Source organism: Yersinia sp. IP36721, assembly GCF_003634395.1.
GTDB lineage: Bacteria > Pseudomonadota > Gammaproteobacteria > Enterobacterales > Enterobacteriaceae > Yersinia > Yersinia entomophaga.
Genome location: NZ_QCZL01000008.1, coordinates 1 through 57,671, shown reverse-complemented (window position 1 = coordinate 57,671; position 57,671 = coordinate 1). Strand labels below are relative to the sequence as shown.

Sequence of the window (57,671 nt, the reverse complement as noted above, 5' to 3'; positions counted from 1 at the left end):
GGGTAAAAACAGCGAATTGGTCAACCAGTTAGAGAAAGCCGGTGTGCCGGTGGTGTTCGTTGATTTCCGCACTTCTCCGCTGAAAAATACCCTGCCAAGTATGCGTGTATTGGGGAAAGTGTTGCACCGCGAACAGCAAGCCAATGATTACATCAAATTCTATGAAGATAATGTCCGTAAAGTGACTGACATTACCAACACCGTTCCCGCCGAGAAAAAACCAAGCGTGTTCATCGAGCTGCGTGCTGGCGCGATGGAAGAGTGCTGCGGCACTGCCGGTAAAGGTAACATGGGTGACTTTATCGATCAGGCCGGCGGTAATAACATCGCTAAAAACCTGCTGCCGGGAGCACTGGGTACGGTAAATCTGGAGAAAGTGCTTTCGGCTAATCCTGATATCTATATTGCTAGTGGTGGTAAAGCGCCGGACAATAACGCACCGGGCATATCTTTGGGGGCGCAAGTAACCCAAGAACAGGCTCAGGCAAGTCTGCAAAAGATTCTGGATCGTAAAGGCATCAATACCCTAAGTGCGGTAAAAGAGGGGCGAAGCTACGGTATCTGGCACAATTTCTACAACTCTCCTTATAACGTTTTAGCGATTCAGAGTTTTGCTAAATGGTTCTATCCGGAACAATTTGCCGACCTCGATCCAAATAAAACCATGGACAGCCTGTATTCTCAGTTCCTGGCTATTGAGCCAACCGGGACATATTGGGTTGATTCAAAGAAATAGTCTGTAACAGGTAACTGAAACAATGAGTGTAACTGCGGAACCCTTACCAAAAGTGAAAAGTCAGACTGATACCGGCGTCATGGGGCGCTATCAAAACATAGTGCGCCATCGATTGTTAATTTTGGCGGTATTGGCTTTGGCAATCCTCGGCTGCCTGCTGTTGGATTTCACCATGGGACCTTCCGGGTTATCACTCTCCTCCCTGTGGCAGACGCTGGTTGACCCTGCCAGCGCCGATGCGGGCACCCGAGTTATCGTGTGGGATATTCGTTTGCCTTATGCATTGATGGCGGTAGTGATCGGGCTTTCCCTCGGTTTGGCCGGTGCTGAAATGCAAACCATCCTGAATAACCCGCTGGCGAGTCCCTTTACTCTTGGGGTTTCCTCAGCGGCGGCTTTCGGCGCTGCGCTGGCGATAGTCTCCGGCATTGGCATTCCGGGGGTTCCGGATCAGTGGTTTATCTCGGTTAACGCCTTTATCTTTGCGTTGTTCGCGGCGTTGATGCTGGACGGCATTACGCGTTGGACGCGGGTGGCGACCTCCGGCGTGGTGTTATTTGGTATCGCGCTGGTATTCACCTTTAACGCATTGGTTTCCATGATGCAGTTCATCGCCAGCGAAGATACGCTGCAAGGGCTGGTATTCTGGACCATGGGCAGCCTGGCGCGAGCCTCTTGGACCAAACTGGGCATTATGCTCGGCATTTTTGCTCTGATGTTACCTCTTTCCATGATGAGTTCATGGAAGCTGACTGCGCTGCGTTTGGGCGAAGATCGCGCCATTAGCTTTGGTATTGATGTGCGTCGCCTGCGTTTAGGCACTTTGTTGCGCATCAGTATGTTATCGGCTCTGGCGGTGGCATTCGTCGGCCCGATAGGCTTTATCGGTCTGGTTGCACCGCACATTGCCCGTATGATTTTCGGTGAAGATCACCGCTTTTATCTGCCAGCCAGCGCCCTGATTGGCGCATTGGTATTGTCTATGGCTTCCGTCGCATCGAAAAACCTGATTCCGGGCGTTATTATTCCCGTCGGCATCGTTACATCGCTGGTGGGCGTGCCGTTCTTCCTGAGTATTATTTTGCGCCATCGGGGGAATGTATGAATTCAGGTTTACGTATTGAGCATTTTAATACCGGCTATCCAAAACGTCCGGTTATTCAGAATCTGAGCGTACCTTTGCTGCCGCGTGGCAAGATCACCGTGTTGCTGGGGCCAAACGGCAGCGGGAAGTCCACGTTATTGCGTTCTTTAGCCGGTTTGAACCGAGCGGAAGGGCAGCTATGGCTGGATGGTAAAGATTTGATGCAAATGCCTTTTGCGCAACGAGCCGAACAAGTGGTGTATTTGCCGCAGTCGTTACCGGCCGGCGTGCATTTGCACGTATTGGAATCGATTATTGTCGCGCAGCGGGCGTCCGGTGGCCGTAGTCATGCCAGCAGCGAAGCGGAAGTCATGGCGTTGCTGGAGCAACTGGGTATTTCCCATCTGGCTTTAAGTTATCTGGATCAACTTTCCGGCGGTCAGAAGCAGTTAGTGGGTTTGGCTCAGTCGTTGATCCGCCAGCCATCGCTGTTATTGCTGGATGAACCGCTGAGCGCCTTGGATCTTAACTACCAATTCCACGTTATGGACCTGGTGCGGCAGGAAACCCAAAAGCGCAACATTATTACCGTTGTGGTGGTGCACGATATCAATATCGCTTTGCGTCACGGTGACCACGTTTTGATGTTGCAAAACGGTAATCTGATTGCCGATGGCGTACCGGAAGACGTGATTACTCCAGCTAGTCTGGCGAAGGTGTATGGCGTTAAAGGGCGAATTGAACGCTGTTCCCAAGGCACACCTCAAGTATTAATTGATGGATTAGTCACCGAACCGACAATTTAATTATATATTCTCACCGCCTTATTAAATTATTTCACATAAATAAGGCGGTGATATTAAGCCGTGCCCCGAAGTTATTATAAAAATAAAATTCAAGTGGAAATTCCGGAAGCAGTATTTCTGTTTCAATGAGCAATGACTCTAAATATATAAAAATAATATTTATACATTTCAATACCTCATGGAGAATGGTAATGGCAGTCTTTAGCAAAACGAAAACAGCGGTATTGATTACTGCTGCGATATTATCTGCCCAATCGCAGGCAGATAATAAAAATACCGCATCGACAGATACTCTGGTTGTTACCGCAACCGGTTTCCAGCAGCGTATTCAGGATTCGGCCGCGTCTATCTCTGTAGTCACGCGTCAACAGATTGAGAATAAAGCCTATCGTGATGTGACCGATGCGTTGAAAGACGTTCCTGGCGTAGTTGTCACCGGCGGCGGCAGTAAAACTGATATCAGCATTCGTGGTATGGCGGCGAAATATACTCTGATTCTGGTGAACGGTAAACGGGTGGATACTCGCAGTACGCGCCCGAACAGCGATGGCTCCGGTATTGAGCAGGGCTGGTTACCACCGTTATCTGCCATTGAGCGCATTGAAGTGGTGCGCGGGCCGATGTCTTCCCTGTATGGCTCCGATGCCATGGGCGGGGTTATCAACATTATTACCCGTAAAGTTGGCAAAGAGTGGTCCGGTTCCCTGCGTGCGGATGCCACCTTGCAGGAAGATTCTAAATCCGGCGATATGTTCCAGACTAACGCCTATGCCTCCGGCCCGTTAATCGACGGTTTATTAGGATTAAAAGTCAGCGGTCTGCTTTCACATCGCAGCGAAGATAAAATCATTGACGGTTATAATGAACAGAGAATGCGTAATGGTGCTGCGACATTTAGTTTAACACCGGATGATAAAAACGAATTTGATTTTGAATTGGGTCATTATGTTCAAGATAGAAATGTGACGCCGGGTTATTCTGTCAAGAAAACAGATAAAAATAACGACGTTCAGTATGACCGAAATAACTATTCTATTACACATAATGGTTATTATGATTTCGGTAATTCAACCAGCTATGTTCAACGTGATGAAACGCGTAATCCATCGCGGAAAATGAAAAGCGTCGATAATGTCTTTAATACCCAAACGTCTTTCCTGCTAGATAATCACACATTAATTCTGGGCGGCCAATATCGCTTTGAAGAATTGTATGATGACAATAATCAGCTCAGCACGGCTAAAGATCTCAAGAAATTAAGCCGCTGGAGTTGGGCGCTGTTTGTCGAAGACGAATGGCAAATGACCAACGATTTCGCTCTGACCGGCGGTATTCGTATGGATCAGGATCAGAACTACGGGACTCACTGGACGCCGCGCTTGTATGGTGTATGGCATCTGGCTGAGGAATGGACGCTGAAAGGCGGCGTTTCTGCTGGTTATCGCTCACCTGATTTGCGTCAGGCAACGGATAATTGGGGACAATTAACGGGCGGTGGTAATGGTGCTCCGGCAATAATCATGGGGAACTCCAGCCTAAAACCGGAAAAAAGCGTGAGTGAAGAGATTGGCGTCCTTTGGGATAACCAGGATGATCTCAATGCCGGTATTACCGTCTTTAATACCCATTTCCGCGATAAAATAACGGAAAGTAGACAGTGTACTGATGTTGATGCAAGTGGCGAACCGAGTGGTGCGGCTTCTGGCCAGTGTAGGGTCAATGGTGAAAACTTCCAGTATATCAATGAGCGTCTTAACGTTGATGAAGCGACCATGCGCGGCGTTGAGGCGACATTCAATTGGGATATCAGCAAGGATTGGACTTTAGGTTCTAGCTATACATTTACTCAATCTAAGCAAAAAAGCGGCAAATTCTCTGGTCAACCGTTAAACCAAATGCCTAAACATATGGTAAACGCTACGCTGGACTGGAAAACGAGCGAAGACTTAGCGACCTGGATTCGGGCTAATTACCGTAGTAAAACCTCTGAATATCTGGATCGTACCAACCTGAAAGGCCGCACGCCGTCTTATACCTTTGTAGACCTAGGTGCTAACTATAAGCTCACTAAAGAACTCCGTTTAATGGGCGGTGTATACAACGTATTGGATAAGCGCGTTGATACCACGGTTAGCGACAAAGTGCTGGACGGTCGTCGTTATATGGTTGGTGTTAATTACGATTTCTGATTTTTTCTTAATTAAAGCGATTGATGAAGCCACTGAAAAGTGGCTTTTTTTATTCAATCTTGTCGTGGGGGAGCAGGTTGATGAATTTCTCGATTTTGCTTCCTTCGTGCTTTTTATGGTTTTCAAAATATGAACTTTGAACTTTGAACTTTGAACTTTGAACTTTGAACTTTGAACTTTGAACTTTGAAATCGGATCAGGTTTCAGTTGATATTTGCTTTGTGAATATTTCACTTCTACAGCCTCAACCAAGTCAAAGCGCGCAGGCGCGAGTCTTAACCATCCGCGCCTCCGCACAAAGCCGCTTGCTTTACAGGACACCTCGTTCATCACACCGGCTGACGGGCGCCTCCCTGCTAATGGCGTCTCGCTCCGCCGTCCACGGCGGGTTGCCCTATCCTCTGTTCTTCATTCAGCAGGCTGCGATGTGCTCTTATCTTAAAGGCCGAATTAAAAACACAGAAAACCGAACTATAAAGCTTTCAAAACATGATCCTGCCTGAATTATCGAAAACCCTCACCGCTTTTGTATATACGTCAACGCCAACGCTAGCGCCAAAACCAACCCTTTAATAATATCCATTGCATAGTAAGGCACTGAAAGCATCACCAAGCCATTTTGCAGCACGCCGAGAATCACCGCGCCAATCAGGGTGCCAAAGGCGTTTGGTTTGCCTGAGCCTGCCAGTGAAAAACCGATATAGGCCGCGGCCACCGCGTCCATCAGGTAACCGCTACCGGCGTTAACCTGTGAAGAACCGATGCGGGAAGCGAGCAAAATGCCGCCCAACGCAGCCAGCTGTGAGGAAAGCACATAGGCCAAAACCCGATAACGAACCGTGCGAATACCGGACAACCGTGCCGCTTCAGGATTGCCGCCAATGGCATACATACGACGGCCATGCTTGGTTAGCGATAGATAAAGCTGCACCACTAATGTCACAATGAGCATAATAATCACGATGACAGGGACTTGCCCCAACGCCGAAAACATCTCCGGAATCAGCCCTTCGGCCATATCGCCACTCGGCAACAGCATATTCTGGGTGATAGAACCGCCGTAGCTGTAGGTCATCGCCACGCCTTGAATGACAAATAAGCTGGCTAGCGTCGCCAACATATCGGGGATCTTCAGTACCACAATCAGGAAAGCGTTAAACAACCCGACCAAACCGCACACCAGCAAAGTCACAATGATAGCGCCGGTGGTACCGAAGCCGTACCAGACAAACAGCGACACCACTACTGCGTTGGCCAGTGAAGCGGTAGAGCCAACGGAAAGATCGAAACCGCCGATAGATAGTGATATCGATACGCCGATGGCGATCACCGTGACAATAGCGATAGACCGTAAAATATTGATGATATTGTTCGGATCAAGGAAGTTATCCGAAGCCAGACCAAACAGGGCGATCAACGCAACAACGGTAAGTAACATCCCCCACTTATACAGAAAATCAAATAGCTGATGACGCCAGGGCTGCACATTAGGTAGGGGCGAATCTTTACTCACGCGGGTGTTCCTCCGGTTGAAAATAGTAATAGCGTTTCTTCGTTAATTTCTGCGGCGTTCAGCTCGGCCACGATGCGACCATCCCACAGCACGCAAATTCGGTCACATAGGCCTACCAGTTCGGAGAATTCACCCGAGGCATAGATAATGCCTTTGCCCTGACGCGCCAAATCGTCGATCAGGCCGAATAGTTCCTGTTTGGCTTTGATATCAACGCCTTTGGTCGGTTCATCGAAAATCAGTATCTGTGCGTCTCCCCGTAGCCATTTACCGATAGCCACTTTTTGTTGATTGCCTCCGGAGAGTCGAGCCAATTTCTGCTGCGGCGCAGAGGTACGTATCCCTAAGCGCTGAATCAGTGTTTTAGCCCAGTTTAATTCCTGTCGGCGGCTGAAAATGCTCCAGCGGGAGAAACTGTCGTCGGCGCATACACTCAGATTCATAGGAATGCTTTCGTGAATAAAAATGCCTTCTTTGCGCCGTTCTTCCGGCACCAGCGCCAATCCTTGCGTCACTGAACGATCCGGCGAATGCGGTTGCCAGCGCTGACCACGTAATTCCGCCTGTTTCACCGTACAGGGCATCGCGCCAAACAGCGCTTTGCACAACTCGGTTTTTCCTGCGCCTGCCAAACCGGCAATGCCTAAAATTTCCCCTTGATTTAGCTGGAGGCTGATATCGCGCAGTTTATGTGGATCACGCAATCCACTGACGCTCAAAAGGGTTTTATCGCTGCAGGGCGGGCGGCGGGGAGGGAATATATCGTCTAGCTGATGACCCAGCATTTTCTCGACGATTTGCTCACTGCTCAGCCCGGCCATAGCGCCGTGGCTGATAAATCGCCCGTCTCGCAACACGGTAATCTGATCGCAAATCTCGCGTAATTCATGGATGCGGTGAGAAATAAATACGATAGCAATACCTTCCGATTTCAGGCGGCGTACCACCGTAAACAGACGGGCGCTTTCTTCCTGATCCAGCGGAGCCGTTGGCTCATCCAGAATCAAAAAACGACAGTGGTGGGAAAGGGCGCGCGCTAGCAGCACCTGCTGTTTTTCTGCCAGGGTGCAGGATTCCAAGCGCTGGCGAACGTTCAGCGGTAAACCCAATTGTTGGAGCAACTGCTCAGCCTGACGATAAAGCCGCGGCCAGTTGAACAGGTGGCCCGATTCTGCCAGCGTTGCCAGCATAATATTTTCTGCTACCGACAAGCTTGGCACCAAAGCAACATCTACCTCTTGCTGCACCACGTGAATTCCGAGCTGTTTAGCCTGAAGCGGCGAATGAATATCTACCCGCTGTCCGTCTATGAAAATTTCACCACTGTAGTGACCGTGCGCACCGGAAAGGATCGCCATTAGCGTTGATTTTCCCGCTCCGTTGGCTCCTACCAGTGCATGGGTTGATCCGCCTTCCAGCGAGAAATCGACCTGCTGTAAGGCATGAAAACCGGAAAACGAGAGTGAAATATTGCGCATTTCCAGGCGAGAAGGGGTGAGGGTAGGCATAAGTTTCTGTAACGGCCCCGCTAAATAGGTGAATACCGCCCAATAGTTAGCTTTATCGGTGGGGTAATAAAAACGTTTCGTCAGGCGAAAATCGTAAAAAAAACGTCAAAAAATGCGCTTGTTCTCGGTGTTTTTTAACATGTTTTAAATCATTAGTAATGAACTAATAGGGTTAAGCTATAGCAAATAATTATTAAACATCTTTGGCTTAGCCATTAAGATGAATCAGACCGGACAGGATTAAGACAGGTTAGAAAGTAATAATAATCGCCGTTGATAACAACTGAAAAAAATTCATAACATCAGCAAGGAAATGGCATGAGTGCGAACACAATCCGCGTGCAGGTAGGGCCTGCCAACTATTATTCTTTTACCGGTGCTATCGATAAGCTGAGTGAATTCTATCCACAGCCCGTATTGGAAAAAGCGCTGTGGATTTATGGTGAACGAGCATTAAACGCCGCGCAGGATTATCTGCCAGCGGAATTTCATTCCGCCAATGCTATTAAGGCGCGCTTTAACAGCCATTGCAGTGAATCCACCGTGGCAGAACTGGTCAGTGTGGCCGGTTCCGAGCGCCAGGTGGTGATCGGCGTTGGCGGCGGTGGCGTCCTGGATACCGCTAAAGTGGTAGCACGACGCTTAGGCCTACCGCTGGTGGTCATTCCTACCATTGCCGCGACCTGCGCCGCCTGGACGCCTCTATCCGTGTGGTATACCGAGCAGGGGCAGGCGCTGAATTATGAAATTTTCAATGATGCTAACCATTTGGTTTTGGTTGAACCGCGTATTATTTTGCAGGCTCCTGTGGCCTATCTGCTGGCCGGTATCGGCGATACCTTGGCTAAATGGTATGAAGCCGTTGTATTAAGCAGCGATCCTAAATCCTTACCGTTGACGGTGCGTCTGGGTCTACAGGCGGCGCTGGATGTGCGTAATGTTCTATTGGAACAGAGCGAGGCGGCATTGCAGGCAGTCGCGCGGCGCGAATTAACGCAGGATTTCCTCGATGTAGTTGACGCAATTATTGCCGGTGGCGGCATGGTGGGGGGATTAGGCGAGCGTTTCACCCGCGTGGCGGCGGCGCATGCGGTACACAACGGATTGACGGTATTGCCGCAAACCGCACGTTTCCTGCATGGAACAAAAGTGGCCTACGGAATTCTGGTACAAACCGCTTTGCTGGGGCAGGAACAGGCGTTGAAAGACCTGATTGCTGCCTTTAAAGTCTGGGGCTTACCAACCCATCTGGCCGCGCTAGACGTCAATATTCGCGACCGTGATGCCATTGAACAAGTGATTACCCGAATTCTTAAGCCGGGAGAGTCCATCCACGCACTGCCAATTAGCCTGAATAAACAGAAAATACGGGCGGCAATTGAGCAGGTAGACATCGCTGCGCAGGCCTTATAAGGCGTGGTAAGGGCTTTTTTTCTTCGCAGAGCGAAATAAACTGGTTTGGGATGGTTTTAACGTCTTGTCTTTTCATCTCGGATTAGGGCAGAATACGCGCCAAGAAATAGCCGACGTTTTAAATAACTCGTCGGTTATTTTTTTGCATTCGTGTTTTCACAAATCAAGAGGCCGGGCATCGATCCGGATAGATAAATAGGTCCGCGTGCGATTATTCACACCATGAAATCGCCGTTATGAGGAAAGAAAGATGGGGCAATTGTTCACTTTAGCGTCGGTGCCTACCGGCATGCGCTGCACACGCAGCGATTATGGGGCAGCAGGCATTTTTTCAACCCGCTATTCCGCTTTCATTACCCCACTTGCGTATCCCAGGCAGATACGAAGTTTCCCCGTCACCTCTCGACTTTGTGGTACAAACACAAATCTGGTCGAAGGTATGGGGAGGCTGAATCATGTCGCTTAATACAGCTGTTCAGGTCGGCACCAATCAGACAGACACCAACAATCGCGTCCAACTCAGAAAAACTCTGACGTTGGTTCAAGTGGTTATGATGGGGCTTGCTTATCTGCAGCCGATGACCATTTTTGATACTTTTGGTATTGTTTCAGGCTTGACCGATGGTCACGTCGCGACTTCTTACGCCATCGCTTTGATCGCGGTTCTCTTTACCGCCGTTAGCTATGGCAAATTGGTGAAACGCTTCCCGTCCGCGGGCTCGGCCTACACCTACGCGCAGAAATCCATTAGCCCACACGTTGGCTTTATGGTGGGTTGGTCGTCATTGCTGGACTATCTGTTCATGCCAATGATCAACATTCTGCTGGCAAAAATTTATCTGGAAGCCATCTTCCCCGGCGTGCCTTCGTGGATCTTCGTTGGGGCGTTGGTCAGCCTGATGACCTTGTTCAACCTGCGCGGCATCAACGTGGTTGCTAACCTGAACTCCATCATTGTGGTGGTACAGGTAGCGATTATGGTGGTATTCGTCGGGCTATTGATTCATGGCGTTTATCAGGGTGAAGGTGCGGGTACATTAGTTAGCACCAAGCCGTTCTATTCAGAGAATGCCCATTTGGTGCCGATGATAACCGGTGCGACGATACTCTGTTTCTCATTCCTTGGGTTTGACGGTATCAGCTCATTGTCTGAAGAAACGCCAAATGCCGGCAAAGTGATTCCGAAAGCCATTTTCCTGACGGCGTTAATCGGCGGCATTATCTTTATCGCGGTATCTTATTTCTTGCAGTTATATTTCCCGGACATCTCGCGCTTCAGCGATCCTGATGCGTCACAGCCGGAAATCATGCTGTTCGTGGCCGGTAAGTTCTTCCAGTCTGTGATTCTGTGCTTCTCTTGCGTCACGGTACTGGCTTCAGGCATGGCGGCGCACGCCGGGGTTTCCCGACTGCTGTACGTCATGGGCCGCGATGGTGTATTCCCAGAGAAAGTGTTCGGTTACGTGCATCCGAAATGGCGTACTCCGGCCATCAATGTGCTGTTGGTCGGTGGCGTAGCGTTGTCTGCGGTGTCTTTCGACCTGGTTACCGCAACGGCGTTGATTAACTTTGGTGCGCTGGTGGCGTTTACCTTTGTTAACCTGTCGGTTATCTCCCAGTTCTATATCCGGGAGCGCCTGAACCGTACCCTTAAGGATCACATCAACTACCTGATTCTGCCGGTAATTGGTGCAGGTACCGTCGGCGTGCTGTGGATGAACCTGGAAAGCAGCTCAATGACCTTAGGTCTGGTTTGGGGGGCGATTGGTCTGGCGTATATGCTGTGGAAAACCCGTGTTTTCCGTCAGGCATTACCGCAGTTCAATGAAGAACTTGCACGATAATAAAACTTGATTGATTTGTGATGAAAAGCGGAGCCGATTGGCTCCGTTTTTTTGTCCGCAATCTGCGGGTAAAAAGAATTGGCCGTTGGAATAGGGCGAAATACGCTGTTTTATTATCAGTGCTGATCTGCACGACTCGGCAACCTGATGTTCAATATTGGTGTTATCGGCGGACTGAATAGCACCGCCGGGTAATCATTTTGGCGAGAAGTTAACTCACTAATTCGCGAGCATAATCGTACAATGATTTTAATAGTTCCAATTTATCTTTATCACTTTCATACAGATTGTAGAATTGCTCCAATTGCTGCACATACTCCTGTACCCGCTCAGGGCTTAGCACTTCGCGGCGATGGTTAAGCCAGCGCTGCTGCTCGCTGTCATCCAGAGTATTGGGGTAGTTTCTGGCGCGAAAACGGAACAGCAACTCATCCAAACGTCGATCCTGAAAACTCAGATCCAGCGCAGGCAGATTTTGCGGCGCAGTTTGCTGAATAATCTTCATTGCCGCTCGATCGGCGTCACTAAAGAAGCCGTCATAAAGCTGGGCATCCACATCGTTGGATGCAGCAAAAGGCGGGGCTTCAGCAAACAGGGCAACTACTTTTTCGCGTATCTGCGGGTTTTGTCGCAATAATTGCAAATTTTGCAGGCAACGTTGGCGATCGATACCTAAACGTTCGGCATTCTCTGCCAGCAGAGTTTTCGCTGGAGCCAGCACTGGACACTTATTGATATGCACCAGTTTGATTGGCACAGAAGATTGATTGGCAGAAAGCTGGTCTCGACGAGTATATAAGCGTTCACGCAAGGCGTCGGTATCCAGTTCCAGCAGCGGCGACATATCTCCGGCCAGATCGCACATGATGACGGCGTTTTTGTTATCCGGGTGCCAGGCCAGAGGTGCAACCCAGCTGGTGTTACCTCGCGCAGCACCAAACATGCCGGAAACGTGCACCAGCGGAGTCATCTCGGCAATGTCGATTAACGAATTGATTTTATGCTTATTACGATGCTGATAGAGATAATCAAACAACCGAGGTTGCGCCTGCTTAACCAGTTTTGCCATCGCAATGGTGGCATGTACGTCAGACATCGCGTCATGAGCCTGTAAATGTTCTACGCCATTGGCTTTGGTCAGATGTTCCAGTTTAAAGCTCGGCAGGCCGTCGTCATTTTCCGGCCAGATAATGCCTTCCGGACGCAAGGCATAACATGCGCGCATAACATCCAGTAAATCCCAACGAGAATTACCATTTTGCCAGCTGTAGGCGTAAGGATCGTAGAAGTTGCGATAAAAGATATTACGGCTGACTTCATCATCAAATCGAATATTGTTGTAACCCAAAATACAGGTTCCGGGCACGCTAAAAGCCTGATGAATCCGTTGGGAAAACTCAGCCTCGTTGACGCCTTTGGCCAGCGCGGTTTGCGGCGTAATGCCGGTAATCATCACCGCCTCGGGCTGTGGCAGATAATCGTCCGCCGGAGTGCAATACACCACCAATGGCTCTTCGATGATATTGAAATCCAGATCGGTTCGCACACCAGCAAACTGCGCCGGACGATCCAGCGCCGGATGTTGACCAAAAGTCTCGTAATCATGGACGTAAAACGTCGGTGATGAGGTTGGTTTTGCCATTCTTTTGTATTGACCTTTATTGACTCTGGCTTAGGGGCTGAGATTTACCCACGGCAGCCACTCACTTTGTAACAAGAATATCATCTCAGCATAGTTTTCACGTCAGTTTTATCATCACTAAAACCGAGGGGATCTCGGGTTACCCTAGTTAGATAAGATGAGAACGACCCCGCATGTGAATCGGAACATAATGATATTTATACTTAAAAAAATATTGAATCATTTATAAATTAAATAACTTTGACTTTAATGATTCATTAAACGAGTTATTTAACTTCCGTTTACTCAGCCCTTTATACAATGCTCGACATAAAATACTTAACAGGGTTTGAAACGGTGAAAACACTTTTATTGACCGGGGCAACGGGCTTTCTGGGCGGGGCAGTGCTGGAAAAGCTTCTGATAGAAAATTCGGATTTTAATTATTTATTATTGGTTCGGGCTAATACACCAGAGCAAGGCTTAGCCCGTATCAAACATAATTTAGAAAAATTTTATCTTTCGCCCCAAAATCTGAATAAAGTTACAGAACGACATATATTATTAGGTGATTTGGCTGAGCCAGAAAGTTTTATTTCCGATCCTCGGTTGGATGAGGTTACTCATGTTATCAACTGTGCGGCGGTAGCCTCTTTTGGCAATAATCCGTTAATCTGGAAGGTTAACGTTGAAGGCACACTGGCCTTTGCCAAACGTATGGCTCAGGTGACAGGTTTAAAACGCTTTGTACACGTTGGTACGGCGATGTCTTGTACGCCGGATGCAGGAAGTCTGGTTGATGAGCAGGTATTATCTCCGGCCAGTGAGGCGCATTTAGTCGAATACACCAAATCCAAATCAACCATTGAAAATCTGCTTTCAGAACAATGTCCTGATTTACCGCTGGTGTTCGCCCGACCGTCTATTGTTGTTGGCCATACCCGCTTAGGCTGCCAGCCTTCCAGCAGTATATTCTGGGTCTTCCGTATGGCATTAATGATGCGGAAGTTTATGTGTTCTCTGGACGATCATATTGACGTTATTCCTGTCGATTACTGCGCAGATGCATTGGTCTGCTTATTATTACATCCAGAATTACCTGACTATATTTATCATATCTCTGCCGGTGAAGAGAATAGCGTTAGTTTTGCCGAAATAGATAATGCGATGTCTCTGGCCGCGAAACAAAAACCAGTGGGAATAAATTATATGCAGGTTGATTACGGTGCCTTGGTACAAATGCGTAATCAGCTGAAAAATATATTTGGGCCTTGTAATGAACGCTTAATGCTAAAAGCTATGCGGTTATATGGCTCATTCGCCATGCTAAATGTGCGCTTTAATAATCAGCGATTATTGAGTTTGGGAATGGCAAAGCCGCCGCGCTTTACGGATTATGTCGCCTGTTGCGTAGAGTCCAGCCGCGGTTTAACCATTCAGGAACAAATGGCCATCGATTTTAAATAAAATTAGTACACCTTCTTACCCGGCAACAACAATTGCCAAGATTGTCATATTTTATCATGTTTGGCGGAGTGCCAGATGTTGGTTACTCCGCTAGAATTAGCCCTTTCCTGACGAATAGGGTGAGTGTGCTGTGCGCCTTGATAAAGCAATTACGCCACTGGATAATTTGATTTATAGCAATTACCGTATTGCCCACGCTTTACGAATTAGCGTGGCCTTTGTCCTAACCTTTCTTATCCTGCGTTTACTTGCCTTCCCTGATGCCACTTGGGCGCTAATTACTTTGGTCGTGGTGATGGGGCCGCTTTCCTATTGGGGAAACGTCTTTTCTCGCGCTATTCAACGTATTGGCGGAACTCTCTGCGGGGCAGCTTCGGGTCTGGTCGCGCTGTATCTTCAACAATATTCTCTAACCGCTATGCTCGCTTGGTGCTTTGTAGTGATGTTTGTCTGCGGTTATTTAACCTTGGGCAATCGGCCTTATATGGCTTTATTGATCGGTGTAACCTTGGCATTAGTTTGCGGTTCCGGCTCGGTCGATATGAGTACCGCTCTGTGGCGCAGCGCCGATGTTATTTTGGGTTCTTTACTCGCGTTGTTATTTACTAGCATTTATCCGCAGCGGGCTTTTACCCATTGGCGTATGCAATTAAGCACCAGCCTCCACGCCATCGGCACTATCTATGCTGCTTATTTATCACCTAATGTGGTCGATCGTCCTCGTTTAGAGGACAAAATGAAAAGCGAGTTAGCGCGATTGGTCAAAATGCGCGGTTATATCGCTTCGGCGACCAAAGAATCGGGTATTGATAAAGAGGTATTTAATGCGATTCAGACTCTGTATCGCAATGTGGTTTCTACGCTGGAACTGTTGGCCGATGCCTATTGGTCGTCTCGCGAAAGCCATTTTTTACTGCTGAATGTCCAAACTCTGCGCCATACTCAGTTGCTAACTATTCGTACTCTGGATAATTTAAGTCAGTGCCTGCTCAGCGGCCAGCCGGAGTATGAGGAGGTCGCCGCCAGCGAATTGAGTGAGATCAGCGTAGAATTGGAAAAACTGCTTGAAGTTGCTACCAAAAATCAGCAAATCGAGGCGCCTATTTATGGCTATGTGTGGTTGAGCATAGAAATTACCCGCCAATTGAAAGAACTGGGCGATTTGATTGAGATGACCATGCGACGCTAGCCGATTATTTGGACGCGAAAGGCGATGAAATTTCTGTCTGACGGGTAAAAAAGGTAAGATAAGTCAATGAATCTTGTCTCTGATGGCTGCTAACCTGTATTGTTAAGATCGCGTGTTGTCACGACGTGATGGTGAACAGACAACCGGCCGTCAGCAATTGAATTTGTGTAAAACTTAGCTAAGGTGTGAAAATGGAAAATGTAAGCAAGCCAACTTTCCAGGACGTTTTGGAGTTCGTGCGTATGTTTCGTCGCAAAAATAAATTGCAGCGTGAAATTGTCGATAACGAAAAGAAAATTCGTGATAACCAAAAACGCGTTCTGTTGCTCGATAACTTGGGCGAATACATCAAACCTGGCATGAGTATTGAAGACGTGCAGGGCATTATCGCTAACATGCGCAGCGACTATGAAGATCGTGTTGATGATTACATCATCAAAAATGCCGATCTGTCGAAAGAACGTCGTGAACTGTCGAAAAAACTGAAAGCAATGGGCGAAGTTAAGTAACCTGAGCGATTTAGTTTAAAGATTGGAGAGCCAGATTGATGTCTGGCTCTTTTTTTATCTATTGAAAGTGAATATCCAAACCCGCGAGTTAGGAAAACCTTTGATTTAGCGTAATCATGGGCATAAATAATCGCCATTTAGCACATTTGAGCGATGGCGTTGTTGGGAATGCCTGGCAATGTTATTTGCCGGATAATTACATTATTTGCAATAGCAAAAAGCCCGACTAAGTTTCCTTAATCAGGCTTCTTTAATATGGCTCCTCTGACTGGACTCGAACCAGTGACATACGGATTAACAGTCCGCCGTTCTACCGACTGAACTACAGAGGAATCGTGTGAACGAGGCGAATAATAGCGAGGGCGGACGGGTTTGTCAAAGTAGAAAACCATTAAAAACGTGCGTTTGCTGAGAGAATGAGCTTATTGTCTTGTTTTTCAGCAAAATCAGCTCGTTATGGTGCAAGATTATGCTGTTTTATTTCTTTTCCCCTTTGCCTGTAACAAAGGGGAATGAGGTTGATAAGGAGAAATAAGAAAGAACAACGCTTAGGCTTTACTTCTGCGCAGTAATATTCGTGGGAAAAGATTATCTAAAACCCCTTTGCCACTGAGAGTGAAGGCCGAAAGCAGGGTAAAACTCAGAGCAATCGAGCCAAGAATGAAATAGGTATGGCTGAAACCGATCTGGTCATACATTTTGCCTGCAAAGGCCGAGAGAAATATCGCCGCTACCTGTTTGGAGAAGCAAAAACCAATTAAATAGATGGTGGCGGAAAATCGCACGTCAAATACTGAGGTAATGTATTTGAAGGAACCAATGAGCAGGAAGGGAACCTCAAAAGCGTGCAGCATCTTCAGGCAAATCACTTCCAGCGGCGTTGTGGCGAAAGCCGAGCCAAAAATACGGATCGACATAAACATCCCAGCCATCAGTAGCGCATTTTTGCTACCAATGCGGTTAATAATCCAGGGTGCGCAGAACATCAGCAGGGCGTTGGCCAATTCTCCAAGCGTGGTGACATAGCCAAATATTTCGGTGCCACGTTGTTTCGACTCAAAGAAGGACTTAAAGAAATTGGCAAACTGTTGATCGAAAACGTCATAGACGCAGGCAACGCCGATGATATACAGAATAAATAGCCACAGCTTGGGCATTTTAAACAGTTCGCCGACCATTTTCAGGTTAAATAGCGATTCGTTGGCGCCTAATTGATTCATTACTTCGGCGGAGCGGTTTTTATGAGGTTTGGCTATTAACAGTAATGTGGCCAATATCAGAGCGCTGCCTGATCCCATCCAAAACACCAGGTCCGGATTGACGTTAAACAGTATTCCGGCGGTAGAGGCGCAGATTCCCCAGCCAAAACAGCCAAACATCCGCGCTTGTCCGTATTCAAATCCGCTGGTACGGCTAACTCGCTCGACATAAGCTTCGATAGCGCCGGAGCCGCCGGAGAAAACAAAACCCAGATAGGCTCCGCCAACCAAGGATCCGAGCAGCGTGTTGTATTTCAGCAGCGGCGCGAAGATATACAGGAAGAAAGGAGCAAAGAAGATTAGCAGTAGGGTAATCGTCCAGAGTAGATGCTTTTTCAGCCCCAGTTTATCCGAAAGCACGCCGAATACCGGTTGAAAGCAAATGGCGAATAACGATAGAGAGGAAAAGACGATTCCGGTATCGGTTTTGCTCAGGCCAATCACGTCGGCTAACCAAATCGGCAGGAAAGGGAAACAGGCTGCCATAATAAAAAAATAGAAAAAGACAAACCAACCAAAAATCCAAAAGTTAGAGTTATTCTTATTAAAGAATGGGCTACTTTGCATACAACCCCCGTAAGGTACTCAATATGTTCTGCACAGGTTCGCTGGTTATCGTTCTCGGCCAGGTGCCTGCCAGGGTTATTCATCAGGGAAAGCGCGACGAACCTCGCCGCGCATTACCAACGGGAATTACAATTGTTCGAACTTGATCAAAATGGCACTTTCAGGATCCAGCACCGGTAAAGCTAAACCAACCTGTGCCAGCCATTCTCCATTGGCTTCGATCGGCTGAATCATCCATGGGGGTAATACTTTCATGGTATGCCCGCCTTGCTCGACGCTAATCAGTTCCGGTACGTCCAGCAGGCTAACGCGGTAACGAGCCTCTGGACGTAGATAAGGCATACGTAACTGACCAGGCAGAGACCAGGTTGGCATCGCCAGTTGGCTGACAATCAGTAGCGCCTGATCCTGCGATTCGCTGACTACGCCGTGCAGCAGGGTCGTGGGATCGTGGCTATCCAGCCGCACTACGTTGCCACTGTGTAATAAAGGTCGCAAAGATTTGTGCAGGGCGATATAGCGGGCAAAACCGCGCTGTTCTTCGCTGCTTTCTTTCACCGGATCCAATTCCACGCCCATATGGCCAAATAGCGCAGTCAGTCCACGAAAAGCGATATTGTGCTGCCGATAAGTGGTGTGGCAGAGTTTGCCACCAATATGGCTTCCCATGACTTCCGGCGGGAAGAAATAACTCATACCGCGTTGAATTTTCTGGCGTTCCAATGCGTCATTGTTATCTGAAGGCCAGAAGCGATGGGTGCGTTTGAGAATTTCATAGTCAATACGACCGCCGCCGGAGGCGCAGGATTCAAATTCGACGTGAGGATGATGCAATTGCAAAGTATCAAGTAGACGATACAGCGCTTCGGCTTGCCCGGTTGACCCCGCGCGCCCCTGATGACCGGGCTGAACGATTTCCCGATTCATATCCCATTTTACATAATCGATGTCATGCTCACCCAGCAGCCAGTCCATTCGCGCTAGCAGATAATCGAAGACCGCCGGATTTTGTAAATCCAACACGTATTGCCAGCGTCCGGTCGGCTGTTGATAGCCGGGAAGCGCCAATAGCCAGTCCGGGTGTGCACGATATAAATCAGAGTTCGGATTAACCATTTCGGGTTCGACCCAGATACCGAACTCCATGCCCAGATCTTTCACCTGCTGGATAACAGGTTGCAAGCCGTTGGGGTATTTCTTTTCATCCAGATACCAGTCTCCCAACGCCGCTCTATCGTGATTTCTTCCTTGGAACCAGCCATCGTCGATAATAAAGCGCTCGACGCCTAGGTCGGCCGCCTGCCGAGCCATCGACATAATGTACTGCGGGTTGTGATCGAAATAGATGCCTTCCCAGGTATTTAGATGCACCGGCCGGGCTTTGGGCTGCGGGAAGTGGACAATGTGTTGACGCACGAAGCGGTGTAACTGTTGGCTCATGCCATTCAGCCCGTGATTAGAATGGCTGGCATACAGCCAAGGCGTGGACTGGCTTTCTCCTTCCGCCAAACTGACTTCACCCGGTAAATATAGCGCTTCGGCCTGAAGCAGGCGACGTCCATCGGTTTTCACATCGGCGCGCAGACGATGGTTGCCGCTCCAGCCCAAATGAATACCCCAAACTTTACCTTGTTGTTCACTATAACCGTGGCAGCCGAGCACCATGCCGGGGAAATACTCGTGGGAGCTACGACCCCGGCGGTTTTCCTGCTGATAGCTACCGTGCTGCAAGGTCACGCGGTGGGGCTGGAACTCTTTTACCCAGCGACCATGGAAAGCCATCACTTCATCGGCCGTTTCATTGACTGGCAGCGTCAGTGCCAGACGATCCAGCCAGTAATTTTCGCAGCCCAAATTGGTTAAGCTGTTACGCAGGCTAAGAACGCCACTGGCGCTATCCAGATTCAGCTCTGAGGTCAGGCGCAGTCCCGCGATATCATCTTCGCCAATAATCGTTAGCTGATTATTTTTATGCTCGATTTGGGTGGTAACAAACACCGGCGACCAGTCCTTTCCGTCTCGATGTCCTTCCACGCTGGGGCTTCCGAACAGGCCATGCCCCAGTTCTGCCGCCAGCGTTAGCGGTACGTCAACGTCTAAACGTCCGTGTGGCACTGCCCGATTCAGGGTTTGAATATCTTCGGCATTGAAACTGTGCAGGTGCGGTCCCCAATAAAGAATTTCTGCATATGGCTGGCAACGAATGATGACGTCAGTGGCTGGGCTTTCCAGTCGCAGGATGCTTGGTTCCATATAATCCTCTCGGTAAGCTAGGAATGAATCAGTGAGGATTAGCATTGATCCGAAACGTTTCGGCTTAAACCGAAACGTTTCGGATCTGTGATGAAGTTAGAATAATATCGAGTCAACAAACATCGGATACATTAAATTTAGCGATGGAGTTAAGTGAAAAGAATGGTTTTTTTCTTTTTAAATCAGAGTATTAATTTGCTTTGTGCAGTGTGTCCCCAACGCCTAACTTTGGTTGCCACAAAACCTGTAGCTGTTCTACTGGCGCACCTTCAATTAAGGCCAACGTCATATCGGCGATTTTTTCTCCAACCGCAGCACGAGTCTCTTGAACAATCGGCGTGACGGTGGTTTCAACCAAAGAATCAGCCGGTAATCCATCAAATACAATCAATGAAATCCCTTGAGAACCCAGCAGGTTATGTTGCTGTAACGCCATTGCTGCGCCGTCTCCCAGCATATTACTGTCGGTTACTATGGCGGTAGGGGGCTGCGGCAACGCCAGCAAGTGCAGAGTGGCCAGATAGCCGGCGCGGCGGTTGCTATCAATTGGCTGCTGGTAACCCTCGTCCAGCGGAATCTGGTGGTTAGCCAATCCATCTAGATAACCTTGTAAGCGTTGATTAACATAGGTTTGCTGGCTATTTCCCCCCAGATAGGCAATACGTCGATGGCCAAGCTCCACCAGCTTTTCTACTGCCAGTAGCGTTCCGGCGCGATTATCAAAATCGAACCAGGCATAAGGGCTATCCAGTGAGCTGCGGCCCATCGCTAAAAAGGGTAAATGATGCTGAGCCAGATAGCGTAAACGACGGTCATTCTGCTGCGTGTGTGCCACGATCAACGCGTCAACCCGCTGGCTTTCTATCAGGCGGATAAACGACTGATGTTGGTCATGAGATACATCTGAAACCAGCAATAAATCAATATTATGCCGTGCCAGCGCGGCGCTGATGGTACTGATGGTTTCCAGAAAGGAGGCGTCGTTAAGCACGTTAGGTTGAAACGGATAAACTAGCCCAATCGCATCGGTTTTACCCATTTTCAAGCGCCTTGCCAAAGCATTAGGACGATAGCCCAAACGTTCGGCTACGGCTTCCACCCGCTGGCGAGTAATGGCGGATACATCGCTGTAGCCGTTCAGCGCCCGACTCACCGTCGTGGTGGACAGCTTTAATTCTTTGGCAATCATTTTTAACGACATAGGGATCTCGGCAGGAAGAAGAAAGGAATTATCCCATTGATTCAATATGGTAATAATTTAGGGCGTTGGGCAGTGAAATACCAGAGGAAATGCCCTTATTTGCGTGCCAGACCGCAGGGAAATAAGCGGTAATCGCTGTGTATTACCGCTTCAGGAGATGAACGAAAGCCTGCAGGACGCAGATTAAAGCGATTGAGTCTGGCTAATTTGAGCCCCGCTATCGTCAAAATAACTGTATGTCAGCGTGGCTCCGTGAGCGTTGGCGGGCAGGGGGTTTTCGGTGCTGTACTCACGTTCGCTGAATGGTGGGGTCATCATATCCATTTCCTGCAGGATATTAATCTTTTTCCCTTTGAGACTCAGCGTCATTTGCCCGAAAGAGACGTGATACGGCGTGGGATTGTGGCTCCGCAGCCGTGTTTCACCCGCGTTCTGTATCAGCGTGAAATTCACTTTCTTCATCGCAGCTTCGGGGGAGTGAGTCAGTCCTTTTGGGCGATAAAACACTTTCATTTGGGTGTTCATCGCCATGGCGACCTGCGGATTATCTTCATTATTGGAACGCTCTTTCGGTGGGATCTCGTACAAATTCAGCCAATAAACGGATTCTCGATCGCTGGCGGGTTGATTACCTTTGCTAATGATACGCAGGCTTTGCATTGATCCCGGCTGCATTTTAAAAACCGCAGGCAGCGGCAGGAAAGGGGCTTTGGCCTGATCCGGCGTGTTGTCTACGTCACCATCATCAATCCAGCTTTGTACCACTACGGGATATTTATTGGTATTAGCCAGCATTAGGGTATTTTCTCTTTCTCCCTGGAGAAAGATTATTCTGGTGGCGGAGGCCACAATACCGGCATCCGCATTGAGACTGATGATAAATAGCAGCAACATGGTTAGTGCGGATAACAGGTTTTTCCGCGTGCAGAGCGTATGAAATCGGATCATTGTACTTTCACCAAAACGTATGCGGTGGCATCGATTTTACCGGCGGTTGGTGCGCTCCCCGGCAGTTTTTTCAGCGTAGCGGTAAATTGGGTGGTGTAATTGTTATAACCGGCGGCGCTGCTGCCGTTGGCATTGGCGCCCGCGAGAATGGGATACCACCCAGCATTAGCAGTGGAGGTACAGTTACCGCTGCATCCTCCCCAGCCGACAAAATTCATCGGCGCACCGCTACTGTCTTCCAGCGTGATACCGACACCGGTGGCGATGCGGCTGTCGGTGCCGTACAGATCGGAAAGCAAATAGCTCACGCCGCCCGCCGTATTCACCAAACCTAATCCCTGCGCTTTCAAATACCCCGGTAAAGAGGTTTGGATACCGATTGAGGTTTGGCCGCTATTGATACCGGAAATGGTTCCAGTCTGGCATTCCACATCGACATTGATGCTGGCACTGCGGGTTTGGTCTTGCGCCAGTTCGCTAACGGTAATCGTGGGAAAAACCACATAAGGGGTGACATTGCGCACCACGCAGGTGTTTTTACGGCTCAGGGATGAGACCGGCGCGGTATTCATGCCAAAAGCCATATAGCGACCGGAACCCCAGGTATCGAAGCGGGTGGAGGAGTCATAGCCCGTTTCCGGCACATCGGCTCCCGGCCCTTTGAACACCACATAGCCATTTGGCTGATTACAGGTGTAATTACCGGAATATGTGTCTGCCGCCGGGCCGGGACAGCCCCAGGTTGAGGGGCCGGGAGTGCGATCCACCGCGGCGACTTTTTTTAGCTCTGCGCGTATCTGGCTGAAATGTTTGCCTTTGATTTGAATTTTATTACCGAGTATGTCGTATTTAGTCAGACGAACCTGCTGCCAGATTCGGGTGAATTCCATGCCGGAATCCACGTGAATCAGTTTCAGCGCGGTGTAAGGGAAAAAGGTTTGGAAATAGTTATCCCCCATATTGGTATAGCCGCCGACGTTACTGTCGCCATTGGTTGCAAAAACCTCGTACAGACTGTCTTTATCCGCCAGATCGCACTCGTAGAGCACCGTTTCCGGATTGGCTAACGCTCGCGCCGGAACCAGACTGATAATGCTAGAAGCCAGAATAGAATCTACTGGCTGAATATAATTACTGGTCATATTGATATTGCCAAATCGTAGGGGCGCGCCGTTGCTGTCGCCGCCCAGGTTGTATCCTTTCCAGACGCATTTGGCATAGCCGGGCAGGCTCAGTGTGAGCGAGACGGAAAATAGCGCCAGCGGGAGAAAATAGCGTTTAAGCGTAATTTTTTGGCAATACGAGGTTGATGACATCATATAACTTCCTGAATTAGTGCATATCATTGGCACAAAGTGCGTCAAAAGCGATCAGCGGCTGTTTATCATCAACGCCGTCCAAATCGTAAGGCAGAATGCAGCGCTGGTGGTCGCCATCGCCCCATTTAATCGTGAGTTTTCCCTGTCGTTCATCGGCACGCAGATAAGCCTGACCGGCCTGTCCAACCATGCCCACCACGATATTTTCTCGGTTATACACGTTGGCTCCCATCGGAACGATGCTGGTATCCGGACGCTTGATGGTAATGAGCAACGGATAGCCGTTTAGGGTACGGAAAGTGACTTTCACCGCGGAACCGGCATAAGGCGCGATGCGGCGTTCGCCGTCCTGTAATTCGGTTTTGAAATCCATTCCCTGCGGATCCAGGGAAATAGTGTTGTAGCGATAAGGGGTTAAAGTCGGCACCAATGCATAGCCGAAGCGATCGATACTGGCACCTTGCCCGTACATCACTTTGGCTCCTTCGGCACCTTTGGCTTCCACTAACGCAAAGGTTTCACTGAGATAGGGGCCTAGGGTGACGCCACCGCCGTGCACGGCGACAGCACCGCGCGCGCTGCCAGAGGCCTGCCAGTAACCGGTACTGAGTGAGGCGCTGCCGCTCAGGCTGGTGACCGGCAACCGTTGTTGCAGACTGCCGCTCCAGGTGTTTTCTTTATTGCGTTGGCTGCGCGAGAAATCCAGGCTGTAGCTGGCAGACTGATCTTCACCGGTGACGCCTGAAAGAGAGGTTTGATAATTGGTACCGCTACTATTGCTGTGAATTGCGCCGATGGAAACATAAGGTGCACTCGGGCTGCTTCCCAGAGGGAATGACAGAGACAGCTGTGCCAGCGTTTCTTTTCCGGCGGGCGTTTGTAAGCCGCTTTCGATCGGCATACCTGTTATCGGATCTTCAAAATTGCCGCTGCCGGTCGAGCCGCCGGTCGTCTGGCGTGAAACGGAGAGATTCACATTGACCTGATTCCAGAGCAGCGTGGCGTAACCTAGCTGCAATTGGTTATCCCGACTGCGGCCATCGCGGTAATCCTGCGACGAGGCGGTGAAATACAGCGAGCCATAGTCCTGCAAACTCTGATTCATCGACATTTCAACCCGCGAGCGCTGCTGGTAGCTACCGGACTGCCAGGTTTCACCGCGACTGGTTGCTCGAACGCCAATGACATCGCCTAAATCACGATAGCCTTCGGTGGAATAACGATAGCCTGCCAGAGATAACGTGGTGCCCGTCGGCTGAAAGGTGCGGCTAAAGGAGGCGCGCATCATCCAGCCGTCTTGATGCTCATCATTAGGCAGTTGCGCGCTGGAGTAAGTGGTGTCGAAGCCCAGAGCGCCAATATAGTGAGCGAACACGCCGCCGAGCATAACGCCTTGATAACCTGAGGCTAAACGCAGGCCTCCGTTAGCGGTCAGGGCGTTACTGATACCGTACTGATAGGTTAGCTCGCTAAATGTTTCGCCATTCCCCACATCGCGTATCTGGCCGCTGGAAAAACTGTAGCGTGAAAAACCGGGGCGCAGTGATTCTGGCACCGAAGAAAAAGGTACGCGAAAGCTGCTGGTGGAACCGTCGGCTTCGGCGATGATGATCGTTAAATCGCCACCAAAGTTGGTGGCTGAAAGATCGGTTATTTCGAATTGCCCCGCAGACACGGCAGTTTGATAAATAGGACGATCATTCTGATAAACCGTTACGTTGGCATTGGTTTTAGCGATGCCTCGCACCACCGGCGCATAGCCGCGAAGGGAATCGGGCAGCATTCGGTCGTCGGTTGCCATGGTCACGCCTCTAAAACCCAGACTGGAAAAAAACTGGCCGGATGAAAACCCCTCGCCCAGCGTGATTTCGCTGCGCAGGCTTGGCAATGCGCGTTGAGCGTAAACCCGCGTGGTCGTCCAGTTTACGCCGCGATTATTGTCATAGCGAAAGGAGCCCTGTTGGCGTAAACGCCACATGCCGGCGTTTACGCCGTTGGTTAGCCCAAGATAAGTGGAATCGGTATTCTGCGTGACGCCGTTGCGGTTATAAGCTACGTGATATTGGTTCAGATTATAATTACTGAAGCCTATGCTATCGCCGACGTTGAGGTTTTTCGGATCGATATAACCCCGAGGCACCTGCTTCACAAAACTTTGGGGTACGCCCAGATCGAAGCGTAATAAAGAATAATCAAAGTGCTGAGTGTTGCCCGGTAATAAAATTTCCAGAGGCTGACAATCTGTTTGTTTCTTGGCCTCTGCCAGTGCTTTATCGGCAATGCCCGCCTGAGCCAATTGTTCGAGAGAAAAACAGGCCTGAACCCCAGCGGTTTGCTGCGTGAATTTCAGATCTATTCTGTCGATAAAATGATTATTCATATAGAGATCGACCTGATAGATGCCGATCTCCAGATTATTCGCTTTATTAAATCTGGCGAGTGAGCCTTCGCCTAGTGGGGAGCCACGTAATAAGGCTTCTTCAAAAACGTATTCATCTCTATTGCCATCATTAGGCACTGAGGCAAAGGCGGAGTGCGTTATCAGCAAACCCGGCCCCAGCGTATAAGACAACCAAGAGATTAATTTCACTTTCTATACCCACTGATTTCTTGATTAAACATAAACCAGTTATAAGCTATAAATGGTTGAGATATTCGCTCCGTAGTCGTTCACTAACGTAAGGGTAAGTTGCTGACCTTTAATCGCTTTTATTCCTTCTGGAATCGTCAGAACCGACGAAGATTTTGGGGATACCATCTCACTGCTGGCGAAAGAAATGATTTTATTATTCACCGTCATCTGCGCGTCTCGTAAGCTAATGAAATATCCGGTTGGGTTATTTATGATTATTTTCTGTCCGGTATTATCACTGAGGCTAACTTGTATTTTTTCATGCAGGTTATCGGTATTTTCATTAAGCGCAGTTGGTCGATAAAATACCTTCAGGCGATTTTTTACAATCAGCACTAATTTATTATTGGCCTGTTTATCCGCTTTCATGGCGGGAATCTGTAGAAAGTTAAGATAGAAAACGGATTCGCGATCTTTGGGGAGATTACGTTCGATATAGGCCAGACGAACTACCTGACCGCTTTGTGGCTCCATACGAAATATTTGCGGAGTCAGTAAAAAAGGCACGTCGTCTTTGGTTGGTGATGACTGGTTATTACCATCATCCATCCAGATTTGCACCAAATTCGGATTATCGTCTTTGTTGCTGAGCTGTAATATTTTTTCCCGCGTGCCTTCCGGATAAACCACCCGCGTGCCTGTCATTACAACGCTTGCCTGCGCTGCAAAAGAAACAATGCTGGCCAAGGCCAGCAAGATGCAGGCAATGATGTTTTTAGCGTATATCGTCATTGGTATCTCATATTCTTGGCGTGTTGAATTAATTAGCCTGAACGGGTAGGCCAGCATCACTGGAATTATCAGGGGTAAGTAATGGCGTATTGTGCCGAAGCCATCACGCTACCGGCGACCGCATTTCCGCTTTCCGAAATATATTGCACGGAGAGATCCTGAGAGGCCGAAGTTGCGCCTGTTGCTAGCGTAATTCCCGGAACCTCAACGGGGCCGGAAGTTAAAATGACCGGGCGATCGGTTGAGTCTAATAGTTGGATTGCCACAAACTGAGCGGTACCGGTGTTACCCAAATTTCCGGCTGGGGTGACGTTCATTCCCTGGAATACCGAACTGATTTTGGTTTCTTTGCTGGCGACATTACAGCCGGTCAGGTTGATGGTGAAATTGGTTTTACCAGCGACGCTATTGGGGCCGGACAGACTGGCGGAAGCGACGGTGGGCAGTAATACAATCGGCGTATTTGCCGAGCCATTTATATCGACCTGACAGGTTTGTTCAGCTACCTCACCCTGAAACTTAATGGTGTTATTAGACGTGGCAGCCAATGCAACACCGGGCAAGGTGAATAGCAGGGCCATCAGTAGCGTTTTATTCATTCTGATCTCACTTACTTTATATGATTTAAGGACACAGACTTGTTCGGGGGGGAGGGCAAGATCTGCGAGGCACGGACGATGGCGATATCAACGACCGTGGTTAATCAGCGCGTAGTGTAGGTGGGATGACCTGCAAGCAGAATGAGAGGCGTCTTTGATTTCTATAGGAAACGTCCTACAAGCTTTGTAGGATAAAGGCTACTAGAGCTAAATAGGCTATTTTTTAGGAGGTTGGGTATTAATAAAACGGCGATTGGCGCTGAGCTTTGTTTTGTTATAGAGAAGCGTCATAGAGAGTAGGCAGAATTAAACGGGTAAAACGCCCTCTTTCGGTGATGGCGTTATTATCAGGCGCGGGTACAGGCCGTTTGCCCGAATTACCGGGCAGCGGCTTTGGCAATTTGCTCATTGGTTTGTATCAATAACGTCTGCCATATTGGCCAGTGTTCGGTTATTGCATGATGATTCCGACTGGATAACAAATCCTCAAACAGAATACAGCTTGCGACTAAATCTTCCGCGGCGACAAATTGAACGCCGCCTTTTATGCGATGTATCAGATTGGCAATTTCCTTGTAATCTGTTTCCCGTTCGAGGGGATTGTCACTTAGCTGAGTCATAATTTGCTGTAGGCGCGCCAAATCCAACTGATTACTGCTCAACAACGAGGCCAATAGCTCTTTTTCCACACCAGCGTTGCCACCGGAAAGCTGGCGGAGTTTACTGTGCATTGCGCGCGTATCTTCAGCCGCCTGCATCAACTCAGTCGGGACTTGGGCGGTGATAAAACCTTGCTGTGCCAGAATCATACGTAGGGAATCCAGCGTGACGGGTTTAATGAGGCAGGTATCCATTCCGGCTTTTTGACACTGCAACACGCTTTCTTCACGAGCATCGGCGGTACAGCCAATCACAATAATATGACTTAGCCGCTCATCGTTACGAATGCGATAAGTCAGCTCAAAACCATTCATTACCGGCATATTGTAATCGGTAATGACCAGATCGAACGTTTGTTCTTGCAGCAGCGCCCATGCTTGCGCACCATCATTGGCGGCGACTACCTGCTTCAGGCCGATGAACGCCAGTTGCTGGCGTAATACTTTACGATTCACCTCCATGTCGTCCACCACCAAAATATTCAGATGGCTGACTTGTTGCGGCATCGCAGAAAGTCTCGGTGGATTATCGGTTGCCACCGGTGTCAGTTCCGCCAGCGTCATAGGCAGCGTGATAAACAGGCTGGTTCCTTTGCCCAGTTCACTTTCCATAGAAATATCGCCGCCCATCTTCATCACCAGTTGGCGACAAATCCACAGGCCTAAACCGGAGCCGCCAAAACGCGGCGATCCACCCTCATTGGCCTGACTGAATGGCTGGAACAGTGAAGCCTGCGCCGTATCGGAAATACCGATTCCAGTATCGGTAATATCTATGCTTATTATTCCCTGCTGAGGGGCGGTGGTTTCCCAGGTCACATCAATGGAAACGCCGCCTTGCTCGGTAAATTTCAGAGCGTTGCCCAACAGATTGCCAACAACCTGTTTCACCCGCAGCATATCTACCAACAATAATGGCGGTATTTGATCGTCAATCCAGCTGGAAAAGCGCAATTGACGCTCACTGGCGATAGGCTGATAAATTTGCAACAACCGCTCGAATTCAGCGCGAAAATCGGTCGCAACCGGATGTACGCTAAGTTGGCCAGCTTCAATTTTTGCCGAGTCGATAATGTCATCCAGCAGGCGAAGCAGCGATTGAGCAGAATTAGACACGGTTTTTAACGTTTCTTTTTGTACTGGCTGTTGGCCACGAATTTCCAGTTCCAGTAGCCCTAAAATGGCGTACATCGGCGTGCGTAGCTCATGGCTAATGGTTGCCAGGAAGGTACTTTTGGCTCGGTTGGCGCTTTCAGCCTCTAATCTGGCGGCTTCCAACTGGCGCTCGATGTTTTTACGCTGGCTAATATCCAGCCAGCCGCCTAATAGCCCTTTTTCAGCGCTATTTAATGGGATAATCCACAGGAAGATATCCCGCAGCTCGCCGCCAATTTCGATTGAAATATCCAGCATTTGCGGCTGCATATCCTGTAATACCTGTTGGCATAAATCATCAATTTGTCTATCCAGCGGAGTAATGAGCGGCCAGTCGGCATTGTCGCCATTTTGATTAAGCAGATCTTTTAGCTCATCTTCACGATCGGCGGCAAAGTAACGGTTGTAGGTCGCTAACTGCCCGTCGGCGGTGCGGATAAACACAGCGAACGGCAGGGCATTAATGATCGATTCCTGCTGTAATAATCGGGTATGTAATTGGCTGGCTTGACGCCGTTTATTAAATACCAGGTACCCAAGGTATAAACCGCATAGCAACAGCACCGCAGAGCTAATTTTAAGCAACAGCATCAGCCATTGGCTTTCAATAGAATCATCCGAGGCATACACAGGTTTGGGTTTATAAACGCTCCATTCGCTAATAATGCTATCCAGATCTTCCGGTGCAATGGAATCCAGCACTTTATCGATAATCGCTTTTAACTCTGGCACTTCCGGCCGGATAGCAAAAGCCATACCTAGGGGCTCTTCACTCGCGACCGCAACGATTTTAATATTGGGTTTGAAATCCTGCGAAGCAATAAAGTTGGCGGTCATCATATTTTTCAAAATAGCGTCAACTTTGCCCTGCTGTAACCAGCGCACCAGCGTCATGGTATCCGGCGCTTCGATAAAATTAATTTTCTGATTTAAGAATGGGTTGGAAATAATATTATTAGAGACGCTCCCGGCCTGTAATCCCACGCGTTTACCGGCCAGATCGGCGACATTATTAATATCCGTTCGGTCTTCACGCACTAATATTCCCCATAATGACTGGGAAAAGGGCGTGCTGAATAGCGCATCGTTATAAAGGCCATCGCGAACTGCCACGCCGGGCAGCATATCTATTTTCCCAGCGCGGAAATCTTGCAGCCCTTCACCGGTATTAGTGATAAAAACGGGTTCAAATTTAAGACCGGTACGGCGGGCAATCAAATTAATGAGTTCGACAGATAATCCTGCCATTTTCCCGGTACGACGATCGCGGAATATAATGGGAGCCAGATCGAGCGGAGCCAGATAAGTCACAATCGGATGACTATGAATCCAGTCTATTTCCTGCTCGGTGAGCAGCATTTTGGCATCGATATTGTAGTGATGTCGACTCCCAAACCAGCGCTGTTGAATATCGCCGGTTGCCCGGCTGGGCAGCAATTCCAGCACTACATTGAGATCGTCTATCAGCTTTTGATTGCTGGCTTTTGCCAGAAAGGAATAAGGCGCCGGGTGATAGGGGGCGAAATTGCGGATTTGTAACGTCAGCAGCTGTAGCTGATCGATTAAGTAGTTGGCTGAGGTCGCGTTAGCGACAAAAACATCGGCGTTACCATAGGCCACCGCCAATAATCCTTGTAGTTGGTTGGGATAGGCGACGATATTATCATTATGATAATTAAATAAAAATTCTGGTGATAGCGGTTCATTATTTACAATCGCTACGGTTTCAGGATGGCGGCGTTGGGTTGGGTCCCAATCTTTGCTGCGGACTTCGACGTGACGGTTAGTGAAGAAAGCGTGGGAGGCAATTAGCCCCGGCTGCGCCAGCATCGGCGTTCCTGCCATTAAATCAATCTGACCGTTTTCTAACGCATTGAGCACCAGCCCGTAATCGCAGTATCCGATCATCTGGAATGATAACTGACTGGAATCACTAATTATTTTTAGATAGTCGGCAACGATGCCTTCGATTGAATTATCATCGCGATTCACGACGAAAGGGGTGTTAGCGTCGATCACCACGCCCACTCTCAGGGTGCGGCGGCTGGATTGGCGCGTATCGATTTCTGGCGTTAACAGCAGGTCATCGCTGTAATTCTTGGCGATGCTATGTAACGTTAGCGGTTGGCCGGTATCACATCCCAGCCGGCTATTTATCGGTGCGGCCAGCGCAGGCGCGACAAGTATAAATAGCAGGAAAAACAGCCATGTAGATGGCTGGCTACACCAGATTGTGGGTATGCGCATAGTCAGCCAGCTCAATCACTGAGGATAGCCCCAGCTTGGTTAAAATGCGGGTTTTGTAGGTGCTGACCGTTTTATTACTAATAAACATCTCATCGGCGATTTGTTTATTGGACAATCCATTGACCAGATAACGCAAAACGTTAATTTCCCGTTCAGACAACATGCGCGCGCGGTTGACCGAATCATGGCTGGAAGGTTGCCCAGCGAGCTGGCTTAAGGCCTCGGATGGGAAGAACGAATAACCCCGCAGGACGTTTTGAGCGGCGAAGAGTATTTCGCTAATGTCTTTGTTTTTGCTGATAAAACCGTTGGCACCAGCTTGCAGTGCGCGCACGGCAAAAACCTGTTCGTTTTTGGCTGACAAGAACAACGACTTGCCGGTGAATCCACGCTGTTGCAGTTTTTTCAACAAAGAGAAACCGTCGAAGTTGGGTAATTCGATATCAATAATCACTAAATCAACAGGCTGGGCATTTAACATTGCCAGCGCTTCATTACCGTCGGCGGATTCATAAATCGCCGAGAATTCATTGTTCTGCGATAATAAGGCGCGGATAGCGACGCGAATTGCGGGATGATCATCGATTATCATTACAGACTTCATAAATACTCTCCAAAAAACGTTATTTTAAGGATATATCAAGCATAGCATGCTGAATTTCCCGGCTGACAGAGACACGAATAGTAAGATAAAAGAGACCACAATTAATGACTACCAATCCGCAATCAAACAGATTCTAATCACTGCTAACATATTATCAAGAAAAGAATTTTTTGATTACAATCCGTTATTGTTTCATCGCGATAGCCAGCTTCTGATCTAAAGAAAAATGAATGTATTCGGCGTTGGGATTTATCTTAGCTTAATCATAATGCTAGATTTTAAATTGGAAGGAATATATAAACTTATTGATAATGAATACTATTATTCAGCGATTGTGATGCGTTTAAATTTTCCCGTCGGGTTTCGTGTAAACGTAAATAAACCGCACAAAAAGATCCTAACGTAAAACACATAAGCAAAAAACCCGACTAAGTTTCCTTAATCGGGCTTCTCTAATATGGCTCCTCTGACTGGACTCGAACCAGTGACATACGGATTAACAGTCCGCCGTTCTACCGACTGAACTACAGAGGAATCGTGTGAACGGGGCGAATAATAGCGAGGTGAGAGGGGGATGTCAAAGGGGAATACGTTAATTTCGATCGTTTGCTCATAGAATGCGCAACTTATTGAGATTTTGTCATTTTTCGCACCATAACCCGCCTTTTTTTGCATATCAAGCAGATTGTAATCCCTTTGCGAGCGCCGTTAAGGCTGGCCATCGTGTATGGCCAATGAGCAAATAGGCTTTATGGTCGGTTAAAACGAACATGCCCGTAGGGATGAATCTGCAGAAAATAACTGTCCCCCGGTGCGGGTTGAAGTTGACGATATAGCGACTGTGGAGCGCCAATTTGCATGATTTTGCCTTTATTCATCACCAATACGGTGTCTGAAACGGCAAAGGGTTCGCTTTGAACGTGAGTAACATGCAGTGAAGGGATATTAAACTGCTGCTGCAATTCACGAATTTTATCGCGCATGCTGAGGCGCCGGTTGGCACCCAGATTACTAGCGGCTCGTTGAATAACAGTACCTTGGGTTTTAGGAGCAAAGCGCGAGCCAGGGTCACACGCTGTTGCTGGCTGCCTGAAATTTGAACGACATAACGATCGGCAAAACCGCCCACACCCGCCAGCGCTTCTTTCACCCGATCGTTAATTTCAGCCTTTGGGCGACCAAGCATTTTCAGACCGTAACCAATGTTTTCCCCTAGAGACATATGCGGGAACAGGGCGTAGGACTGGAATACCACACCAATATCCCGTTGCTGGATGGAACGGTCAGTCACATCCTCACCGTCAATAAAAGTTTGTTCGTCGCTGAAGCCCCGACCTAATAGCTGAGTAAAGTTATTCAGCGGCAGAGTGTCATCCGCGCCCCAGTGGATGGTGAAACTGCCGTAGAAAATACAGCCGGACAGCAAGATGTTAAAGGCGATCCCGACATACAGCATCGCCGTGGTACCCCAAACCAGTATCACCGGTAGCGGTTGTACGTCTGCGCGAGAGGAGTTACCGGAAATGGTGACGTAGGAACGTTTAGCTATCCACATATAAGATCAGCGGCGCCAAACGTAACCCTTGCGGTAGCAGTATAGTGGCGTTCTGGCTCTCATCGCTCAGGTAAAAACTGATGGTCCAAAGAGCCAGTCAACTGAGGGTGAAGGATCTCGCTAAGAATAGCGAAATCCCCAGTGAGCGGAGCCGTAGCATGTCAGTGAGCGGTCAGCAGTTGATGGTGTAGTGCAAAGTGAACCAGTTCGACCGTTGTTTCACAGTTCAACTTACCCAAAATATTGGCGCGATGAACGTGAATGGTTTTATGGCTGAGAGCGAGCTGATCGGCAATGGACTTTACGCTAACGCCGCTGACCAGAAGTTGAAACACCTCCTTTTCCCGAGGCGTTAAGACATTCAACTGCTTAGGTTGCTGAGGCATGTGGCGCAGCGCTTGCAGCGCATTGGCACACAGATACAGCCCGCCGCCGCTAACGGATCGCACTGCCTGCACCAGTTCTTCCGGGCCGCAGCGCTTAGTTAGGTAACCGCTGGCTCCGGCATCGACCGCACTTTGCACAAAGGCGGTGGTGTCATAAATGCTCAGAATAATGGCGCGAAACTGCGGATGCTGTTGGCGCAGACGCTTGAGCAGGCTCAACCCACTTTCATCCGGCATAGAGATATCCAGAACCGCAACGTCAACATTGGTGGTTAGCAGATTTTGCCAGGCTTCAGCGGCGCTGCCGTACTCGCCGACAATGCGAATATCCTTTTCTAAAGATAATAATTGAGCAAACCCGGAACGAACCACTACGTGGTCGTCAATCAGCGCGACGTTTATCATAACTTTGTAATAATTTGGGAGAGTTATAAACATCATGCTTATCAATTCTTGTTTGGGCAATAATTGTTAGTGAAAATGTTGAGAGGTTAACAATTTAAAATGAAGAATGATCGAAGGGGAGAGGCACCCCCCTCTGGCGTCCGTAGGATTTCGGCACTTGCCGGAGAGGGATGGAAGGGCGATCAACCCAGCGTTTTGGCGCGATAAATTCGCTGTGGACGTCCAACCTTGCCGTAAATGATTTCCGCCTGTAGCGCATTGTTTGCAGAGCAGAATTCCAGATAACGCCGAGCGGTTGTGCGGCTGAGCCCTAAGGTCACGGCCACGTTTTCGGCGGTATACTCGGCATCACTATCGGCGAATAAAGCCTGAATTTTATCCAAAGTGAGCTGATCGATACCCTGGGGCAATACCGATTTTTGCGTACCCCGGGCGTAGGTGTTGTACATTGCGTCAATTTGGCGCTGGCTGACTTTATCGCCTTCCTGCAAAGCATGATGCCGGTGACTAAAGCGTTCCAGAGAGTGCTCTAGCCGCTCGTAAGCCACGGGTTTTATCAGGTAATCGAATACGCCGTAGCGTAATGCTTCAGCAACGGTGTCCATATCGCTGGCTGCGGTGACGAAAATGACACCGAAATTGCTGCCTTCAAGAGCCAGTTCCCTCAGGAATTCTAGCCCAGAGCCGTCGGGCAGGTAGTTATCCAGCAGGATCAAGTCCGGTTTAAAACGTGCCGCCATGCTACGCGCCTGCTGTAGATTTCCGGCTAACCATACCTGGCGGCAATAATTGCTTTGCTTGATAAACTCCGCGTGCATTTCTGCCAGTGGCGTTTCATCTTCCACCACTAAAATGTTAAGCCATTCCATGGGATCCCCTAGCTTTTGAGATCATAGGTCTTTGGAATAAAGACCGTGAATAAAGTACCCTGCGGTGGGTTCTTCTCAACGGTGATGGTGCCACCGCTCTGATGAACATAAGTCGCGACCAAATATAAGCCGATACCATGTTCCTCTGAGTGTTTGGAACTGACACCGCGCTCAAACAGGCTGTCTTGCAGCTCAGGGTCAATACCGCAACCGTGATCGGCGACTTCTAGAATCAACTCATGGCCTTCATCGGATAAATACATTTCAATATTTTTATCTCCATCAGGGTTCTTCAGACTGGCTTCAAAAGCGTTATCCAGCAGGTTACCGATGATTGCCGCTAGCTCATTTTCACCTAGAGTTACAGGCAGTATGCCCAACTGACAGCCGGGAATAAAGGTTAAGCTCAGCCCCAACTCTTTGGCTCGATGGTATTTTCCAAACAACAGTGCCGCAATTTGCCGGTTTTTAAAGGTATCGCGCAGGGTATCAATGAGCGCCTGCTGGGAGGACGATTCGGTTTTTACCATCTCCAGCGCGCGATCAAACTCCTTCATTTGCAATAATCCGCTCAGAGTGGACATCCAGTTGAGATGTTCATGGCGAACGGTACGTAAATTTTCAACATACTGCTTTATCTGGCTGAGCTGTGCGCTGAGGGTATAAATATCATCCTGACTGCGGAAGCTGACCACCCAGCCTTGAAAAATATCATTAGTCCAAATACCGGCACGGTTTGCGATGATATTTAACCCATTAAAGGTACACAACTCATCCTGTCGGTTTCCGCCTTCCCGATCGAGGAAGAAATGATCCGGAGAAACCACTTCGCTAACGCTACGGCCAACCAATTGATATGGCGTGGCTGATACCCGTAACATTTTACGAGCGTTTTGGTTGATTGCCGTGATCTTGCCCTCAGGATCTACCGCCAATAGTCCTTCAAACACCGCCCCAAACAGGGCTTCCTGCTGACGAAGTACCCGCGCGATCTCCTTTGGTTCCATTCCCATCATTTGACGACGAATATGATTGGAAAACAACCAGGCAAGAAACAACAGGGTAATCAAAATAATAACAAAATAACTGGTGAGGGGAGTGAGATAACTCAAACGCCAGTGATCGATTTTACTGATTAGATAGCCGAGGGACACTACGCCGATAACTTTGCCATCGCTATCAAAGATCGGCGTTTTAGCCCGCATGGCTTTCCCCATCGATCCTTTGCCATAGATGATGTAGCTCTCGCCGCGTTCCAGTGCGCCTTCTTTAGTCCACTGCATCGGCAGGCCGATTTTGTCCGGATTAGGATGGTAAAGACGACGGGAATTGGCATCGCCAATCACAATGTAGTCAAAATCGGAGCTGGTGCCTAGCCGTGTAACAATTTGGGCTAAGCGTTGTTGGTCTCGCTGCTTGACCGCAGAAACCACGGAGTCCATAGAGGCAACAATTTTGGCCTGATTCATGGCCATTTTACTGACCTGATTGATCAGATATTGTTCGAAACTATGGGTTAGAAAGCGATCCATTGCCCCGATCAGGATAACGGAGAAAACCAATAGCATTAAAAATATGCGCAGCGGGAAGGCAATGTTCTTTAATCCACGCCATTTAAAAAAATGGGCTTTACCAGAAAGCACGTTATTCACCTTTTATGGCTGAATCAAATAAAACGACGAGTAACATAATTTAAATTAAATGATTAATGCAAATAAAAAAACATTATCTCTAATTAAATCAATTAAAATCATAAAATAAATTATATTTACTAAATTAACTGTGAATTAGGTCAATTAACCGAGAAGTTTTTATGTTTAGCATATATTTCGGAACAGGGCTTTCAAAAAGTAAGAATAAGAATTTATAAGAATTTTAATGCGTTAATTGCATTTATACTTTTAATAAAAAGTCATGATTCATCTGTTAATTGCATATGTTTATTGTGTTTTATTTGTTATTTAATGGTTATTCCAGAGAGAAAATTATGGATAGGGTATTTAGGATAATTAAGCGTTCAGACCATCAAAGGATTGTGGAAATAACGCATTTTTTACGTGAAAACGACTTAAATATTGATACTTCCGTTGAGGTGTTTATTACCGTCTCAGTAGATGAAAGATTGGTAGCCTGCGGTGGAATTGCTGGGAATATTATTAAATGTGTTGCCATTAGCGAGCAGGTGAGAGGGGAAGGGCTGGCGCTAACGCTGGCAACTGAACTCGTCAACCTGGCCTATGAACGGCACCACAGCCACTTATTTATCTACACCAAAATTGAGAATCAGTCCTTATTTAAACAGTGTGGATTCTACCCGATTGCCAGTGTGCCCGGCATTGTGGTGTTGATGGAAAACAGTTCCTGCCGTCTGTCTCGCTATGCGCGCCAGCTCTCGACCTTACGCCAGCCGGGCAAGAAAATAGGTTCCATCGTTATGAATGCCAACCCTTTTACTTTGGGGCATCAATATTTGGTACGGCAAGCGGCGGCGCAGTGCGATTGGTTACATCTATTTTTAGTCAAAGAAGATAACTCTCGTTTTCCTTATCAAGATCGCCTGCAACTGGTACTGAACGGCACAAAAGATATTGCCAATTTAACCGTGCACGCCGGTTCGGAATATATGATTTCCCGCGCTACTTTCCCCTGCTATTTCATAAAAGATCAGGGGGTGGCCGACGATTGTTATACCGAAATCGATCTGAAAATCTTTCGTCAATATTTGGCTCCGGCCTTGGGAATAACTCACCGCTTTGTCGGCACTGAGCCATTTTGCACCGTAACCGCCAAATATAACCGGGATATGAGTTACTGGCTGGAAACCCCCGATTTACCTTATCCGTCCATCGAGCTGGTGGAGATCGAGCGCCTGAAATATGGCGCAACCGCTATTTCTGCCTCGTGGGTACGCAAATTACTGGCGCAGGGGGATAAGGACACCATTAGCAAGCTGGTACCTGCCGCGACCTGCCACTACTTACAACGACTGCTGGCTCAGCCTGCAAAAGCGCCGGTCAGCGCGGTCAACAAATCTGTATTTCAATTAGGTGAATAATGAAAATTATCCGAGAAGCGGTCGCCGGCACTTTGGAGTCGAGCGATGTCATGGTGCGAATTGCCCCCCACGATCTGCCAGAAGTGGATTTGCTGATCAACAGCAGTGTGGAGAAACAGTTCGGAGAAGCCATTCGCGCCAGCGTATTGGCATTACTGGATCAACTGGGATTAACCCAGGTGCAAGTGATTATTGACGATAAAGGGGCGTTGGATTGCGTACTTCGCGCCCGTTTGGAGACAGCCTTGCTAAGAGCCTGTGACCTGCCGCACCTGCCCTGGAGCCAAAAATCATGAAACCAGAGATGAAGCAAAGAATGCGTCGCAGCATGCTGTTTGTTCCCGGCGCCAATGCGGCGATGGTCAGTAATGCTTTTATTTATCAGGCAGATGCCATCATGTTCGATCTGGAAGATTCGGTGATTCTGCGGGAAAAGGATGCAGCACGCCGTTTGGTCTTCCATGCCTTACAGCATCCTTTATATCAGGAGGTTGAAACCATTGTTCGAGTCAATGCGTTGGATTCGCTTTACGGGCTGGACGATCTGGAGGCGGTCGTTCGCGGTGGCACCGATATCGTCCGTTTGCCGAAAACCGATGATGCGCAAGATGTGATTGATATGGAAAGTGAAATTGCACGTATCGAAGCGGAGTGCGGCCGGGAACCCGGCAGTACCGGTATGCTGGCGGCTATCGAATCCGCTCAGGGGATTACTCAGGCGTTGGCGATTGCCCAATCTTCTCCTCGTTTGATAGGTATTGCTCTGGGCGCTGAGGATTACGTGCGCAATTTGCGTACCGAACGTTCCGCAGAAGGTGTTGAACTGTTGTTTGCCCGCTGCTCCATTTTGCAGGCGGCGCGAGCGGTGGGAATTCAGGCCTTCGATACCGTGTATTCCGATGCCAATAACGAAGCCGGTTTTCTACAAGAAGCGGCGTTAATCAAACAGTTGGGTTTTGACGGCAAATCACTGATTAACCCTCGCCAAATCGAATTGCTCCATAACCTATATGCCCCGACACAAAAAGAAGTGCGCCATGCGCAAGCGGTGGTGGACGCCGCTGAAGCGGCAGAAGCCGAAGGGCGGGGTGTGGTTTCGCTGAACGGCAAAATGGTGGATAGCCCGGTGATTGAACGCGCTAGGGCAGTCTTGCAACGAGCTGTGCTTTCCGGTTTACGCGACGAATAAGAGGGAATTAATCATGAAACGCCAACAACGGGTTGATGCCCTAAGTCAAAACCCAAATCTGACCGTCACGTCCTATCGGGAAGCGTCTAAAGCCAATTTGCAGGCTCAAAAACCGAGGGATATCAAGCTGTGTAGCTCACTGGAAAAGGCGATTCGTCGCTCTGGTTTGCAGGATGGCATGACCATTTCGTTCCACCATGCTTTTCGCGCGGGCGATATGACATTGAATCTGGTGATGGATGCCATCGCTGCGATGGGATTCAAAAATCTGACGCTGGCATCCAGTTCTCTGAGTGAGTGCCATGCGCCGCTGGTGGATCACATCCGTAAAGGTGTGGTTAGCCGCATTTATACCTCGGGGTTACGTGGCCCACTGGCAGAGGCCATTTCGCGCGGGTTGCTAGCAGAACCGGTACAAATTCATTCCCACGGTGGGCGGGTCAATTTGATCGAATCCGGCGAGCTGGCGATCGACGTGGCTTTCCTCGGTGTTCCTGCCTGCGACGCGTTCGGTAACGCCAACGGTTACACAGGCAATGCCTGTTGCGGTTCGCTGGGGTACGCCAAGGTGGATGCCGATTACGCCGGTAAAGTGGTGTTATTGACAGAAGTTATTGTTCCTTATCCACATAATCCAGCCAGCATAGGCCAGGATCGGGTTGATCTGATCGTACAGGTGGAACAGGTAGGGGATGCCGATAAGATCGGCGCAGATGCTACCCGTATGACCTCGAATCCTCGGGAACTGCTGATTGCTCGCCGTGCGGCGGAGGTGATCGCTGGCTCCGGCTATTTTAACGATGGCTTTTCTGTGCAAACCGGCACCGGCGGAGCATCGCTGGCGGTAAGCCGCTTCCTCGAGGATAAAATGCGCCGCCGCAATATTAAGGCCGGTTTCGCTCTTGGCGGCATCACCTCCACCATGGTGGACCTGCACGAAAAAGGGCTGATCGAAAAGCTGCTCGATGTGCAGAGTTTCGATCGCATGGCCGCATCCTCACTGGCGAGAAATCCCAATCACATTGAAATCAGCGCTAATCAATATGCCAATTTCAGCTCCAAAGGCGCGTCTGTCGATCGGCTGGACGTGGTGATTTTGAGTGCGCTGGAGATCGATACCGATTTTAACGTCAATGTGTTGACCGGCTCTGACGGTGTGCTGCGCGGAGCCTCTGGCGGGCACTGCGATACCGCCGCGGCTGCACGGCTGGCGATTATCGTTGCGCCATTGGTTCGCGGGCGTATTCCTACGCTGGTTGATGCTGTGACCACCTGCGTTACGCCAGGCTCCAGCGTAGATATTTTGGTTACCGATCATGGTATTGCTGTCAATCCTGCGCGCCCCGAGCTAGCCGAGCGTTTGCAGCAGGCTGGGCTGGAGGTCGTCACTATTGATTGGTTATATCAACGAGCGTTGCTACTCACCGGTCAACCGAAAGCCATTGCTTACACCGACAAAGTGGTGGCGGTGGTGCGCTATCGCGACGGCAGCGTTATCGACGTTGTGCATCAGATTCAGGAATAAGCGATGGATATCTTTTCACCGGGTTTGGCGGCGAATCGGAATATCAGCCTGCCGGAGTTATTAACTAGCCGGGAGGCACGCTATGCCCGCCAGCGAGCATGGCTGATGCGTTATGGCACTACGTTGATTTCACTCACCGTGGTTGCCCCCGGGGCGTTGAAAGACAGCCCGTTAACTCGCCGAATTTTTGGGCGGGCATGGCAAACGGTGACGGAGCTGACGCGGCAACAAGGTTGGGAATCCTTGGCGCAGGAGGCTTTCCCGCTACCGACCGGTTGTGAAGGGTTAATTGCTCTGAATCAACCCGCTGAAGCGGTAAAAGATGCGGCGCTACTGCTTGAGATGAAGCACCCGTTGGGGCGGCTGTGGGATATCGATGTGTTAGATAGCCACGGACGGATTTTGTCCCGTGGGGATGTGGGGTTGGCTCCGCGTCGTTGTCTGTTGTGCAACCGCCCGGCCAACGTGTGTGGTCGGGAGCGAACACATTCAGTGGATGAATTGTTAGTTCAAATGGAGTGGATGCTCGATGCCGCTATTGCCTGTTGATAACGCATTCCCGCTGACTTTTCAGCTACAGGACTATGCCGATCTGGCCTATTTCGCGCTATTGGCTGAGGTCAATCTAACGCCGAAGCCGGGGTTGGTGGATCGCTTTAACACCGGTGCGCATAAGGATATGAATCTGGATGATTTCTATCGCAGCGCCGAGGCTATTGCACCTTGGTTTTCTCGCTTTATCGAGCAAGGGATAGCCACTGAGCACCTGCAGGGAGAGGCGGCATTGTCTGCGCTGCGCCCGCTCGGATTAGCCTGCGAAAATGCCATGTTCCAGGCTACCGGTGGGGTTAATACCCATAAAGGTAGTGTGTTTTCCCTCGGGCTTCTGTGCTGTGCTCTGGGGCGTTTGTCCGCCAGAGGCGTGGCTATCAGCGCAGATGCCGTTTGCCAGGAAGCCGCCCAACTGTGCTGCGGACTGACGGAAAGGGAATTACAACGCAGAAATCTGCAACAAACTGCAGGTCAACGTCTGTTTACTCAACACGGTCTAACAGGGGCCAGAGGAGAGGCAGAATCCGGCTTTACTACCGTATTAACCCACGGATTGCCGGTGTATCAACGCTTGTTAAATCAAGGGATAGATCAGGAGTGCGCCTTGCTGGAAACCCTGCTGCAACTGATGGCGGTTAACGGTGATACCAATGTGGTGTCTCGTGGCGGCATGGCGGGGCTGTACTGGCTGCAACATCAGGCTGCGGAGATTCTGGCTAACGGTGGCATTAAAACGCCATTGGCAAAGGCTCGGCTGCGCCTGTTCGATGCCCAATGTATCGCTCGAAATTTGAGTCCGGGAGGAAGTGCCGATCTGCTGATTTTAACCTGGTTTTTGGCTCATATTCCCGATCGTCCACCTTACAAACACAATAATAACAATGCTATAGGAGTATCTCTATGTTGAAGTCACAAGAGAAGATATGGAAAGCCCTTGCTCCCTTTATTGTTCTAGGGATCTTGTTATTAATTCCCACACCAGAAGGTATGCCACCGCAAGCCTGGCGCTATTTTGCTATTTTTGTTGCCATGATTGTCGGGATGATTTTAGAGCCAATTCCTGCGACGGCGATAAGCTTTATCGCTGTGACGGTCTGCGTATTATCTGCCGACTGGGTGCTATTCTCGCCGGCTGAAGTGGCCGATAGTAGCTTTAAATCCGGTAAAGAAGCGCTGAAATGGGGGCTGGCCGGTTTCTCCAGTACCACGGTGTGGTTAGTTTTCGGTGCCTTTATCTTCGCCCTCGGCTATGAGGCAACCGGATTAGGCCGACGCATTGCTCTGTATATGGTCAAATTTATGGGGAAACGCACGCTGACGCTGGGTTATGCCATCGTCATCATCGATATTCTGCTGGCGCCGTTCACGCCATCGAATACGGCCCGAACCGGTGGTACGGTGTTTCCGGTAGTGAAAAACCTGCCGCCGCTGTTTGATTCATTCCCCAACGATCCGTCCTCGCGCCGTATCGGCGGTTATTTGATGTGGATGATGGTTATCGGCACCAGTATCAGTTCTTCCATGTTTGTAACCGGTGCGGCACCTAACGTTTTAGGCATTGAATTTGTTGGTAAAATAGCCGGTGTTCATATTGGCTGGATGCAATGGTTCCTCGCTTTCCTACCGGTAGGCTTGATTTTGTTGATCGTAGCTCCGTGGTTATCTTACGTGCTGTACAAACCGGGCGTGACTAAAAGCAGCGAAGTGTCTACCTGGGCCAATACCGCTTTACAGGAAATGGGTTCGCTGACGCGTAAGGAAATGACGTTAATAGGATTGGTATTGCTGAGTTTGTGTTTATGGGTCTTCGGTGCCAAGGCCATTAATGCGACGGCAGTGTGTCTGCTGGCGGTTTCCCTAATGCTGGCGTTGCAGGTGGTGTCGTGGAAGGCGATTACGCAATATTCGAGCGCCTGGAACACGCTGGTCAATCTGGCGACGTTAGTTGTTATGGCTAGCGGGCTAACTCGTTCCGGTTTTATTGATTGGTTTGCCGATACCATGAGCACGCATCTGGACGGTTTCTCACCCAAAATGACCGTGGCGGCGTTAGTGCTGGTGTTCTACTTCTCACATTATCTGTTTGCCAGCCTGTCGGCACACACCGCAACCATGCTGCCGGTCATTCTGGCGGTAGGGAAAGGTTTGTTCGGCGTACCTATGGATCATCTGTCGATGTTACTGGTGTTATCCATCGGTATTATGGGTGTATTAACGCCTTATGCGACCGGCCCCGGCGTGATTATTTACGGCTGCGGCTACGTTAAATCCAAAGATTACTGGCGATTAGGCGGCATTATGGGGCTGTTATATATCTCCATGCTACTGCTGGTAGGCTGGCCATTAATGAGTTTGTGGATGTAACTCGCAAACAGAAATTACGGGCGTTGGTGTGTATCCAGCGCCCGTTTGGCGTTCAGACTTGCATTCAGTGTTTCATTAAGAGTATTTATGCGAACTTTAACGCCTTATAGCCATGTTATAAAAGTGGTTATGTCGGTGTCAAAGCGCAAACTTAGTGCTAAACGGGTAATTAATCTTTAAAACGCGGCATAAATCACGGCATGTTTATTGTGACCATCCTCCTCAGCTACTACTATAAAATCCCTTTTGGCGATTTGGTCTGATTATCCTGTGAACCCTGTTTTTATTCGGAACTTTGCCTTCTCCTCCATCCCGGCTGTCGGCCTAAATGGTCAGGCACCTTATGAGGGATTACTGGGGAAATGTGATTTTGATGTCCATGCCTATCAGGACAATCTGTTTGCTGTATACGGCATTGCCTTTCCTCCCAGCCTGCAAAAGGCGGTCACCAAGCGGCGAGCGGAGTATCTGGCCGGGCGCTTTGTTGCCAGGCAGGTACTCAATATGCTTGGCCCGAGGGACTACCATTTGGAAAACGGCCCCGACCGCGCGCCCTGCTGGCCAGACGGCATCCAAGGCACCCTGAGCCATAATGACAACCGGGTATTGTGCGCGGCACAAATTATTCCGTTACGCCTTTCTGCCGGCGGTAGTGGCATAGGGTTAGATGTAGAAAGCTGGATTGGTTCGGATCGGATTGACGAAATCTGGCCGGGCATTATTAACGATGCAGAGCACCATCAATTACAACGTGGACCGCTGCCGTTTAATAAAATGCTGACGCTGACGTTTTCTGCCAAAGAAAGTCTGTTTAAAGCGATTTATCCGCAGTTACGCTGCTATTTTGATTTTTTGGATGTGCGTCTGGTGGGATGTTCACTGGAGTCAGGCCGCTTTGAACTGGAGTTATTGCGAGAACTGAGTCCGGAATTTAAGGCAGGGCGTCGTTTTCAAGGCTGTTTTAAATTGATGGAAACTGACGTGCGTACTTTTGTGGCCTATTAACCGCGATTGTCTCCTCTTTTTGCGCCCTTGTTTTTCCTCATGGGTTCAATTAAGCCGAAACCTTGTGGTCTCGGCTTTTTTAATGCCAAAACTAAATCGTTAAGCTCTATGGGCTGATATAAACTGGACTCAGAGTTTCTATTCCTGAAGCTCCGGTGTCTCTGCGTGGGTACGGCAGAAGATGAATTAATGTCTGGCGTCATTCCGAACCCTCTGTTTTAAACGTTTCACACTGGATAATAAATTTACAAGGACACAAGTGGTGTTCATCCTGTCACTGCGATGGGGTAGTCTGGTGTTGTTAATGAATGCTGTTAGCCAATCTCATTCTAGATTTGACTTTTTATTGTTATAGGTAATCATCGAAAAATCAGCGATGTAACTGGAGGTTCTCCCTAGGTTTTCCCTTGAATGCTTATAATAAGTTAACATACGTTTTTATCTCCCTGGCTGCTCAACACCTTATAAAATCGCGGAAACAATTAACTCTATTGCGATAATTAAAGTGTGTCGGCATTATCCCGAAAAGTATTTCGTCTAAAAATTTTCCTATATAGTGAAAATATAACCTTGATGGATCTGTAAAAGATAGAGTTGTGATTAATATAACGAACGGACATGTTCTTCTTGTTGTTTACTTTGTAAGATTTCCCTCGCAAAGATTGTAATTCAAAATCATCACTAATTAGAACGACTTTCTTTTTTAATCGACTGAATAGTTGATGGATGTTGTTATTGTTTATCGTCATCTCTCTTTCTGGCCAAATCAAAGTGAGTAAATCATCCCTATCTATTAGCTGACCGTTTGACGCATGATTAACCAGTGCGATAAATAATAAATACTCTTTATTCGTTAACTCTACACTACCTTTCAGGCTATACACAATCTTTTCATCTGCCACTACAAAATACATCATAACTACTCCTCCTTAAAATTAGAATGCCCGCAATATATCGCAACAAAAGTAATTTTGTAAGGCTACCCTTGGTTATTGTTTGTTAATATTGATGAGCTTCATATTTTTACCAAATATAACGTAATAAGTTGTTGTTGTAATGCTTTGCTGCTATTTTTTTATATTTCTTTAGCCAGTGTAATTAGCTTATTATTTAATTAAACATAGCGATATTGAGCTTATCTTATTGATCCTTCTTATTCGATTGAACTAATTGTTCAATAATATGAACAAATACATGTACAAAAATAGAACGCTTGTCCCCTGTGTTTACAGAGTTTCTCTGTCATTTCGAAAATTCAGATATTACTTCATTGCTGCTTTTATCATCAGGTAAGTGTGGGTGAGTAGAGTGATTATCTTCATAAATGACTAAATCCAATAGACGCAGATTTATATTAATCTTGAGCCTGCGTCATTCTGACGTTAACTGCGGCTTAGCATCAATAATAGAGAGTAATATAATTCTTATATTGCTATTCAAGCTGATTATAAAGTATTTAATTTTACACATATAATTAATTAAGTTGCTTATAGATGGTGAGGTTGGTTTGTTGTCTTTATGTAATTAATCACAAAAATAAAATTCAATTACTAAGTATCAAAAAACTATAAATATCGATTAGATTATGTTCGTTAGCTCAAATCAACGGGCTTGAGGTTACCTGGATGAATAAAATGGATGTTCAATGAAAACCTTCAGTTAGACAAAATAAATTCTTTGTTCTTTGTATTTAAAACACCAACGGAATCCGTTAATGGCAGCGAGCAGGATTTATATTTTTGCTGCTTTTATCTGCTTTCTCAGCATCCAAGATCTATTTATCACGAATGGGGAGGGCTATGAAAAATTATCAGGAAAAAGGCTGGTGACGGCCAGATTAAAGGGACGAGGCCGTAATGGCGAATGATCCCCAGTGGTTTAAACAGTACGGAAATCAGAAAAACACGATTGTTCGCTGGCCCGTAAGGCCGTGAAGAACAGGATGGGGAGGGGATATGACGTTAAAGATTCCGACTGATACACAGGCAATTACCTGGTTAATTATTGGCCTTTTTTCAGCTTGGGGAGGTGTTGTGAGATATCTCATGGATATGCAAGGGCACAGGGGGAGTTGGAGTTGGATGGGAATAATAAGTCAGATCATTATTTCAAGCTTCACTGGCCTTTTGGGGGGATTACTCAGCTTTGAAAATGGCAGTAGTCATTACATGACTTTTGCTATTGCAGGCTTATTTGGCACCTTGGGGAGTACGGCGTTGAGTTACCTGTGGCGGCGTTTCTTGGGGAGTCCGGAGAAAAATCGTGGGTAACTTTACTTTTAGTCAAATCAGTCAACGCAATCTACAAGGCATACACCCGGATCTCGTTCGGGTGGTGTACCTGGCACTCAAATTGTCCGAGGTGGATTTTCGCGTTATCGAAGGGCTGCGTGATAGCGCACGTCAACGGCAAATGGTGCTTAATGGCAAGAGCCAAACGCTCAATAGCCGGCATCTTACCGGTCATGCGGTCGATTTGGCGCCTTGGTTCAACAACACGATTCCCTGGAACGATTGGGGAGCGTTTGCTCAGGTTGCAGCGGCGATGAAACAGGCGGCGAAGCAACTACAAATTCCTGTGATCTGGGGCGGTGACTGGACGACGCTTAAGGATGGGCCGCACTTTGAGTTGCCGAGGATGCAGTATCCATGAGTCTGCTCAGTGTTTTGAAACGTGGTCTGCTACTTGCCACGCTATTTGCGGTTTTGGTTGGCGGGCTGTGGGTTGCTCAACTGAAAAAGACCGCGACATTACTGAATTCTGAAAATATCAGTCTGACGCAGCAGAATCAGCTTTATCTGCAACGGTTGCAAGGATATGACCAGCAGATGAAAACACTGGATGAGGCGTTAACCACTAATGCCATAACTCAGCGTCAGGCAGAGGAGAAATATCATGCGATCGAACAACAAATGCGGGGGCTGCTGGCTAATAGCCGCTGCGCTCGGGAGCCTGTGCCTGATGCTGTTATCCGGTTGCAGCAACGAGCACTTGGCCAAAGCCTGCCCGGTGCAGCCAATAGTACCGAAAGCGCTGCTATTGCCCCATGATCCCCCGTTATTTAACGTCACAAAGTGGGGGGACTATCCCGGTTATGTGGAAGAATTAAATCTATCGTTGGCGCGTTGTAATGCAGATAAAACGGCGGTGGCCCAAATAATGTCTCCCCAAAAAGGATAAATCTCTCTTTTAGTCAATTCAGACAAGGGCATTGACTCTATAAGATTGGCAAACATGGATTTACCGATTTTGTACTCAATATCGAGGCGCTGCCGTAAGCATGCCTGGCAAAAGCAGGATAATAGGTTATTGGTTGCGAAAGAAACACGGCGGTTAGGGGCGCTCTTCGCTAGGATGACAGTCAAGCTTACTGCAAAAAGAAATCTATGCTGGCACAAATCCGATGGCAAAAAGTAGGCGCGTTATGTTTCGCTCTTGGTGGGCTGCAATATATTTTTGCTTTCTTTTTTCTTATCAGAACAAGGTTTCATCAAATCGCTTGAAAGAGTACTTAACATAAGTTATCGAGAGCGTGTATATAGTATTATATATGATAACTTACACGCGGGGTGTAACTTAAATAAGGCTGCAGACTTATTAGGTATAAGTTCTGCAACCTTAAAACGTAAGTTGCAAATGGAGAATACAACATTCACAGCAATATTATTAGATGTAAGAATGAACCATGCTTTAAGTTTATTAAGAAATTCATCTCTTTCAATTTCACAAGTGTCTTATAAAAGTGGGTTTTATTCTGTATCGAATTTTTGTTCAAAATTTAAACGATATTTTGGTTTGTCACCAAAGCAAGTTTCGAAGAAATTAACCAAGAACATTAAACTTGAAGTTTTGAAGTTTTGACATCCTTCCTGCCCTCAATGATAGGGATTCCTACTGCGCTCAGGCTATCACCTGAATTATTTCGGTGGGTTTACTAGAGGCCAGAACAGAGATGCTTAAACTGAAAGCGCAGCCTAAACTTGCTGAGGAAGAACGAGATATTCTGAAAAAGGTAGCGCGGTACTTTGCAAGAGAGCCAGACTAAGGTACCGCTTCATCAACGATCACCAAGATGTCTGGTCGATCGCAGCTACGCGCACCTGGCAAGGCTGGCTCTACATGTTCGTGGTCATCGATCTTTTCTTTGCGTGTAATTTGGTAGGTTGCTCAATGAAACCGACGCTGTCACGTGAACTTGCACTGGACGTATTGCTGATGGCCGTCTGGCGGCGTATACCTGCGGAAAGCGTCATTTTACACAGGATCCCAGAACTGTCAGTATGGTAGCGATGACTGGCAACGGTTCTGCTGGGACAATAACCGGATCCGAGTATAAGTCGACGTGGCAGCTGCTGGTAGAATTGTTCTTCAGCCCCTAAAAAAGAACGTATTAGAAATCGAATCTCTAAAACCAGAGACATGGCCCAGGCGGATAGCTTCGATTATATCGAATTGTTCTACAACCTTACCGACGCCACCGTCATGTCGAGAGCTTTTAATAACTTTCATTAGTGCTCATAAAAGCAAGATAATACTTTATTTCAAACTCTTAAAGTGTTTCACCACAGGCCAGTTGTTCAGCGATCCATTTAGGTGTATTCCCTTGGCCTGTCCACGTCCTTTTCTCACCTTTTTCATCGAGATACTCATATTTTTACGGGCTCCGGGGCTTCCTATATTTATGGGTAATGCCAACGCCAGCAACCAATTCTAACGGGTCAGTTCCGTCTTAACTGTGTCTGAAAGTATGGGGATATGCTGTCAATGGAGAACTCAATACCTAGATTGCGGGTATTACCTAAGGCTTCTTTCAGCCAGTTGCGCGCGGTGTCGTCGGAGATCTCCCATACTGGTTCCGTCCCATAGCGTGTGAAGGTCGCTAAGTGGTCGCGCCGCCGTCCTGAAAACTGGCATCGAGCAGAGGTATCGTTCTTTTCACAGGCGTATCTTTGCCGTGCGGCTGGGTTTACCGGCCGTATGATTTTTCTGTTTCAAATAGCGCAGGCTTTCGGTATAACCGATGAAAAGCAAAAAACCCGACTAAGTTTCCTTAATCGGGCTTCTCTAATATGGCTCCTCTGACTGGACTCGAACCAGTGACATACGGATTAACAGTCCGCCGTTCTACCGACTGAACTACAGAGGAATCGTGTGAACGGGGCGCATAATATCCAGAGGCACCTGAACTGTCAACGCTAAATTCAGTAGAAATGCGCGTTTGCTCAGCATCTGAGCAAAAAATGCAGATTCGGTTGGAAAAACAAATGCTAGCGTTGAAAAATTCGTCAATATATTGAAATCAGATGAAAAATTACCGTTAGCTCTCTGTCAGCTGGCTTTCCCATCTTTTCAGACGGGCGAGGGGGTCTTGCAAATAAAACCGACAGAAATGGTGATAAACTGCCGGGAAGCGTGAGGCTAAAAGCTCCGGCGCGCTAAAGAAATATTCTGAAAGCACAGCGAAACATTCCGCCGGATCGCTAGCGGCATAGGCATCCATACTGGCTCCCTCAACGCCGACCATATCAATCTCGTCCTGAATATTATCCATTGCGCGGTGTAAATCGAATTCCCACGCCGCGACGTCACGCATGGGAATGGGAGGGACGCCGTTGGAATTACCGCCGTTGCGCATATCCAATTTGTGAGCCGCCTCGTGAATCACCAGATTAAAGCCGGAGAGATCGAAAGAATCTTGAATATCCTGCCAGTTTAAAACAATCGGCCCCTGTTCCCAGCTTTGTCCCGACTGCACCGTTTGGCCGCTGTGCACCAGCCCCAGATCATCCTGCCAGTCGTCTTCTACGATAAATGGGGCAGGGTAGATCAGGACTTCGTGAAAACCATCTAACCACCGCGCACCGAGTTCCATCACCGGCAGAGCAAATAACAGCGCCAAACGAGCCTGCATCAGTGCGGTTAACTCCAAGCCCTGCAAAGGTACCATACGTTTCTGCTGTAAAATCTGGCTGGCGACGGTGACTAACCGTTGCTGCTCCGCTTCATCCAATGGAGAAAGTAAAGGAATAGCCAGTGCTTCATGCCATTGCATCAGCACTTCCGCTTGCGGTTGATTTGCTTTCCACAGCCACTTCATCATCGTGTCGCTCGCAATGTGATTTCTTGGGTACCAAGGCAGGATGTTGTAAACATGCCGTAAAAAAGAGCATGATGGCAACTATAAGCACGGAGAGATGCCGGAGCGGCTGAACGGGACGGTCTCGAAAACCGTTGAGGGGGAAACCCCTCCGAGGGTTCAAATCCCTCTCTCTCCGCCACTATTCAATCAGTTAGGCGAGATTTTTTCAGCGACCCGCATCACAGTTAGTCTATTGTCGATATGTCGGGCTGCCATATTTATGGGCGACTTCACTTTTTTATTCGGTCAATAGGTGTCCAAAATCAGTGAAATATTATTTCACTCGAGCGCCCGGTAATCGCTTATCCTACGATGTAACACAAATGGCTAGCTGGGCTACGTGCTTGGGTAGTAAAAATGATGAGCGGTGTTTTGTTTATAAGTAAAATCCAATAGGACTACTTAGATTATAGTAGACTTTGAATTTTCATATAACCTATAGCGCGAGCCACGCGGCTACTTAAATATGGACTAAGAGATAATTAACGCTTGGGGGCGAATAAAAAGAATCTCTACAATAGAAGGCGTAGGATTCAAAAACGGCGCGGAAGCGACTAATGAAATCATTCAATCTGGTATCTAACCTACCCTCTTACATACTGATATTTTAGAGGAATAATTACTCAGGCGCTTGACCCGGAAAGCTTACTCAGACAGAAAGCGCACTTGGCTAGATATGCCCGCCCATTGCTGCTGATTTGAAAAATCTGCTGTCGGAAGAATAGGTAAGGAATATCCAGGGCTATTCAGAAAACGTTTAGCGCCCAATCTGGAAGTTTCTGTAACCGCTATAGAAAAAAAGTCTGCTAACAGGCGGTGATATAACTTATCGCTTTAACCTATGGAATTTAATTGCTTATATCACGGTAACTTACTTTACCTTCAAGTTTCTTGGTCTATCTTTGCTAAGCTAAATAGATAAACTAAAGGAGCATAAGAAGATGCAAATTCCCCCTAAACCTCCGAATGAGAACGCTCGTATTGCGACACTGCTCGCTTATAATATTCTTGATACTTCTCCCGAAGAACGTTTTGATCGAATCACTCGGCTAGCAAAACGCTTATTTAATGTCCCTATTGCCTTGATATCCTTGGTTGATGTTAACCGCCAGTGGTTTAAATCCAGCGTAGGTCTGGCCGAGTCGGAAACATCGCGAGATATCTCGTTTTGCGGTCATGCGATTTTGGAAGAGGGGATTTTGATGGTGCCCGATGCGTTAACCGATCAGCGCTTTTGCGATAATCCCTTGGTGATCGATGCACCGGGCATTCGTTTTTATGCGGGTTGCCCGTTAGTGGTGCCAAACGGTAGTAAGCTGGGCACTTTGTGTCTGATTGATGTAGAGCCGCGCTCTTTGGATGAAACCGATCAGCAGCTATTATGTGATCTGGCAAAAATGGCTGAGCAAGAAATTGCCGCGGTACAATTGGCTACTATTGACGAGTTGACGCAGTTGACCAATAGACGCGGTTTCGAAATATTGGCACAACATGCGTTAACTTATTGCGTACATAATAATATTCCGGCCAGCGTCGTGTTTTTTGATCTTAATAATTTTAAAGCGATCAATGATAATTTTGGTCACGCCGAAGGTGATAAAGCTTTAATGACTTTCGCGGACGAACTGCAACTATTCTTCAGTGAGACTGACATCGTTGCCCGCCTAGGGGGAGATGAATTTGTGGCGCTACTGACGGCATCTAGCTGCAAAGATATGGTGGACATACTCAGTCGCTTTAAAATTGCCTTAGAGCAAAGAAATCGTCGTGAACGACGAGGGTATGATATCTGTTTCAGCGTGGGTTATGCTAACTGCGATTTTGATAAGTTCACTACAATAAAAGCATTACTAGCTGTTGCAGATTCTTCTATGTATACACATAAACTAGAGTTACGCGATAAACGGAAATCTCAACATAAGAACTGAGCTAATGTTTCGGTTTTGCTGTCATGGTTTGAATCAACAAGAGTGCAAATATCCTTTGGAACTACGTTATCCTATGGCAATCGTTGGTCTATAAAGATAAAAACAACTGACGTACGCACGAAATATTTAAAATGAACTAAATAAGGTTAATAAATTAGCCAGTATCTCTACTAGAAGGCCTCGCTTGAACGAGGCTTTGTTGTTTAATAAACAGGAATAGTTAATCCCACCCTATTGCATTATTCTCAATCAACAATAGATTACTAATGGCACTTCGGTTATTTCCCTCAACCGGAGGGATGTATTTAGTTATGTAGATCATCGGTCAACGATATCGATGAGACACTCTAGGCCTATCTATAGCAAACAATTTAGCTCCATTTCCCAGTTTTTTTATTCATTGAGATATTTGCACGGTATCGCTCGAAAATTAGCCAGATAGGTCGTGGCTTAACTTGATGAAAATGCATGCAAATTAGGTATTAAGATATACATTATTCATCTATGTTGTTTAAGATTTTACATGTAATATTATTTTGAACCAGCCAATCCAGCACCGTATAGCATAGATAAGAATCGCAATTAATTTTTAATTAAGGAATAGCATCGAATGAAGCAGACATTAAGATATTCGACAATAGCCCTTTCGTTATTCGGTGCTTTAATTTTGACCGGATGTAGCCCGGATAAAAAGAACGATAATCATATAAAAGTTGGTATTAGCGCAGGTATCGATCAGCCTCTTTGGGATGTGGTCAAAAAAACGGCTAAAGATAAATACAATCTCGATGTGGAAGTGGTGACATTTACGGATTATGTCTTACCGAATGAAGCGTTAAGCACTGGCGATATAGATGCTAATTCATTCCAGCACCGGCCTTATCTGGATCGCCAGACTGCGGAGCGGGGCTATAAATTAGCGGTTGTTGGTACTACCTTTGTTTATCCTATTGCTGGCTATTCTAAAAAAATAAAATCGCTGGCTGAATTGAAAGATAATGCTCAGGTTGCTGTACCGAATGATCCAACTAACCTCGGTCGTGCGCTGCTGTTATTACAAAAAGTTGAGCTGATAAAGCTGAAAGATGGCGTTGGTTTACTTCCTACCTCTCTGGACATTACTGAAAACCCGAAAAAATTGAAAATCGTCGAGATTGAGGCCGCGCAGCTCCCGCGTTCACTGGACGATAAAAACGTGGCTCTTGCCGTAATTAACACTAATTATTCGAGTCAGATTGGCCTAACGCCTAAGAAAGACGGTCTGTTTGTAGAAGATAAAGACTCGCCGTACGTCAATATTATTGTCGCTCGTGAAGATAATAAAGACAGCGAGAAAATCAAAAATCTGGTTAAAGCTTATCAAACCAATGAAGTCGTGGCCGCAGCAGATAAAATTTACCATGGCGATGCAGTGAAGGCCTGGTAATAATTTAAGGTGAAAAGTCTGGCTGCTTTAGTCAGTAACTAAAAATAGTATTATAAAAAGAAAAGCACTCACCCATTATTAGGTGAGTGCTTTTTTACTACATGTGTTTTTTAGCGAATGACAAAATGTCTTGTTTGAGGTCGGTTACTTTTTTCTCTGGAGATTTCTTGCAAACTTCAACGACTTTCGGTGTGACTAGCGTGTCAGTTTCCTGGAAATCTACATAGTCACCTTGCTTATATTCCGTGGTGTCATTTAACACCCAAAATACAACTGGGGTGTAAGATTTAGGATTTAAGTCAAGGAACTCTTTACAAGTCATATCTGCGGGAGTCGTTGCTGCGAAGGTGGTTGCAGCAGCGGAGAGTAATAGGCTTGTCAGTGCGATTTTTTTAAATGAATTATTAAACATACTGTTTTCCTTTTTATCTCTACCTTGCCAAGGACAATTTATATTTACGCTAAAAAACCCTTGTTAGCAGGAGTATTCTGAACCCAAATAAGTTCATTGGTCAATATCAGAAAGGAAATTCTATATATATTGATGATGACAGGTAATCATCAATAGGCCAAGGTGATTTTAAATAAAATAAATTAGTTAATAATCAATAATTTAAATAGGTTCATGGTCATATTCCATGTATGGATTGTTTTTCTTATCTGTAAACTTTTGTTTAAATTGTAAATCATAGATTACACGAAATTCTAAAGGGGGGCTATTTTAACCATTTAAATTTGGCAATATTATTTTGCATTTTGCATTTTGCATTTTGCATTGGCTTTTAAATTAAATATAAGACCAGAATGAATTGGATAGTTGAAATTATTAATATGTTAGCGAAGATGCAACAATTGCATCACCTTAATAGTAAGGAGGTTACAGAAGCCGGCTATAAATAACAAAGCATGTCATTATCTAACATGGGGCAAATTCATTAATAAAAAATAATATACATTCGCATTTTAAATATATTAGTGAATCATGTTGTTGTAATCACAGTTCTCAACCATACTCCTCGTGATAAAGTTTATTATGAGTGGAGCGGGGGAATGATAACGATAAAGCGGAAGCTAAGCTTATCTGCAATGATATTAACATTTATCGGCAGTGCTATAACTATCCCAAAAGTAGTGGCGGAAGAAGTGGGATATACGCTGGAAAAAGTGGTGATATTGAGCCGCCATGGCGTGCGATCGCCAACTAAGCAAACGGAATTGATGAATGAGGTCACGCCCGATAAATGGCCCGAATGGCCGGTCAAAGCTGGGTATCTTACGCCAAGAGGTGAGCACCTAGTTAAGATAATGGGACACTTCTACGGACAATATTTCCGTCATACCGGATTATTGCCGAAGGAAAGATGCCCGGCTGAGGGGCAGGTTTACGTTTATTCAGATATTGACCAGCGTACTTTATTAACTGGTCAGGCGTTAATAGACGGAATTGCTCCCCAGTGTGGATTTAAAATATTTCATCAGAAGAACTTAAAGCAGATCGATCCCTTGTTTCATCCCGTTGAGGCTGGTATCTGCGCTTTAAATGCAAAAAAAACGCAGGAAGCAATAGAAAAGAAGCTTGGCGCACCTATCACGACATTAAGTCAACGTTATGCTAAATCCCTGGCCTTAATGGGGAAGGTACTCAATTTTTCTGCTTCCCCATATTGTCAGAAAATGGAAAAGCAAGGGATGGATTGTAATTTTGCCGATCTATCACCTAACGAAGTTCAGGTAAATCAGGAAGGCAGCAAGGCTTCATTGAGTGGCCCGGTTGCTTTGTCTTCTACGCTGGCTGAAATATTTCTGCTACAAAACTCGCAGGGTATGCCGATAGTGGCCTGGCATCGTTTGCTGACGAGAGAGGATTGGCAGACTCTGATGCTTTTGCATAACTCGCAATTCGATCTCATGGCCAAAACTCCTTATATAGCACAGCATAAAGGAACTCCTTTATTACAACAGATAAATGTGGCGCTTTTACAGCCTGAGCAGGGAAAGGCTGGGCTAGATAAACAGCCCGCGACTAAAAAAACGCTAAGCAATACTCAATTACCCGATAACAATGCGGTATTTATTCTAGGTGGCCACGATACCAATATTGCAAATGTTGCCGGAATGCTGGGTTTAAATTGGACATTACCGCTGCAGCCGGATAATACCCCTCCGGGAGGTGGATTAGTTTTTGAACGTTGGCGAGATCAGCATGGACAAAGCTTCGTGGCGATTAAAATGTTCTACCAAACGCTAAATCAGCTGAGAAATATGGAGAAGTTGGATTTGTCGATTAACCCAGCCGGAATGGTTAGCATCGATATTCCTGGTTGCGAAAATGAAGGTGAAAATAAACTGTGCCGCTTAGCGACGTTCCAGAAGAAAGTCGTCGAGGCTATTGAGCCGGCCTGTAATCTGCCATAAGTGATAGCGGCGTAATAAACCAATAAGGCCACTGTAATGCAGGCGGCCTTATTGGTGGTTACGAGAGTAAAGTCAGATGAGAGATTGAAATCTTATTAAGGACGTTATTGGCCAAGACGAACTAGATCAAAAGGCACATAACGTTCGCAGGCGTGTTGTAACTCAACACACTGAGCGCGCTCGGCCTCAATATCAGAGAGTCCATCAGCATGTATTGCCTTCGCAACATCAATCAAACCTGACTGTGCGACCATAACGCGATGCCCAGGGCGAATTTGGTTTCTATTTCTGTCATAGACTTTAACCATATTGACCTCCAGTTAATCCTGTCAATTTGCGGCTATAGGCTACTTATCACGCCCCTAATTTCTTTGCCTCAGATCAAAAATATTTAATTTTTTATAGCTGAGTTTTATCTACTGACCCAACAGCGAATGGATATGCAACCAGAAAGGAAAGGTCTGACTGCCGGATTGCTATTAAAAAAGCTTTATAGAAGGTAACAAGGATTGCAGAGCATAAGCACAACGAGTTTAAATCAGGTTTGGTACGTATGAGTCATTGGATTAGGGTGTTCAGTGATGACTTTCGGTTATTAACCATCTCGACTTATGGTCTGACTTAACAAAAATGTATAGTTCAAATGACTGATTTTTATCTGTAAACAAACTTATATGCTATTAGTGTGATATATTAGCTTGCTATTTATGAGCCGTACTGGTTTAATGCGTCATCGGTTTGGAACACAGACCTTATGAAAGCAGTTTTAGTAAAGCAGTTCACAGTATTAGCGTTATCCTCAAT

The 57,671-nt window shown here is 47.5% G+C and carries 43 protein-coding genes, 4 tRNA genes and 5 pseudogenes (1 of these 52 running past the window's edge); 25 read left to right on the top strand and 27 right to left on the bottom strand.

All coding sequences use genetic code 11. The features are described 5' to 3' along the window. The 4 genes from DBA33_RS09040 to DBA33_RS09025 form a co-directional block, all read left to right on the top strand. A protein-coding gene (locus tag DBA33_RS09040) for an ABC transporter substrate-binding protein (protein WP_275482613.1) crosses the window boundary here: on the top strand, positions 1-736 show its 3' portion. Its footprint begins 350 nt before the window's first position; the window shows 736 of its 1,086 coding nt (coding positions 351-1,086); the start codon falls outside the window, past its left edge; its stop codon occupies positions 734-736. A 22-nt stretch (positions 737-758) separates the two neighbouring features. Then, complete coding sequence (locus DBA33_RS09035; RefSeq protein WP_064517472.1) at positions 759-1,841, top strand: iron ABC transporter permease; 1,083 nt, start codon at positions 759-761, stop codon at positions 1,839-1,841. After that, the gene (locus tag DBA33_RS09030; RefSeq protein ID WP_120806286.1) at positions 1,838-2,626 is read left to right on the top strand and encodes an ABC transporter ATP-binding protein; all 789 of its coding nucleotides are present in this window, start codon (positions 1,838-1,840) and stop codon (positions 2,624-2,626) included. Before DBA33_RS09035 ends, DBA33_RS09030 begins: the two co-directional genes overlap by 4 nt. Before the next feature lie 185 nt (positions 2,627-2,811). Then, positions 2,812-4,815 carry a ligand-gated channel protein gene (locus tag DBA33_RS09025; protein ID WP_064517477.1) on the top strand — a complete coding sequence of 668 codons (2,004 nt, stop codon included), beginning with the start codon at positions 2,812-2,814 and terminating at the stop codon, positions 4,813-4,815. Between the two features lie 517 nt (positions 4,816-5,332). On the opposite strand, the gene DBA33_RS09020 is transcribed toward DBA33_RS09025, so the two are convergent. Further along, positions 5,333-6,328 (bottom strand): ABC transporter permease, encoded by a 996-nt coding sequence (locus DBA33_RS09020; protein ID WP_064517480.1) that lies wholly within the window; start codon positions 6,326-6,328, stop codon positions 5,333-5,335. Beyond that, positions 6,325-7,836 carry a sugar ABC transporter ATP-binding protein gene (locus DBA33_RS09015; RefSeq protein WP_064517483.1) on the bottom strand — a complete coding sequence of 504 codons (1,512 nt, stop codon included), beginning with the start codon at positions 7,834-7,836 and terminating at the stop codon, positions 6,325-6,327. Before DBA33_RS09015 ends, DBA33_RS09020 begins: the two co-directional genes overlap by 4 nt. A 318-nt stretch (positions 7,837-8,154) precedes the next feature. Between DBA33_RS09015 and DBA33_RS09010 the strand changes: the two genes are divergently transcribed. Continuing rightward, positions 8,155-9,249 carry an oxidoreductase gene (locus DBA33_RS09010; RefSeq protein ID WP_064517486.1) on the top strand — a complete coding sequence of 365 codons (1,095 nt, stop codon included), beginning with the start codon at positions 8,155-8,157 and terminating at the stop codon, positions 9,247-9,249. 455 nt (positions 9,250-9,704) lie between these two features. Beyond that, positions 9,705-11,093, top strand: a complete 1,389-nt coding sequence (locus DBA33_RS09000; protein ID WP_120806285.1) for an APC family permease — start codon at positions 9,705-9,707, stop codon at positions 11,091-11,093. A 211-nt stretch (positions 11,094-11,304) separates the two neighbouring features. On the opposite strand, the gene sbcB is transcribed toward DBA33_RS09000, so the two are convergent. Then, positions 11,305-12,735: an exodeoxyribonuclease I gene (sbcB, locus tag DBA33_RS08995; protein WP_064517492.1), complete on the bottom strand. Its 1,431-nt coding sequence runs from the start codon at positions 12,733-12,735 to the stop codon at positions 11,305-11,307. Between the two features lie 336 nt (positions 12,736-13,071). On the opposite strand from sbcB, the gene DBA33_RS08990 reads away from it, so the two are divergent. The 3 genes from DBA33_RS08990 to tmaR all read left to right on the top strand — a co-directional run bounded on the left by DBA33_RS08990 (position 13,072) and on the right by tmaR (position 15,879). Continuing rightward, complete coding sequence (locus DBA33_RS08990; protein WP_064517494.1) at positions 13,072-14,181, top strand: SDR family oxidoreductase; 1,110 nt, start codon at positions 13,072-13,074, stop codon at positions 14,179-14,181. A gap of 130 nt (positions 14,182-14,311) precedes the next feature. Then, the gene (locus tag DBA33_RS08985) at positions 14,312-15,370 is read left to right on the top strand and encodes an FUSC family protein (RefSeq protein ID WP_064517496.1); all 1,059 of its coding nucleotides are present in this window, start codon (positions 14,312-14,314) and stop codon (positions 15,368-15,370) included. A 191-nt stretch (positions 15,371-15,561) separates the two neighbouring features. Continuing rightward, a complete protein-coding gene (gene tmaR, locus DBA33_RS08980; RefSeq protein ID WP_064517499.1) occupies positions 15,562-15,879 on the top strand; it encodes a PTS system regulator TmaR in 318 nt (105 codons plus the stop codon). A 256-nt stretch (positions 15,880-16,135) separates the two neighbouring features. On the opposite strand, the gene DBA33_RS08975 is transcribed toward tmaR, so the two are convergent. The 18 genes and pseudogenes from DBA33_RS08975 to dpiB all read right to left on the bottom strand — a co-directional run bounded on the left by DBA33_RS08975 (position 16,136) and on the right by dpiB (position 36,912). Further along, positions 16,136-16,211 (bottom strand) — tRNA-Asn (locus tag DBA33_RS08975). A gap of 216 nt (positions 16,212-16,427) precedes the next feature. Continuing rightward, the gene (locus tag DBA33_RS08970; RefSeq protein ID WP_064517502.1) at positions 16,428-17,705 is read right to left on the bottom strand and encodes an MFS transporter; all 1,278 of its coding nucleotides are present in this window, start codon (positions 17,703-17,705) and stop codon (positions 16,428-16,430) included. Between the two features lie 126 nt (positions 17,706-17,831). Next, positions 17,832-19,958: an alpha-galactosidase gene (locus DBA33_RS08965; RefSeq protein ID WP_064517505.1), complete on the bottom strand. Its 2,127-nt coding sequence runs from the start codon at positions 19,956-19,958 to the stop codon at positions 17,832-17,834. A gap of 190 nt (positions 19,959-20,148) precedes the next feature. Beyond that, positions 20,149-21,159 carry a substrate-binding domain-containing protein gene (locus DBA33_RS08960; protein ID WP_120806283.1) on the bottom strand — a complete coding sequence of 337 codons (1,011 nt, stop codon included), beginning with the start codon at positions 21,157-21,159 and terminating at the stop codon, positions 20,149-20,151. Positions 21,160-21,342: 183 nt separating this feature from the next. Then, positions 21,343-22,053 (bottom strand): molecular chaperone, encoded by a 711-nt coding sequence (locus DBA33_RS08955; RefSeq protein ID WP_064518526.1) that lies wholly within the window; start codon positions 22,051-22,053, stop codon positions 21,343-21,345. A 50-nt stretch (positions 22,054-22,103) separates the two neighbouring features. After that, the gene (locus DBA33_RS08950; RefSeq protein WP_084414387.1) at positions 22,104-23,423 is read right to left on the bottom strand and encodes a fimbrial protein; all 1,320 of its coding nucleotides are present in this window, start codon (positions 23,421-23,423) and stop codon (positions 22,104-22,106) included. A 16-nt stretch (positions 23,424-23,439) separates the two neighbouring features. Further along, the gene (locus DBA33_RS08945; RefSeq protein WP_120806281.1) at positions 23,440-26,016 is read right to left on the bottom strand and encodes a fimbria/pilus outer membrane usher protein; all 2,577 of its coding nucleotides are present in this window, start codon (positions 26,014-26,016) and stop codon (positions 23,440-23,442) included. Positions 26,017-26,055: 39 nt separating this feature from the next. Then, the gene (locus DBA33_RS08940; RefSeq protein WP_120806280.1) at positions 26,056-26,790 is read right to left on the bottom strand and encodes a molecular chaperone; all 735 of its coding nucleotides are present in this window, start codon (positions 26,788-26,790) and stop codon (positions 26,056-26,058) included. A gap of 68 nt (positions 26,791-26,858) precedes the next feature. Further along, positions 26,859-27,389 (bottom strand): fimbrial protein, encoded by a 531-nt coding sequence (locus tag DBA33_RS08935; protein ID WP_064517515.1) that lies wholly within the window; start codon positions 27,387-27,389, stop codon positions 26,859-26,861. A 377-nt stretch (positions 27,390-27,766) separates the two neighbouring features. Continuing rightward, entirely contained in the window at positions 27,767-31,450 is a 3,684-nt protein-coding gene (locus tag DBA33_RS08930; RefSeq protein ID WP_120806278.1) for a transporter substrate-binding domain-containing protein, read from the bottom strand. Next, entirely contained in the window at positions 31,425-32,054 is a 630-nt protein-coding gene (locus DBA33_RS08925) for a response regulator (protein WP_064517517.1), read from the bottom strand. The genes DBA33_RS08930 and DBA33_RS08925 overlap by 26 nt, the downstream gene beginning before the upstream one ends. Positions 32,055-32,512: 458 nt before the next feature. Continuing rightward, positions 32,513-32,588, bottom strand: a tRNA-Asn gene (locus DBA33_RS08915). 290 nt (positions 32,589-32,878) lie between these two features. Next, positions 32,879-33,363, bottom strand: a pseudogene (locus DBA33_RS20920) (ATP-binding cassette domain-containing protein); the annotation flags it as partial. A gap of 9 nt (positions 33,364-33,372) precedes the next feature. After that, positions 33,373-33,612: pseudogene (locus tag DBA33_RS20915) on the bottom strand (iron ABC transporter permease); the annotation flags it as partial. Beyond that, positions 33,611-33,769: pseudogene (locus DBA33_RS20910) on the bottom strand (MASE1 sensor histidine kinase); the annotation flags it as partial. The pseudogenes DBA33_RS20910 and DBA33_RS20915, both read right to left, overlap by 2 nt. A 1-nt stretch (position 33,770) precedes the next feature. Then, positions 33,771-34,400, bottom strand: a complete 630-nt coding sequence (locus tag DBA33_RS08905; RefSeq protein ID WP_064518533.1) for a response regulator transcription factor — start codon at positions 34,398-34,400, stop codon at positions 33,771-33,773. Positions 34,401-34,582: 182 nt separating this feature from the next. Next, positions 34,583-35,269: a two-component response regulator DpiA gene (dpiA, locus tag DBA33_RS08900; protein WP_064517528.1), complete on the bottom strand. Its 687-nt coding sequence runs from the start codon at positions 35,267-35,269 to the stop codon at positions 34,583-34,585. Positions 35,270-35,277: 8 nt separating this feature from the next. Next, positions 35,278-36,912, bottom strand: a complete 1,635-nt coding sequence (gene dpiB, locus DBA33_RS08895; RefSeq protein ID WP_276148116.1) for a sensor histidine kinase DpiB — start codon at positions 36,910-36,912, stop codon at positions 35,278-35,280. 344 nt (positions 36,913-37,256) lie between these two features. Between dpiB and citC the strand changes: the two genes are divergently transcribed. From citC to DBA33_RS08855, 8 genes are all read left to right on the top strand, one after another. Then, positions 37,257-38,324, top strand: a complete 1,068-nt coding sequence (gene citC, locus DBA33_RS08890) for a [citrate (pro-3S)-lyase] ligase (RefSeq protein ID WP_064518541.1) — start codon at positions 37,257-37,259, stop codon at positions 38,322-38,324. Further along, the gene (gene citD, locus DBA33_RS08885) at positions 38,324-38,620 is read left to right on the top strand and encodes a citrate lyase acyl carrier protein (RefSeq protein WP_064517531.1); all 297 of its coding nucleotides are present in this window, start codon (positions 38,324-38,326) and stop codon (positions 38,618-38,620) included. The genes citC and citD overlap by 1 nt, the downstream gene beginning before the upstream one ends. Continuing rightward, positions 38,617-39,513, top strand: a complete 897-nt coding sequence (locus DBA33_RS08880; RefSeq protein ID WP_064517534.1) for an aldolase/citrate lyase family protein — start codon at positions 38,617-38,619, stop codon at positions 39,511-39,513. The genes citD and DBA33_RS08880 overlap by 4 nt, the downstream gene beginning before the upstream one ends. A gap of 13 nt (positions 39,514-39,526) precedes the next feature. Next, on the top strand, positions 39,527-41,038 hold the full coding sequence (gene citF, locus DBA33_RS08875) for a citrate lyase subunit alpha (protein ID WP_064517537.1): 1,512 nt from the start codon (positions 39,527-39,529) through the stop codon (positions 41,036-41,038). A 3-nt stretch (positions 41,039-41,041) separates the two neighbouring features. Further along, positions 41,042-41,587, top strand: coding sequence for a citrate lyase holo-[acyl-carrier protein] synthase (gene citX / locus DBA33_RS08870; RefSeq protein ID WP_064517540.1), 546 nt, complete (start codon positions 41,042-41,044; stop codon positions 41,585-41,587). Further along, positions 41,568-42,497, top strand: coding sequence for a triphosphoribosyl-dephospho-CoA synthase CitG (gene citG, locus DBA33_RS08865; RefSeq protein ID WP_064517545.1), 930 nt, complete (start codon positions 41,568-41,570; stop codon positions 42,495-42,497). Before citX ends, citG begins: the two co-directional genes overlap by 20 nt. Further along, on the top strand, positions 42,491-43,954 hold the full coding sequence (locus DBA33_RS08860) for an anion permease (protein WP_064517549.1): 1,464 nt from the start codon (positions 42,491-42,493) through the stop codon (positions 43,952-43,954). Before citG ends, DBA33_RS08860 begins: the two co-directional genes overlap by 7 nt. 270 nt (positions 43,955-44,224) lie before the next feature. Further along, positions 44,225-44,959, top strand: coding sequence for a 4'-phosphopantetheinyl transferase (locus DBA33_RS08855; protein ID WP_064517552.1), 735 nt, complete (start codon positions 44,225-44,227; stop codon positions 44,957-44,959). Positions 44,960-45,459: 500 nt separating this feature from the next. Here the strand turns inward: DBA33_RS08855 and DBA33_RS08850 are convergent, their stop codons facing one another. Then, positions 45,460-45,876 carry a helix-turn-helix domain-containing protein gene (locus DBA33_RS08850; protein ID WP_120806274.1) on the bottom strand — a complete coding sequence of 139 codons (417 nt, stop codon included), beginning with the start codon at positions 45,874-45,876 and terminating at the stop codon, positions 45,460-45,462. Positions 45,877-46,914: 1,038 nt separating this feature from the next. On the opposite strand from DBA33_RS08850, the gene DBA33_RS08845 reads away from it, so the two are divergent. From DBA33_RS08845 to DBA33_RS08825, 4 genes and pseudogenes are all read left to right on the top strand, one after another. Continuing rightward, a complete protein-coding gene (locus tag DBA33_RS08845) occupies positions 46,915-47,229 on the top strand; it encodes a phage holin family protein (protein ID WP_064517557.1) in 315 nt (104 codons plus the stop codon). Then, on the top strand, positions 47,222-47,611 hold the full coding sequence (locus DBA33_RS08840; RefSeq protein WP_064517560.1) for a M15 family metallopeptidase: 390 nt from the start codon (positions 47,222-47,224) through the stop codon (positions 47,609-47,611). The genes DBA33_RS08845 and DBA33_RS08840 overlap by 8 nt, the downstream gene beginning before the upstream one ends. Next, positions 47,608-48,009: a hypothetical protein gene (locus tag DBA33_RS08835; RefSeq protein WP_120806272.1), complete on the top strand. Its 402-nt coding sequence runs from the start codon at positions 47,608-47,610 to the stop codon at positions 48,007-48,009. Before DBA33_RS08840 ends, DBA33_RS08835 begins: the two co-directional genes overlap by 4 nt. Before the next feature lie 881 nt (positions 48,010-48,890). Then, positions 48,891-49,471 (top strand): annotated as a pseudogene (locus DBA33_RS08825) (DDE-type integrase/transposase/recombinase); the annotation flags it as partial. A 37-nt stretch (positions 49,472-49,508) separates the two neighbouring features. Here DBA33_RS08825 and DBA33_RS20905 read toward each other — a convergent pair. The 3 genes and pseudogenes from DBA33_RS20905 to mtfA form a co-directional block, all read right to left on the bottom strand. Beyond that, positions 49,509-49,592, bottom strand: a pseudogene (locus DBA33_RS20905) (H-NS family nucleoid-associated regulatory protein); the annotation flags it as partial. A gap of 437 nt (positions 49,593-50,029) precedes the next feature. Then, positions 50,030-50,105, bottom strand: a tRNA-Asn gene (locus DBA33_RS08815). Between the two features lie 171 nt (positions 50,106-50,276). Beyond that, positions 50,277-51,059: a DgsA anti-repressor MtfA gene (mtfA, locus tag DBA33_RS08810; protein ID WP_064517565.1), complete on the bottom strand. Its 783-nt coding sequence runs from the start codon at positions 51,057-51,059 to the stop codon at positions 50,277-50,279. A gap of 88 nt (positions 51,060-51,147) precedes the next feature. On the opposite strand from mtfA, the gene DBA33_RS08805 reads away from it, so the two are divergent. The 3 genes from DBA33_RS08805 to metQ all read left to right on the top strand — a co-directional run bounded on the left by DBA33_RS08805 (position 51,148) and on the right by metQ (position 54,452). Further along, a tRNA-Ser gene (locus tag DBA33_RS08805) sits at positions 51,148-51,237 on the top strand. A gap of 802 nt (positions 51,238-52,039) precedes the next feature. Next, entirely contained in the window at positions 52,040-53,026 is a 987-nt protein-coding gene (locus DBA33_RS08800) for a sensor domain-containing diguanylate cyclase (protein ID WP_064517567.1), read from the top strand. Positions 53,027-53,636: 610 nt separating this feature from the next. Next, positions 53,637-54,452: a methionine ABC transporter substrate-binding lipoprotein MetQ gene (gene metQ / locus DBA33_RS08795; protein ID WP_064517570.1), complete on the top strand. Its 816-nt coding sequence runs from the start codon at positions 53,637-53,639 to the stop codon at positions 54,450-54,452. A 97-nt stretch (positions 54,453-54,549) separates the two neighbouring features. On the opposite strand, the gene hdeB is transcribed toward metQ, so the two are convergent. After that, positions 54,550-54,864, bottom strand: coding sequence for an acid-activated periplasmic chaperone HdeB (hdeB, locus tag DBA33_RS08790; RefSeq protein ID WP_064517573.1), 315 nt, complete (start codon positions 54,862-54,864; stop codon positions 54,550-54,552). Between the two features lie 638 nt (positions 54,865-55,502). Between hdeB and DBA33_RS08785 the strand changes: the two genes are divergently transcribed. Further along, positions 55,503-56,867: an AppA family phytase/histidine-type acid phosphatase gene (locus DBA33_RS08785; protein ID WP_120806269.1), complete on the top strand. Its 1,365-nt coding sequence runs from the start codon at positions 55,503-55,505 to the stop codon at positions 56,865-56,867. A 104-nt stretch (positions 56,868-56,971) separates the two neighbouring features. Here DBA33_RS08785 and ydfZ read toward each other — a convergent pair whose 3' ends face one another. After that, complete coding sequence (gene ydfZ, locus DBA33_RS08780; protein WP_049597160.1) at positions 56,972-57,175, bottom strand: putative selenium delivery protein YdfZ; 204 nt, start codon at positions 57,173-57,175, stop codon at positions 56,972-56,974. Positions 57,176-57,671: the final 496 nt, after the last annotated feature.

Bases quoted from the DNA above. Each gene is read 5' to 3' on its own strand.
- DBA33_RS08850 (WP_120806274.1), bottom strand. From the start codon at position 45,876: ATGATGTATTTTGTAGTGGCAGATGAAAAGATTGTGTATAGCCTGAAA.
- DBA33_RS08925 (WP_064517517.1), bottom strand. From the start codon at position 32,054: ATGAAGTCTGTAATGATAATCGATGATCATCCCGCAATTCGCGTCGCT.
- DBA33_RS08965 (WP_064517505.1), bottom strand. From the start codon at position 19,958: ATGGAACCAAGCATCCTGCGACTGGAAAGCCCAGCCACTGACGTCATC.
- citX (WP_064517540.1), top strand. From the start codon at position 41,042: ATGGATATCTTTTCACCGGGTTTGGCGGCGAATCGGAATATCAGCCTG.
- DBA33_RS08835 (WP_120806272.1), top strand. From the start codon at position 47,608: ATGAGTCTGCTCAGTGTTTTGAAACGTGGTCTGCTACTTGCCACGCTA.
- DBA33_RS09035 (WP_064517472.1), top strand. From the start codon at position 759: ATGAGTGTAACTGCGGAACCCTTACCAAAAGTGAAAAGTCAGACTGAT.
- citG (WP_064517545.1), top strand. From the start codon at position 41,568: ATGCCGCTATTGCCTGTTGATAACGCATTCCCGCTGACTTTTCAGCTA.
- DBA33_RS09025 (WP_064517477.1), top strand. From the start codon at position 2,812: ATGGTAATGGCAGTCTTTAGCAAAACGAAAACAGCGGTATTGATTACT.
- citC (WP_064518541.1), top strand. From the start codon at position 37,257: ATGGATAGGGTATTTAGGATAATTAAGCGTTCAGACCATCAAAGGATT.
- citF (WP_064517537.1), top strand. From the start codon at position 39,527: ATGAAACGCCAACAACGGGTTGATGCCCTAAGTCAAAACCCAAATCTG.
- hdeB (WP_064517573.1), bottom strand. From the start codon at position 54,864: ATGTTTAATAATTCATTTAAAAAAATCGCACTGACAAGCCTATTACTC.
- DBA33_RS08955 (WP_064518526.1), bottom strand. From the start codon at position 22,053: ATGTTGCTGCTATTTATCATCAGTCTCAATGCGGATGCCGGTATTGTG.
- DBA33_RS08860 (WP_064517549.1), top strand. From the start codon at position 42,491: ATGTTGAAGTCACAAGAGAAGATATGGAAAGCCCTTGCTCCCTTTATT.
- DBA33_RS09010 (WP_064517486.1), top strand. From the start codon at position 8,155: ATGAGTGCGAACACAATCCGCGTGCAGGTAGGGCCTGCCAACTATTAT.
- DBA33_RS08950 (WP_084414387.1), bottom strand. From the start codon at position 23,423: ATGTCATCAACCTCGTATTGCCAAAAAATTACGCTTAAACGCTATTTT.
- metQ (WP_064517570.1), top strand. From the start codon at position 53,637: ATGAAGCAGACATTAAGATATTCGACAATAGCCCTTTCGTTATTCGGT.
- DBA33_RS08785 (WP_120806269.1), top strand. From the start codon at position 55,503: ATGATAACGATAAAGCGGAAGCTAAGCTTATCTGCAATGATATTAACA.
- DBA33_RS08940 (WP_120806280.1), bottom strand. From the start codon at position 26,790: ATGACGATATACGCTAAAAACATCATTGCCTGCATCTTGCTGGCCTTG.
- DBA33_RS08845 (WP_064517557.1), top strand. From the start codon at position 46,915: ATGACGTTAAAGATTCCGACTGATACACAGGCAATTACCTGGTTAATT.
- DBA33_RS09000 (WP_120806285.1), top strand. From the start codon at position 9,705: ATGTCGCTTAATACAGCTGTTCAGGTCGGCACCAATCAGACAGACACC.
- citD (WP_064517531.1), top strand. From the start codon at position 38,324: ATGAAAATTATCCGAGAAGCGGTCGCCGGCACTTTGGAGTCGAGCGAT.
- DBA33_RS08905 (WP_064518533.1), bottom strand. From the start codon at position 34,400: ATGATAAACGTCGCGCTGATTGACGACCACGTAGTGGTTCGTTCCGGG.
- ydfZ (WP_049597160.1), bottom strand. From the start codon at position 57,175: ATGGTTAAAGTCTATGACAGAAATAGAAACCAAATTCGCCCTGGGCAT.
- DBA33_RS09015 (WP_064517483.1), bottom strand. From the start codon at position 7,836: ATGCCTACCCTCACCCCTTCTCGCCTGGAAATGCGCAATATTTCACTC.
- tmaR (WP_064517499.1), top strand. From the start codon at position 15,562: ATGGAAAATGTAAGCAAGCCAACTTTCCAGGACGTTTTGGAGTTCGTG.
- sbcB (WP_064517492.1), bottom strand. From the start codon at position 12,735: ATGGCAAAACCAACCTCATCACCGACGTTTTACGTCCATGATTACGAG.
- DBA33_RS08960 (WP_120806283.1), bottom strand. From the start codon at position 21,159: ATGTCGTTAAAAATGATTGCCAAAGAATTAAAGCTGTCCACCACGACG.
- DBA33_RS08935 (WP_064517515.1), bottom strand. From the start codon at position 27,389: ATGAATAAAACGCTACTGATGGCCCTGCTATTCACCTTGCCCGGTGTT.
- DBA33_RS08930 (WP_120806278.1), bottom strand. From the start codon at position 31,450: ATGCGCATACCCACAATCTGGTGTAGCCAGCCATCTACATGGCTGTTT.
- mtfA (WP_064517565.1), bottom strand. From the start codon at position 51,059: ATGATGAAGTGGCTGTGGAAAGCAAATCAACCGCAAGCGGAAGTGCTG.
- DBA33_RS08880 (WP_064517534.1), top strand. From the start codon at position 38,617: ATGAAACCAGAGATGAAGCAAAGAATGCGTCGCAGCATGCTGTTTGTT.
- DBA33_RS08970 (WP_064517502.1), bottom strand. From the start codon at position 17,705: ATGCAAAGTAGCCCATTCTTTAATAAGAATAACTCTAACTTTTGGATT.
- DBA33_RS08800 (WP_064517567.1), top strand. From the start codon at position 52,040: ATGCAAATTCCCCCTAAACCTCCGAATGAGAACGCTCGTATTGCGACA.
- dpiA (WP_064517528.1), bottom strand. From the start codon at position 35,269: ATGGAATGGCTTAACATTTTAGTGGTGGAAGATGAAACGCCACTGGCA.
- DBA33_RS09030 (WP_120806286.1), top strand. From the start codon at position 1,838: ATGAATTCAGGTTTACGTATTGAGCATTTTAATACCGGCTATCCAAAA.